Below are 57,671 nucleotides of genomic sequence, written 5' to 3' on the forward strand. Positions count from 1 at the left end.
AGTATTTATCATGGGATGTATCATGTTCTCACCATTGCCCTCAATGATAAAGGCCAATTCATTGAAAGCACAGAGCCTAAAATGTCTAAAGCACTAAAAACGGCTTTTCAAAATGGTATTCCGCATTCTTATATCAATAGCGCACAATTACCAACGGCTTATGATGCACTCTATAGTGCTTTACTCAGCCACAATATATCACAATCGCTTTCTTATCGTCTTATTCGTCTCCTTGCCACCAATATTGATATGAAAAGCCGAATAACCCCCAATGATCAGATCGAAATATTTTATGCCGTTCCCCAAAGCGATACAGAAACCCAAAATGGCAAAAAGAAAGCAAAAAAAAGCTCTCAAAGCACTGATCCAGAAATTCGTTATATTAGTGCAACTTTTGGCAATACAACTTATAAATATTACCGTTATCAATTAAAAGACGGAAGTGTTGATTATTATGATTCTGAAGGGAAGAGTTCAAAACCTTTCTTACTGCGAAAACCCACGCCTAATGGCGTTTTTGGTTCCCCCTTTGGTCCGCGTAAACATCCTATTTTAGGCTATGTGCGCATGCATACAGGGGTTGATTGGGTGGCACCAAAAGGCTCACCTATTATTGCTGTAGGAGATGGTATTGTTACAAAAGTAGGTGTCACAGGCGGCTATGGAAACCATACAGAAATTCAACATGCGAATGGATATGTCAGCAGTTATTCACATCAAAGCCGTTATGCACCAGATATAAAACCAGGCGTGAAAGTACGACAAGGACAAATCATTGGCTATGTTGGGACAACAGGGATGGCAACCGGCCCCCATTGTCATTTTGAAATCATTGTCAATGGTGTCAAAGTTGATCCCATGCGCATCCGTATACCCGATAGCAAAGCCTTAACCAATCAAGATCTGCAAACATTCCTACAAGAAAAAAACAATATTGATTCCTTAATCAACAGTCCGATAAAACCATCCGAGGAGACTTAAAGCATGGAAAGCACCATGTACGTGTCTTTCTCACAAAAGCTTATCAATATTTTCAAAGTCTTTCAAAAATATCTAAGAGTTTAAACGACCTCAAAAGCATTTCCGCGCTTAAGAATATTCTAAAGGAGACGGATACGCAAAAAAGAGAGCAATGTTTTAAAATAGGTATAGCCTCTATCACCTTATCAAGGCGTACAGGGGAAATATAAAAAAGATAAAAGGCTGACCTTTCTTATCGTATTCTATCAGGCATCTGCAAATCGCATTCTTCTTCATCTCTTTAAAAGATTATAATTAATGATATTCGCATTAAGATAAACACACAAATTGTAAAATGTTTGTTGAAACAAAAAGAATGATGAGGGAGCATTTTAGCAAAAAAGATCAGCGTTCAAGCCTATAATAGAAAAACAGGAGAACCAGTTTTGGTCGAAGATTTTTTAGGAGTGAATAGAATTTGAAATATTTCCCTTGAAAGGTTATCGTAATTTATAAAAATATTTTTTTCCTCATCATAAGGCTAATTTTGAAAAATTGTCTTTTTAAAAAATGACTCATTATTTTAACGATTGATGCTGAGTTTTGATAAAGGAATGATAATTTTTATCTCCCTTCTAAAGCAGAAGTTTGAAAAAGAGTTTTTTACTAAATTATATATAAAAGCGGCTTTACCACCACACGGGCCCAAGTCCTATCTTTTGTACTAAACTTTGACTCTTCATTCCCACGCCATCATCTTTTACAATGAGCATCAATTATCTATTGGGGCTTGAGGACCAAAGGAGATATAAATATGCCCTCTTGTTGATCAGGAAAAACATGTTTTAAGGAATTGCTCAGCAATTCCCCTAAGATAATTCCAAGAGTTGTAGCATCTTTTGAAGACAAGTAAGACTTTCATGAATGGTGATGATTTTGCCAAGTCATCTTTATTTTCTTCTCTTGAAAACGAACAAACAAAGAGAATTTACGCCTTTAAAAATCAATCAGAGATTTTTTTTGCACTCTTCGTGACCTAGTTTTGGCAAAGGAATAACAATTTTTGTTCCTCCTAAAGAAGACGTTTCAAAAGCAGGTTTTTCACCAAATTGCATACAAAGCTGTTCCACCACCACACGACCAAGTCCTGTCTTTTGTTCTAAAGTTTGATTTTTCATCCCCACACCATCATCTTCAACAATGAGCACCGATTGTCCATTAGTTTGAAGACCAAAGGAGATATAAATATGCCCCTCTCGTTGATCAGGAAAAGCATGTTTTAAGGAATTGGTCAGCAGTTCCCCTAAGATAATTCCAAGAGTTGTAGCATCTCTTGAAGACAATCGACAATCTTTAAAGTCCGTGTGAATGGTAATGTTTTCACGCAATTCAAAAGGAACTGACAATTCGACATCATGCACAACAGAACTGAGAAAGTCAGCCAAGAAAGTCGTTTCCATATCATCACTCAAGCGCAAACGACGATGAGCTGTGGAAATTGTCTGAATACGATCTCGAGCAGCCCCTAAAACAGAACGGACTTCTTCATTTTTACTCCGACTTAATTGAAGCCCCAATAAAGAAGACACCGTTCCAAGAGAGTTGCCGATACGATGACTTGCATCCTGCAACAATATTTCAACCCGTTGGCGTTCTTTCTCGGCGTGATTACGCGCTCTTTCTAATTCTTGAGTTCGTTCTTTCACACGGGCTTCAAGAGCAGCATTCTCGCTATGAAGCAGCAATTGATACAATTTTAAAGAGCGTACATCACGATGAAAACGATTAATCACAAAATAGGCAGAAATAAAAGTGCTTACAACAGAAATAATCGCTGCCAATGTTAAAGCAGCCCGCATCAATGCGATTCCCTCACGATGTTTTTGTCGCACCACATCATCACCATTAATAAAACTTGTCATCAATTGCGCTAAACGCGCCACTTGAATCTTCTGACTTTCAGAAGAAGCAGAAGGTTGAGAAGATTGATCAGGAACCGTATCAAGAGCCTGCATATGGGCATTCATAAATTCTTTTCGTGCTTCAACCTCGCCTTTAAAAGCCGTAAACCATTCATCCCATTGCGGATGTGCATAAACAATAAGTGCGATATAATCGAGAATATCCCCCAATTCTCTCTCTGCGTTTTCAAAGCGGACTTTATCTTCTGGCTTTCGGCTTTTTGCATAGCTGCGATCAGCAACAGCCATATCAATCAGGCTGATCAGCACCAAATCAGCCTGTTCGCGCAATTCTGAACTCGTATTTAACTGGGCAACTTCTCGATCAACGGCATTGGAAAGCAATATAATAAAAACCGAAGCTAAAAGAGCCATCACGAGGGAAACAACAATTGCGGCCCATCGCCAGCGTGATATCGTTGCATCAGAAGAAGGCATTTGAGGCAGCAAATTTGTCTTTGTTGTCATAGAATTTCCATTGGCGAACTTGAAAGTCGTCATTTTTCAGTACAAAGGAAGGCAGCCTTATGGAACAAACACCAAAAACCCATAAGAGCATTTATATAGGCTTTTCTTGTGTTCCTAAGAGACATACGCCAAACATTCTGAATTTCCTCAGATACTGACTTTACTGTAATAGCTATAACGGGAATAAAAAAAACAAGGCTATTCATCATAATTATTATGCTTTTTTAGCCGTTAAATGAACACAATGTACTCCCAGCAGAATAAGAATCGGGACCATAATCGGACTCACCATCGACATGAAGAAGCTCCTGTAATCGATGACGCGCCCTGCTCACACGGCTTTTAATGGTTCCAACAGCACAGCCACAAATGGCTGCAGCATCTTCATAAGAAAACCCCGATGCCCCAATGAGAATAATGGCTTCTCTTTGATCGGCTGAAAGCAGATTTAAGGCTTTTTTAAAATCCTGCAAATCAAGTGTTCCATATTGAGAAGGATGAACCGCAACATTTTGGGTAAAGACGCCGTCGGTATCTTGAACTTCTCTCCCCTTTTTGCGCATTTGGCTATAAAATTCATTGCGTAAAATCGTAAAAAGCCACGCTTTGAGATTGGTTCCCATCTCAAAACTTTCTTGCTTAGCCCATGCTTTCATCACCGTATCTTGGACCAAATCTTCGGCTTTATCGTGCTTACCACTTAAAGAAACAGCAAAAGCACGCAGAGCCGGCAACACCAAAAGGAGTTCTTGTTTAAAATTTTTAGCGCATTTTGACATAAAGGATTCAAACCTTTTCCACATTGTTTAAGCCAAATTGCTCTGCGCGCTCTAACTTTTCTAAAAGCTCGAGCAAACGCCGTGGTAGCGCTTCTTCTTGAATTTCCATGTAAAATTGGCGTAATTTTCGTGCTATCTCACTGTTAGTCCCGAGCAGATCATCTCCAACTTTAAAGTGTGTGGTGAGATTTTTTTCATCACGGTCGTTCATTTTTCATCCCCCTAATCCATATAATATAAGTAGCGCCGCGAAGAATTTTTCGCCTTATGGTTGTAAATATGGCTGTGGGTAAAAAGTTCCATACAAATCGGAACTTTTTTATCTGTTGAGAATTTCAACCAACAAAATGCTTGAAAGGTCAAAGGAGTTATAAATTATGTCATTATCAACGCGCATTGCCCCGCATCTTCCCTATCTTCGGCGTTTTGCCCGTTCTGTTACAGGCAGCCAATCCTCTGGCGATGCTTATGTATCAGCGATGTTAGAAGCCCTCATTGCCGACATTTCCATTTTTCCTCAAAAATCCAGTGACCGGATTGGTACCTATTGGCTTTTTTGCCATCTTTTTGACCAAACCACCCCGAATATCCCTGAGCCTCTGCCACAATTTGGTCTTGAACAAAAAACCAGTGCCAAATTATCCTATCTAACCCCCCGTGCGCGCCAAGCATTTTTGCTCATTGCCGTTGAAGGATTTAATGAACAAGAAGCCAGCGAAATCATGAATCTAGATACGAAAGAGTTTCGTAAGCTTCTCAACCAAGCCTCGATTGATATTTCTCAACAAATTGCTACAGAAGTGATGATTATTGAAGATGAGCCTCTTATTGCGCTCGATATTGAGCAAATGGTAGAAAGTCTAGGTCATCATGTTGTGGGTATAGCACGCACGCGTGATGAAGCTGTGATCATGTATCATAAGAAAAAGCCACGGTTGATTTTAGCGGATATTCAATTAGCCGATAACAGTTCAGGCATTGATGCGGTCAATGAGATTTTGAAAAATGATCGTATACCGGTGATTTTCATCACAGCTTTTCCCGAAAGATTACTGACTGGCGAGCGTCCAGAACCAACTTTTTTAGTGACCAAACCTTTTAACCCAGATATGGTAAAAGCGCTTATTTCGCAGGCTTTATTTTTTCAAGAAAATGCTTCTAAAGCGGCTTAGAACAAAGTAAACCTCTTTTATGATCGTGATGCCTCTTTCAAAGTCGCCCATAGACAGATCTCATATGAACGCGCTCATGCAAGCGATTCGTGGTGCTGATATTTGTGTTCTCTATCAGTCCACAAATCTGGTTTATTTATGGGCTGAAAACTTGCCACATCATTTACACCATAAATGGCGGATTGGATGTCGTGACAGCGACTTTTTTTCGCTTGACCTTGCAGACAATATGGAAACCATTAAATTGCAGGTTTTAGCCAATGGCAAAATGCAAACCGTTGAAGCACGTTTTGAAGATACAAGCAAACAAGAGATTTGGTACAAGTTTTCTATTGATTGCCACCGCAATGATAACGGAGACACCATCGGTATTATTACCACCGGTGTTAATATTTCTGGCTTACGCCGGCGCGAACAAGTTCTTAAAATTCTTCTTCGCGAAGTCAGCCACCGCTCTAAAAATCTTCTAGCGATCATTCAAAGTATTGCCAGCCAAACAGCCCGCTATACTGAATCTCTTCAGGTTTTTTTACGCAAATTTCAAGGTCGTCTTCATTCTCTTTCTCATTCTCAAGATCTGATCACCGATTCCGATTGGCGTGGCGCCCAATTTCGGGAATTGGTTCAAACGCAAGCGTTTGGCTATCTAATGAAAGAAACAGAACGTTTTTCACTTGAAGGTGTTGATCCTTATCTTTTTCCCAATGCCGCTTTGCATATTGGTTTGGCTTTTCACGAATTGATCGTTAATTCTCTTTCTTTTGGAGCCCTTTCCCAAGAAAAGGGCTACGTCTATGTAGGCTGTAAAATCGAAAGACAACTGAATGGCAAAACACATCTACTCATCACTTGGAACGAACACTTTGATGAATCCGCCACCCTTCCAGAAAATGATAAAAAAGCTTGTTTTGGCAGTGCAGTTCTTGAAAAAATTGTTCCTATTTCTGTCAATGGTTCAGCTTCCTTCAAATGGACAAAAGAAGGGATTGTTTATTGCCTTTCTGTTCCTGATACGTATTTTGATATTTTTTCTTAAAAGAGCCTTTAAAACCATAACCGTCTTTTTTTTCAGCAAAATTTCTAACCTGTTGCGTCCTTTTTATCCAGCACAAAGATATTTTTCCCCTCGCAAAAAAACTAACAATGAAAATCCCCCAATCAAAGCTCCTTACCATTGTCCATCAACGAACATCCCTCCCATAACTGCTTCTTTTTTTTAAACAGAAACCCAAACGATGAAGAACAAGCCGTTTCAGCTTTTTATACACCCAATCAAAGCGGGCCTATTCCCCCTCTCTTTTTGTATCATTTTCTTGTATCATTTTTGCACTTATCTTACCTTTTTATTTTGAAAAAATGACAGAATTTCAAAAGATAAAGCCAACCATCACGCTTCAGAGCTTGACGGAGCTTAAAGCATCTATGACAAAATCAATAAACGAATAAATATTACACAACTCTAATGCTTTTATTGATCGTATTCTGGATCTTTTTCTTCACACAAAAGAAAACATCCAAAACAGAAGATACTTTTCTCTTCACACACTTTTTTAATATTTCTCAATACCTCCAAGCTCATTTCAAAAACAGTGTCTGTAAAGAGGGTCCTCTCCCCCGTAAAGTGAACCATACAAGCCCTCTCCCTTCATAACCCTTACGGACTAAAAGCAGCCATTGGGCATCATTATACCGGCCATAGAACAAATCCATTATATTTTCCTGTACAACAAACCTTTGACATTAAAGAACATTCACAAGAGACATTTTTAGTATTTTTTTCAAATATTTTTCCCACCGGTTTAGCCCCCAGGCTTGGCTTTTTAGGAACGGTTTGGAACGGTTTGGAACGGTTTGGAACGGTTTGGAACGGTTTGGAACGGTTTGGAACGGTTTGGAACGGTTTGGAACGGTTTGGAACGGTTTGGAACGAAAAAACTTTAAAAACGTTTAACAATCAAGAAGCTCTAAGCTGACAAATTGGATCCTACGTTGTCAATTACTCATTTGGAAAATATTTTATGAATCCCTTTGTTTTTATTCTCTTATTGGTTTCATGTACGGATGATTTTAACAGTTGTTATTCCAATAATACCATGGCAAAAATCTATCCAACGGCTCAAGCCTGTGAACAAGCCATGGTGCCATCTACAAAAAAGTTCGCATTTTATGGACAACAAATTTTTGCCCAATGTATAAACGTACATCCCAATTTACATCAACAAAAAGTAAAATTGATCTGGTCTGTAACAAACCACGGAAATTTCCTGCTTAAAAGCCAAAATATCAATGACAAGAGATCAACAGTCCACACAGAAGACATTTTACCAACATTGCCTTCTCTTCTGCATTCTTCTTCCACAAACCTCTTGCACAAAAAACTTTAAACGCATAAACCCATCAGATCTGAAAAAAATAATTAATAGAAGACATGATGGATAATAAGCCAATGCCCCCCTCAAAAGCCCCTCACACAGAGCAAAATTCTCTGCCCCAAGATCTCCCCCTAGATCCTGCTGTAGAGCGGGTGAGAAAAAAACTAATGGGTTTAATGATGATTTCCGTTTTAATAACGCTCTTCCTCATTCTAACCGTCCTGTTTTTAATCGTTTATAAAGTTACAACGGGATCAGCACCAAAACAAACAGAGCTCTCTTCCTCCCACAGCGAAAATACACACGTTATCCACCACACGCTCTCCCTGCCGAAAAAAACACAGATTTTGTCGCAAAGCCTCACAGACAACAATATTGTTCTGAAGACTTTAACCCCTGAGGGACAAACAAAGTTTATGATTTACAATTATCATACCGGTGCACTGATTGCCGTTCTTTCTATTGAAACGACAGAAGAAATATCAACGACAATAGCTCATTAAGCAAGTCAATAACATCACCGGCTTACACAGCATGTTTGAGGTATTTAAACATTTCCCTCTGCTTCAAGATAGGACCACTTGGACGATGACGCATTTTTCTCCGTTTCCCTTCACTCTACTCTAAGCCAAGAGATAATCTCTTCCTGCTTCTCTCTCATTTATGAAGTTGCTCATGAAAACGCAAAGAATGAAAACACAAATGAAAGTGCAAGAAACCACACCTTCTTAAGGACAAAAATTCAATCTATTGATTTATAATGACCATTTTTTGTATGCTAAACGAGCGCTTCAAATACCTTAAAATTCTCTCATTCCAACGCTCTTCATGATGAAGCTCATCAAAATTATTTTCTCACACATCACAGCAAAGAAGCCTATGCATAAAAAGCTCTCTTTATGAACTGGATTTCAAAAGCCAAAGGGAAAGACTGTGCAACATTGATAATAAAAGCAAGAATGCCCAATTTGTACCTTTTATTCAGCAAAAGCGATTGATGACTTTCACAGCCATAGCCTTCCCGGTAAGTAAAATAGACTAGAGTACATTGAGAAAAATCAAACACCACACGTACATCAACTAAGCAACCTATCCTTCATAAAAGAACAGCCTCTTAAAATACACAAACGCGGCTTTTCTCCATTCCCCTCATCTCTTCCAAGTCAACCTACTCTAAGCCAAGAGATAATCTCTTCCTGCTTCTCTCTCATTTATGAAGTTGCTCATGAAAACGCAAAGAATGAAAACACAAATGAAAATGCAAGAAACCACACCTAGATACCCTCACCATACTAACAATACCATAAATACTTAATACAGCCTTTTTAAGGTATTTAAACATTTTCCTCTGCTTCAAGATTGACCACACGGCGACGACGTGTTTTTCTCTGTATTCCCTTACTTAATCCAGGCAAAGGAGAAACCTCTTCTGTTGATGTTGATGCATCCCCATTTTTAGAGCTTTCTTCTGTTGTAAGAGAAAGCTCAAGGGATGATTCGTCTTGAGTGCGTACCGTACGACGACGCGGAGAACGACGTGTCTTCTTAACAGGTTCAACATTTTCCTCAGAGCCACAGTTTTCCTGCCCCATTTTCTCATCCGATAGAGCCTCGACAGCATTTTCACGCGCATCGCCATTTTGTACTTTGACATGTGAACCAAGATCTTTTTTTTGCGACTGTGTCTGCAATACATCTGTATCAGACGCGACAGCATCTTTTTTCTGGTCTTCAGAATTTATCTCACCGCATTCTTGCCCGTTATTTTCCTCACAGTTTTCATCAGTACGATTTTCATCAGCACGATTTTCATCACGCCGAGCCGATTGGGACATTTGCCCCGCTGCTGCTAAAATAATACGCAAATAGTGTTCGGCATGTTGTAAATAATTTTCCGACATCACGCGATCACCAGCACCTTGTGCATCACGCGCAAGACTGATGTATTTATCGGCAATTTGCTGAGCATTCCCTCGAATTTTAACATCCGGACCGCTACTTTCATAATTTCGAGATAACGGATTAGGACCGCGACGATTATTATTGTTATTACCATTATTATTATTATTGCGACCGCGTACCCGTCTATTTTGTTGTGGCCTCATCTTTATCCCTTTATTGGAGTGTGTGTCTTAATTGACTCTTCTTCATTGCATCATTTTTTAATAATGCTGATCATGTTGAACATACAGTTATCAAGCTATCCGCGTTTTATTTCACTCAAACGAACCCTACTGATATTGATAAAAGCATATATTTTCTTGAAAATCACGAAACAGCAGGGAAATCATAAATCAAAAATTCCCCATTTCTCTGTCAACCAGCAGAAACCTAGTGATGTTCACATAAAATGCCAAGTGTTTTTTTTAAAATAAACCATATTTCACTAAAAAAATAATTACCTTGTGGAAAACAAAAAGGAGAACACACATAGAACATACCTGACAAAGAAAAAACTCATGCCAGAGAACACGGAAAGCTTCCCTTTTTCTGCCCTAAAACCACCTTTTGCTTTAAAACCACCGCTCCTAAAAACGCTGATATCCCTTCCCCCTCGTGCCCCAAACTCATAAGCACTTCTGCCCGAACAAGTCACTGCGCGAACCTCTTTATTGTATGAATATAGCCTCTCTTCACCGCTAAAGCAACCCCTCGCGAGCGATAATTCACGATCGCTTCACAAAATCCCTTAGATTCTTATAGATAGATTAATATGGAGGATTATTCAAGCCCTATAATCACCAAGAGACCACACTCTTCTTTCTCAAACCTACCAGCTATCCTCTCAATTTCTATTTTAACCCTATAGATTTTTAAGTCCCCCTCTTCATTGATAACAAATTGAGCCTAAAAGGAAAATAGTTAAATACAAAAAATGTTAAATTATTTAAAAAAATATTCCTCCTTAAAGTTTATCAATAAGAATGGCATAACAACAGATTTCTTCTCTTAATCCTTATTTTATCAAGAAAACTGGAGCATATAAAATAAGCCCATTTGCGCCCCAATCAAGCGCTTTACACATAAAATAACCTTGAAGTTTATACCCTTTCAAAGAAAGAAATATTTTTCTCAGTTTTGTCATATCTATTGATCCATTTGTCACGCCTTTTAACTTAGCTTACCCTCAAAGGACTTGAATTCTTTCTACGCACTGGTCTGTCAACAATCTGAACTTTTTTTAAATTTGTGCAACAAATTGATTGATAAAAATCATTCATCTTTTTTATCTTAAATTTTTATATTGAGTAAAAAAACTTATACTGTAGTTTTTTTATCCTCAATCTGTTTCTTGTTGGATCAATCAAAATCATTGACTTGCATGTTACACGCAAGAAAGGCATGCGAAGAATAAAAACAGAAAAAACTAAGCAAACCTCTTATAGGTTGTTTCAAAGGCCAATCAAAAGCTATCCGTAACATGAGAATGCCCTTAGTTTACACTTTTATGAAACGTGAAAGAGAGAGGATACTTTATAATAAATTTTATACCCTTCATGAGCACCTTCCCCATTTACCAAAGCACCCTCGCAAAATGCTCTTCCCACACTGTTATTTCCCTTAAATGAAAAGCACACAGTAAGTTTTCCTCAAAACACACATGCCTCCTCTTAAAATACTTCAAAGAGACATCCATGGGCTTATACGATCACGTCTTAAATGGACCAGGGCTTGTACAAAATAAACACATCTTATTGGTATAGAGATTGTTGGTAATAAAGGCAAAGAGCAATGAAGCGCTTTTTATCTTTTCATTAAAATTCGCACTCTTTCAACTTTCCGTGTAACACCCTAAAAGTAATTGCGTTTTCTGCCTTTTTCATTTTCTTTTTCATTAAGAAAACAATCCCGTAAGAGAAAATAATTTCCATCCCCCGGTCGGACCATTGCCAAACATTGTTTTTTTGCCGTATCAGAAAGCTTATCCCACATTTCACGAATAGCAAAATAGGCCTCACTTTCCAAATTAAGACAATGCTGATAAACTTCTCTTTTCATATCGGGCATCACGGAAGCAGAAATTTCCTTGCAGTACACGCGCAGATCAAAAACAGGAATAGCCAATTCAACAGGCGCTTGTTGTACTATTTTTTTGTGAGAAGAAAAATAACTGACTGCCTTTGCAAAAACAAAACACAAAATCACGATACAAAAGAGTATCACGCAAACAAGAGCAATCTTGCGATATAATCTTTTGAAATAAGCCTTTTGTCTTGCGCGGATTCTTTTTTCCATAAAGACTATACCCTTTAAAAATTCCAAGAGAATCTTTTTACAACCCAAAATGATAAAAGCACTTTTTTACACAATACAGGGCATAACAGCAAACGATCAATACGCTTAAGGACGCTTTTTCCCTGTAGCGTTAATATTTTTGCTATTTTTTATCATGGAAAACTCTTATGAAAAATTTTCCTCCTTTATGAAAAAAACAGAGATTATAATTTTCTCCCACCAGCTTAAAAAGCAAAGATTCTTCATCCATCGCACTCTGTAAACAATTTGTCTTCGTTAAGACACGTTCCATTTATGGATAAAGAATATTCATTATTTTGCATGTTGAATAAGAAATCTGCATATCATAGGATTTTCTCATTTCAAATCTACTTTCCCTGTTATACCCGTCAAATCACTTGATTTAACGTTACAATGTGGAGCTGACGCATCTATCAAAGACTATCCAAGAAAGGCATGCCTCTAACCGTTTTAAGTTCTAAGAGCTTTTCGCAATATTATGCGCTAGAAAAGTGGATAAAAACACCAGCATGCTCTTTTTTATAAAACATCAAGAGAGAAGAACCCTATCCATTTTATTCACGTCATGGGGGCTAGTACTATTCACACCCCCCCTCACGAAATGAGCTTAAGAGTAGGGATAACTCTTTAAGGTTTATCGCAACATTGTGGACGAGAAAATATATTGCATCTGTTTTCTCAGAGAGGGGTATGATCTCCCAAAGACACGTGAGAAACATAAAGTGTAAAACATGATCTATTTAAAAGATATGGATCATTTTAAAAGCCGTAAAGCAAAAAGACACTGACAAGACACGTAATTGTCCGCCTTTCATTTTCAATGAGGCAGTCTCCCCATTTTTAGAAATAAACACCCCATCGAACATACAAAAGCTGGAGTCACGAATAGAGTTGCATCTGTCTTAATCTGAGAACTCTTATCCGTTTTACTCTCTCTCAAACATACTGTGACATTAGGATTTTGATACTGATTAAAAACAACAGAAAAACACCTGCATTTTTACTTTAAACGCCCCCCATTGAGATAAAAATGCCCAAGATTTTAGAGGTTTCATTGTAAAAGAACATCACAAAATACAATAATGAGAATAATGAAAAAAGGATCTAAAGCCATCCCAAGAAAAGAGAGCGAATATTCAGCCTATAAGGCAATAAAAAAAGCCACACCATTAAATGGTGTGGCTTTTGAATAGAGATATAATTTAAATAACATAAAAAAGAAATCAATAACCAATATTTATACACAAAACGTATAGTATTGCAATATTTTTAATTATATTTATAAAACTTATCCAGAGATAAGTATAAAGAATGAGCAATGAAAGCACTTCTTTATCTCATTCATCTGAATGAAAAAAAGCCTGTTATCTCTCTTCTTGCTTTAACGGTATGAAAAATAATATCTTTTTATTAAAGGGTACCGTTTACAGTAAAACATAATTTAAAAACAAAATGTATTTAATAAATCGAACCGTTTTGTTGATTTGTCTTAAAAAAACTCACGCGTAAACACGCGATTTAAGCACAAGAAATGATTTATAATGATCGCATCTTAAAGGAGAGATCCAAAGTCATAAGATTTTCTTATTTTCAAACCTATTCACTGTTGCCTCAAGCAAAACCATATTTTTTGCCCATTACAAACGGACAAGCCTGGTAGCATAAAACTGTCCCCGAAAAGGCATAGCTTTTCATGAATCATACCAAGGATTGTCACAACATTGGGGACAAACAAAATGACTTATGATATCAACGTCTCCTTTTATGCGACCTAAAGTATGACTATTCCTGTAAAAGAAAAACAAATTAGATTATCTGGCTATGGAGTGTTTTATAAATTTTATACTTCATGAGAGCTTTATTCTTATACCCTTCACGAGTCTCATTGTGAAATGTGCGTGAGAGCGAAATATCACTTTTAAACAAGCCCGTGAATTCGCACATCTAATATATTGGATTTAGAGCGTTCTATTTTACGAGAAGAGCATATCTCCCCAAAAGACATCCAATCAAAAAAAATGTGAGATATCATCTTTATTATTAAAAGAAGAATTGATGCTTTTAAAAGTCGTAAAGCAAAAGGATAATAGTGATGGCAGCTGTTTCCCCATTGACATTCTTTCTAAATAAGGTTTTCCCCCCATTTTAAAGATGACGCAAACAGAGATAGATGCTTAGTTTATCATAAAGCCTGTTCTTTTATGCTTGTAAAAACAGATCTTTCTTGATTTTCATCCACCAACACAAAAAACGCAAACTCTATAAAACTCAATTTGATTAAGGAATCATTCTAGAGAATTCCCATTGAATTTTCCACCTATGACAACTTAAAGCTCGACAAATCAACCCTGCCTTAAATATTCCCGACATCCTAAAAAACACTTCTTGTATCAAGGAAAAGCTCTTACAAAATAAGGAAAACCACGCCTTTATCATCAAACACTTAAAAGGATAGTATTTAACAATATCAAGCGAGAGAAAAAACAACCACTTGTCGTCCTGCATCCTTTCCAATTTGTACACCATTATTGGGTAAGAAGAACAAATGCAACACAAGCCTGCTCCAATGACAGCCCCTTTCTCTTCCCGATAAGAAAAAACTTATATGACACACATTTTTTCTTATCGATATTTTTCTCTGTCTTGATCTTTTTTGTAATTTAAAAATTCTTTTTATAGGACTTTTAACCAACTAAAATGATCACTCTTTTCTATTTTCGCTTAAAAAAAAGAAGCAATACCCCGAAAAGCCCCAGATAAAGTCCCTCTAGCCCCCAATAGGGATGTTTTGCCCCATACTGCTGTGTATTTCTAGTGGCTTTACGTGTTGTAATTTTTGAAATAAAAGAGCTATAATCTTTTAACAGCCCCAGTATTATCAATTGTCCAGTATTATCAATTATATTGTCAATTGAGAAACAAAACTGCTTTTATCGACAGATGATTTTATTTTAATTTCTGATGCATTCATCTTAGTCTCTAGTAAGGTTATTCCGCCGCTTACAGTCTTATTCATATTGCTTTGATCATTTTCCTTCTATTTGATACCGATAATATCAAGCAGATCTACCCTATCTTCTAAAGCATCCATGCGCTTTGAAATTTTTTTCATATCCTTATATGCTTTTTTCAACAATGCGTTCAAAGGAGCATGCCCCATTCTCCCGCTGGCATAAAGCACCACACGAATACACTCAGGATCATCAATATCTGCAATAGAAAATGGAAAAAGTGCCATTACATCCCCCTTTTTGAACAGCTCCACAGAGCCTTTGAGTCTTTTTTCCTTTATCCGACTCTTTTATTTTTCGTAAAACCGTGTGCAACCGTGTGCAACCGTGTGCAACCATGTGCAACCGTGTGCAACCGTGTGCAACCGTGTGCAACCGTGTGCAACCGTGTGCAACCGTGTGCAACCGTGTGCAACCGTGTGCAACCGTGTGCAACCGTGTGCAACCGTGTGCAACCGCATTAAAAGCTTTTGAAAAAAATTCCTTTATCGAAAGCTTTTACAAGACATTTTTTTAATTATTTCTGTTTTCCACCTAAAATGGTGATTTTTTCTCCCTATCCCCCAAAATGCATAATGACATGGCATATTTTGTCGACTTTTTCCAACAGAACAAAGTGAACCTCAACCGCTCTTTAAGCAAAAATCTGGCAACAATCCAACCTTTAGTCTAGCGGGATTCCCACTTGGACTTTTTCTTCAAATGTTCTCTATCACCACAGCTCAAAAGGGGGGCAAGAAAGCTCTACAATCAACCCCTCAATATTCACCCACACATAAAAAACACACCAGTTTTAACCCCTTCTCAAACAAGGGAATTTTACGGCATAATGGGATAAACAATTATCTGACAGATTTTCTTCTCTCTTTTAGCCCCTTCCATCAATGAACACTGTCTTGATCTTTTAAAGAGTAATAGGCAAAAAGACCTTATATCTCCAACAAAGGTGCGACAAAAGGTAAAATCATAAAAGAGGATAAGGGATCATTTTTTTAAAAGCACCTCAAAGCTTTCTGCATGAGAGATTCGATAAGTTTTTCTATAATAGAAGATTTTGCAACTATTTTTCTCTCTCTTTTATCTCTCTTAAAGCTTTCATTCTCAGGCTTTGATCGCATAAACCACCGCCATATTGACAGGACGTGTTTCATCCCCTCCTGTTTTTTGCAACAAAACCTTATGTTCATGCTCTCCGGCGGGCTCTGTTAACATATTGTTTCTGAGCCGTACAGATACATACTCTTGAGTAGTCCCCCAACCGTGGGTCATAGAATAGGTTTTAGCATCTGGCAAACTATGCTGGTGTTGGCCTGTTGAATCTGTTTTTCCTTCATGGGTATGGGCTTTAAAAGATTCTTCTTGTCGACTTCCCAAAAGACGTCCTTTATCAAGGTTTTTTCCACTATCGAGCCCCCGTAAAAACATTCCCCGCAAATCAGGAACATTAAATGTTGTTTTCCCATCTCCTTTTCCCCATATTTCCCCCAGAACAGCAAAGAGATTGGCATAGCTCTTTCGCGAATATTCTTTCCCATCACACAGCAGCCACCCAGAGGGTATTTTTTCACTCGCAAAAGTTCCAATAAATCCGGATGAAAAAGATTCAGGTAAAGGAGGAAAGGGCGGAATTTCAGGAGGTTTTATGGTAGGATTGGTTAAAAACCAGCCATCAGCATTTTTTCCAGCAATATCACGCGTATAGACAAGTTCATAAAGCCCTCCCTTTTGTATTTCTCCCCCCTTTAAAGGCATGATTCCCTCTGGCGTTGCCATATAGGTTGGTCTTGAGGGCAATTGATTTAAAGAAACATTTGTTATTCCTCTATTGACGCCCTGCGCTTTAAAGCGCACCACAATGCCATCCATATACGTCTCAAAAAAAGACTTTGTCGCCAAACGAAGGGATGTTTTTTTATTATCCCTATCAACCGTAAACTGTGTTTCAATCACGCCCCCATTATCCAACAAATATTCTTTGATACGTTGCATCATAGCGCGCGCACTATCATTGACTGAACTTGGCGGTTGCCCTTCAGCCCAGTTTATACTCTCATCGACATAAGCATTTTCTGATGCGATGATTGACCAATCATAAATCGAACTCATAGGAGACACTCTTTTTGCAAAAAGGAAAGACGCGCAAAAACGGAAGAAAAGAAAGCCATAATTTTATTTTTAGATTCCGGCGTTTTTTCCATTTTTATTTTTTTCATTTTCAAGCCTATTTTGTCATAATCCACATGGAGTAATTTTGTTTTCGCATTGACAAAAACCGCTTCAGGCTTCACACGCAACACGTCTTGTGCCAGAACACCTTGATAGCGTTGTGGATTTCCTTTATAATTAAAGCGATAAAGAGGATATCCTTTTTCCTTTCCCACAAGAGTAATATTTTCTTTTGCTCTCACATCACAAAGCCCTAGAATTCCTCCAACCAATCCCAGCACCTGCTGCGCATCACGCAATGGATCTTTTGTCACAGAAGGGATTGTCGTTGATTTTCCGGAAGTTGTTCCGTAATTTCCAGCCGCCTGTGTTCCGATCTGTAACAAACGTTCCAATCGGTTCCAATCTTGATTATCTTTTTCTGACCATTTTTGACGCTCCGCATCTAAGATATTTTGACGATTGATATCTTGAATCATCCCCCCTTTCAGAGCATTTCCTTGCACATTACTCTGTCCTTGATAATAAGCATTTGCCGCGTTCACTTGATCAAGCTGAGAGCGATCAATCATCTGATTTGCGTTCATCATATTACTAATATCTTGATTATATTGCTGTGCGGCTGCATTTGTTGCCAAAGCGCCTAGCTCATCGGCGAGTACGCCGGTATGGGCTCCAGAGCCATAACGCCCCGCCCCAGACATCGATTGATTAATGGCATCAGAAGTTTTATTCAGGGCATTTTGCAATGCCATATTAAATTTACTATTGCTTCCAACCCAATTTCCCTTCGCCATACCGGCAAGATTTGTGGCGCTGTTGGTTGGTGCATTTAACCATTGTGTTAGAGCAGGATTATTATAAAGCCCTGCTGCTTGTTGTAAACCGTTCAGCGCATTTTTTGTCATATCGCTAAGACCAGCAACGCGCTCTCCTTGATAAACATTTCCACCAATTCCCTTTTTATAAAGCCCCTGTGCATCTGCACTGGCTTGTTTAAAAATATCCGCCGCCCAAGCAGGGGGAGCATTTGTTTGTGTTGTCGTCTGCACTTGAGGTGTTTTTTTTCTACTCATGGACCCAGAACCTTTCTATATTGAATAAGATTACGAGAATATCCTTGATGAGCGAGCCTTTTCGCCCACCCAATTCTTCCAAACATATGTATTTCTTCAGCTTTGATTGTTCGCGCCCATTTTTCGACCTCATCAATCAATTTGACCAATTTCAGCCCTCCCTCTCCAGCCAAATCTGAGAGAATGACGCATTTTTTCCCCGTATGGGTACTTTCAACTTTGGTGATTGCAAAAGCACTAAAGTGGATTTTATTTTTTAAGACCAGCCATAATTGAGCTTGTCCTGTAGCAATTTCTTCAGCAATTTTTTCCAGACAAACATCATCTGGAAAACGCTGAACATATTTTTTTAATGCCGCATTAAGTCCCTCTTGATAGGGCGCTATTTTTTCCCATGACCAGTGCTGTGTTAGATGAGCAGAATAGACATCTTGATGATCTTGCATCATGATTTTAGCTTTCTTAACTTTTTCACGCACACCGAACATCCCCCTTGCACCGCCCCCCCACGCACTTCTATTTACCCCACACCTTTCAAAAGGAAGCCCCCACCATCTCTTGTGTCATAAGATTAAGAAAGCGGTCATAAGGTTTAAGAAAGAGCTTTTTTCATAAAAAACATGGTACAAACTCTTCTCGATCATAAAGAAGCATTAAGCCCTGCTTTATTCCTTTGATAAGGGCATGCCTCATCTGTCCTTTGATGATCATAGCTTGGCTCTCACACATATCCTTTAATGATAAAAGCTCAGCCTATCGCATGCTTATTTATTATAGGGGCTTAGCCTATCGCATGCCGGCTGGCATCAATTCCACATCAAATCCCGTGACATGGGTCCAATTCATCCCCTCCGGGATACGCAATTTAAAGCGATAAAACCGTGCCCTTGCGCGACAATGAATTTGTCCGGTATTATGAGAAGGTTGTTTTTCTGGCAACCAAACCGTTTCCTCTTCAAGAGATTGTCGAAAGCGCATTCCCACAGACAAATAAAATTTTCCACTATTAACTTGAGGCATAATATTTTTCACCCGTGTTATCATGCCATTTGTCTGCCCCATTTCTTGCGAAGTGACCACACAAGCCATAGGAGGACCAGAAAACGACCCCAGTCTACCCTTTTGATCAAATGCGCCCAAAATGGGTGATTCATTTTTCCACGCTTTACTATCGAGAGAAAAGGACAAATCATCAATATTCTTAGCGACAAAATCAAGACCTTCTAACGTTGTTCCAGTTAAGAAAATGGGGAGGATCATTTTGATATCCACGAGAGCTTTTGTCCATTTTTGCAACCCCCAATCATAAATAAGCAAAATCCGTTTATGAAGATTTTCATCGCTATCCACCATCCAATAAACACGATTATACACGCCATCGATTGCCGCAGACATGGTATACAGATTACTCTGCCTTGATTTTGCGGTCATCGTTCGATCAACCTTTTCAAAGCCAATGGGGATAATCTGTCCGTCATTTGCTATTTGATAAAAACCGCCCTCATCGGCAAAGAAAGCCAAATCACCGCGACAAACAATTGATTCAGCATTTTTTGCGCCTCTTTTATCGTGGATTTTTTGGAAACTAAAAATAATCTTAGAGCCTGGAATAAAAGAACCGGCATAGATTGCAGAACGCATAAAGATAATAGGATTTGTTGTCTCAGTTGCCCCTTGCACGAAACCGCCATCAGGAAAATCTTGATAATCGCAGCTTTTTTTCCCCACGGTCCAAAATTCTGCATCATTCAATCCTGACCAATGAACCCGTCTTGGATGTTCAGTTAATTTCATCAAACAAACGAAATCTCCCCAGACGCGAACGAGCCCCGCTTGTGGTGGATTTCCTCCTAAATTTCTAAATGTCTTATCATGAATAATATCGATCACTTGTGGTTTATCATTAGCATTTACCGCAATAATAAAATCACCAAACAAAGCAAAAGACCACGGCGCATCAATATTTGCCATATAAGCCTTTCCTTTTTGGCTTATATCTTTCCACTTCATTGTTGTATTATCAAGCAAGAAGATTTTTTCTCTTGTCCCAACAAGAATAGAAACGCCATTTTTTGTTTTAACCGCAAGAGCGCCTAAAATAGGCTCTGGACATGGCTCTGACAAAGGTTCAAAACTTGGCATAGGAATATAAGAGCCATCAGCCGGGAGCACATTGACAAGTTCATCGGTAAAAATTCCATTGATATCCGCCACATCGGGTCGATAATCAGCGATTGGGAAAAAAGCCATCAAGCCCCCTACAAAATGTTTGAAGCCCCCAGTGCCAAAACACCAAGGCTTGCTCATTGAAACCACAAAAGCCCCTAGAATAAAGCTCTAAGGACATAAAATTGAATAAAATACAACTATAAGTTGCCAACCCCTCGAGAAAAATGATCCCACCCATCATGGCAAGCCCACTGCCCTCACCAAAGCTCAGCCCAAATCATCCCTCAACACTTTCCAATACCAGCCACTAATACCAGCACGCCCCCCCAAGATTGAAAAAAAAGCCAGCCCCCATAAATCTTTGAAGAAACCAGTGTCAAGAGACTCATCCATTTCAAGAGAGACCAAGGTTGCTGTGGTTAAAACCATAAGAGCTCTTAAAACCGAGAGCAAAAAAATCCCACAAAGAAATAACCTACAGTTGATTTATTGCAAAAATATCCACGTCTACAAGCCCCCAACAGCGGTTCATCCTCAACACTACGCCTCAAAGTCAATCTGGATCTCAAAACCAATCCAGACTCCAAAACGCATGAAGCCCCCAAAGCAACACTTAAAAACATAAGCACTCGTCCAGTCTTCAATGCCCATCTTAAGCATAAACAATTGAAAAAAAATCCTTTTAGAAATTCATTGGCTGAATCTTTGAAGAACCTTTTCTGCGTGATGTTTCAATACGCAAAGCTTGAAGCTGTTCTTGAAAATCTCTAAAAGAAACGGCAGCATATTCAGGATCTTTAAGGATATTTTTATAAAGTTCATATTTTGCCCGTGCTTTAATGAGATCAAAAGCATAAATCAACCAAGGATTGTTGTCTTCTTTGATCTGTTCATCGCTAACATGAATAGGTGTATAAGAAAGCTGCACGGTTTCGACATTTTCTGGCGTTGGAAAGAGTCCTATTTTTTGATCAAGGCACGTATAAAAGAATGGTGTTCCTAACTCAGGATGCATACCATATTGCTGATGCAACACTTCTAAAGGCTTAAAAAATAACTTTGTTGGTGCTGTATTCTTTGTTGCTAAAAAGACTTCTTCCAGCGTTTTTTCTGACTCAATAAAAACGCCTTCTTCTTTTCCATACCATGTTTTTTCGCTTTGTGTTTTGAACGTGCTTTTTCTCCTTTCATTAAAGAAAAAGGGTTCACGTTCACACAAACGCAAAGCTGTAACAATTGAATCTTGAATTTGCTGGGAATATTCAGCTGTTGTATCGTCAATTTCATCTTGAATAAGCGCGACCATAGAAGCAAAAGTTTGCGAGCGATCTGAATGTGTAAGATCGCGATTGTTAGGATCACGAGATAAAGCAGTCATAAGCCTATCCTTTTTCTAGAAGTATTTTAAATTTCTCCCCCAACAAAATCCTCTTGTTGGGGGAAAGAAGGAAGCAAGCATTTGCTTTAAGCCGGTGCTCCATAAGTTGGGATGACGATTGTTCCAAAATCTTGAGCTCCTTGCGCACTTCCTGGCAAGGTAAAGCAGGTTTTTTTCATACCGATAATGGTTTTTGCTGCGACCCCAAATTCTCTTTCATAGTCGAAGAGCTCTTCCACCAATTTATAGCGTGTAGCGCCTCGATCTTTTCCAAAAGCGATCACAGCACTTTGCGCCCCAAGCAGCACCGCACGACGCACATTAGGGACAGCTTTATTTGCGGTTCCCGATTCAACCCCTTCGGTAATATGTTCAGCTTCACGTAAAACGACACCATTATACATGCCCAAAGATCCATCATAGAGCGGATTTTTGATACGGCTTCCACTATAGATTGCCTTGGTAATGTCGAGCCATTGCCCCGCATCGGTATTGGTTCGCAATTGCGTTACTTGGGTTGGATGAAGATAAAGTACATAGACATTTTCCCCATCAATCCGTACAGGACGAATTTTAGGATTCGCTAATTTAGCGCGTTCAACCGCTTTATCGATTAGTTTAAGATTAAACACATCATTTTCTTTTAAATCTTCATCTTTTGTTTTATCATTCGGACGCACCACGCGTTTATTGGTTGGCGCCGTTGGGGCATTAAAACCATAATGAACGGGTTTAAGTGTAATGGATCGCCCTTCAAAGTTAATGGATTTTGCGGTATATCCGCACACTTGAATGAAGAACATCATACTTAAGCGATCTGCATACCAATCAACCAAACCATTTTTTGCTTCCGTGCGCAAATCGTGGAGAATGCGTTGCTGATCAATGGTGCCTTCATTTTTGACCCGCACCGCATGAACGAGTTCATTAATCGCCAAACGATCATTGAGAAACTGTAGAGCTTCTTCATTGCCTTCCAATGTTTGCCCTTCACTCACCCCATCACCGAGCAACTGCACACGCAAATTAAAGCTAATGGAATCGCCACTTGCTTTTGTGGTTTCATCCTTTAACTGTACGATACTGTTTGAATCATCCCCAATTAATGGTGCAATTGGGATTGCTTTTGAGACTTCTTGATTTAAGAGTTTAGACCATGTGCGCACTGCCATTGGGTCATTGAGTCCGATATAAGTTACAGTCATTTTATCCTCGAAAAGTTTATTGACATAAAAAAAACCCGGCAAAGTGCCGAGCGCTCAAAACACCACATTTCATTTCAAATGGTGCCTAGATTGTTCTTGTGTGTTTTGTTTCTATTAGTCTGCCTCCCCCTGATAAGAACTCTCCTTACCCCGTCTGTCCTTTGAGAACGCCCACACACACGCGAGTCTCAAGCCCACGCATATCCCTTCCGCATTTCACGCACAAGAAACCCTCTCATGGGTCCCACAAAAGAACATCCCCCACATCCCTACTACACCAAAAGCTTCATCACATTTTCGCGTAAATACTATTCTTGTGATTAAAATTCTCTTCCCCCCATTAAACGATTAAAAGCCGCTTTATTTTTAGGATCAGCAACCCAAGTGCTAAACTCTGCTTCTGACATTTTATCCAGCATATCCAAAGAAATCGGCCCATTTGGCGTCACGCCATTATAAGCAGCAAGAGTCCGGGCTGAATTGTGTCTTTCCTGCAAATTTTCCCCCATGTTATTCTGAACATTGCTATAACCAAACTTTTGTGCAATCGTGTAAATCACTTCAGCTGGATTTTGATTTTTTTGCGCACAATCGCGCAAGATCTGCTTCAATTCATCACCAATCCTTGCATCAATATTTTGGGGATCGGCCATCTCAGGATAGAGCGAAGCAAAAGCGGCCAACTGTTTCGCACGCGTTTCATAAATAAAATCAGCCGCCTGATCAAAATCCTGGTGCTTTTGTTTAACACTTGCAACAGACTGCTGATAAAATGCCTGCAACTGTTCTGCTTCTCGAGCCGGGGAAGGTTGTTGTTTTTCCTGTAACAGCCCTTGTTTTTGGAGTGTTTTTCCCAACCATTGCATATAGCCCATAAAATCCTTTTGTGGATCTGGTGGCGCATTGTCTTCCCCTTGAACCTCTTTTCCGCCTTCTTGCGAGGATAACTGTTGTTGAAATCTTTGTTCTTGAAAATTTTCTTCCAAAGTTTTTTCTTCTCTTCCACTTTCCCCCTCTTCTCCCCCTTGCGTTGAGGCAAGAAAATCCTGTTTCAAATGGTTTTGTTCTGCCGGCGTTAAGTGTTCTTGATCCATGACATTAGCCTTTTCTTTTTTTTAAAAAACAATAAAATGAAATTTTTCCGATAAAACAGCCTATAAGCATTGATCCCCCCCAAGGTGCTCTGCGCACATGATCTCCAACCTATCGATACCTCACCCCGCACACCCAAGAGGGCAAGATACCTTCCCCCTGCTCCCCACCATGAACAACGAGGCTTTATCGAACATTTTTCCCAACATGCCTTACCCCACAAAACAACGCCTCTTGCGATAAACAGAGGCGCCATGACACGGCATAAGCAACACGAAAGATGAAAGTTTATGGACACCCTTCCCGTGATCACTTCACTTGGATCAAATTTATCCAACATTGCGCATTATTAAAGCGCCATTATAAAGCGTCCTACTGTTGCGCATTTGCCCTTTGCAACATCTGCATCATCTGCTCTGCTCCGACATTCTGCCCCATTTGTGCTGAATCATTTTTCTCTTCTTGGAGAGCGTTTTGCGCCTTTATCGCAATTTTATGAATCAGTGAAGCCGGCAAAGGGGAATAGCGTAAGAGATCGAGCATAATCTCTGGTGTTGCAAAATTTTGCATCAAAGGAAGCAATTGCATAATCAATGCAAAAGTCCGCTCTTTTTCGTTAAGACTTGTTGGTGCATCATCCACGACAATATCATATTCCAAACTTGTCACCATTTCACGTGTTAAGGGTACATATTGGGCATTTTCATCCCCTGCGATACGCACCAACCGCCCATCAGAGAGATAATTTTGAATAAGATAGAGAATAATTTTCCCCTGTCGTTGCCGATATCGACGCAAAGCATCAAAAAAGGCAGCCAACAGATTAAGGGAAGATTGTCGGCGTTGTTGTTCCAAAATACCAGGCTGATTAACCGCTCTTGTTCCAATAAATTCAGAAGACAAGCCCGTCACCTGCTCGAGAGCGCTCTTTGCTTCATTAAACAATTGGAAAAAACCTTGGGGAAATTGTGCCACCGGTTTAGGCTGGATTCTGCCCCCAGAGACAGCCCCACTTTTCAACCAAGTAATGCTATCGGCTCTCGCCCAACTCTCAAGGGCTTGTCGATCATCATCAAAGGCATCACGTTCAGCCATAATCCCGCCTTTTGATTGGCTATTGAGCAAATGCATCACTTGACTAAAATATTTATTTGCCCAGCGTTGCGGATCTTTTGTAGGGCGCACAAGCCCGTAAAATTGTCGGCTTAATTTATCAAAAGTACCCGTAATACACTCCCATCCCAATTGACCTGCAGGGACCAAAGGCTTATCCGGGACATCAAGCAACCTTCTCCCCAAAAATGCCCGTTTAACAATTTTTTTGGTCAACCTTGTTGCTTGAACATCTGGAAAGGCTTTACTTAAACTTTGAAAATCCTGCTCTGAATAATCAATAAATTGACCACTTTGCGGTTCGAGCACTTTATAAACCACCTCACGTTCAAACCATCGACATTCAACCAATGTCACCATTTTAGGCCGTTGAGAACCGCCAGCCTCTCCTCCCTCTTCCAGATAAGCTCCTTCTCCTTGGGAGTTTTTTGTCACCCCACCGTTAGTTGAATGTAAAAACCCCTGATGTTTCACCCAATCGGCATGAAGATCACTCCAATGCACATGGGGAAACATTTGTTGAGCAACAGCCAGAGGTTTTTCATCAATATACCATAAACGTTGTGCATCAATAAGATTAGGCTTAACAGCACTAGCATCCCAGACCATTTTCATAGGGTCAAGCCGCGAAATGATAGGTTTTCCTTGTGGATCTTCTTCATAATCAAGGCGGGTATCTGTCCACCCCATACCGCAAATGATCGCATCTTGAAAAGCATCGGAATCTTCATATTCCCCATCAGCTTCATCGCGAAACCATTCAGCGGCCCCTGTCAAGATCTGGTTTGCAAAGGCAGCGCCTTCTTGTCGTGGAATAAATTGGACTTGTCGTTTATTATTGCGCTCAGCCCCAATGACAGCATTAATCAGCGGGGCAATACGGTTAAAAGTCATCACCGGTCTATTTTGTTCGTTCAAAACAGCCAAGTCTTGCTCATTCCACTGCCGACCATTATAAAAATCGTAGTCTTCTTGGGCATTTTTTCGCCATTTTTCGATATGAACAATATCGTCCTGATACCACCCAATGAGTTTTTTAAAAAGCGCTTGCTGTTCAAGTGTTTCGATGTGATTGAAAGAAGAAAAAGAAGAATCTGTAGACATATTCATTAAAAAGCCATCCATGAAGTTTGAGAATGGAGAGAAGAGTGATAAGGTTTTTTTCGCGCTCTCGCATGGGGCTGTTCATAAGCCACACACATCAATCCAAAGGCATCGGCCCCATGGCTTGCCCAGTCATGTTCAGCGCCAAGACCAATATTGCGCTGTTCATCACGCTTTTCATGATACCAAGCGAGCGCTTTTCTCCCCTCAGCTGTTGTGTCACGATTAAACCATAGAGCAGGAAACAAACGCCTTACGGCTTCGATACGCATTTTGACCGCGCCTGTTCCCTGATTAGGAATGATTTTGGTTTGAAAACCGGCTTGTTGGAGGGCACTTTCAAAACTGACATTATAAACACGATCTTTTGTTGCGCCATCATGGGGCAAGACCATGAGGGCCTTTTCATATCCCCTTTGAAAGATCCACCCCACATGTTCACAGAGTGGTTGCCCTTGAGCTTCATAATAATCAAGCACACGAATTTCGCGTCCCACAAATTGCGCGACCCACAAAGCGGTTGCATCGGCTTTTGCACCGGTTCCTCCGATATCCCAAAAGATTTTCACCTGCATCAAAGGATCCCGTGGAACGGTGGTAATCCGCCCTTCCATCTCAGCTTCGAGCAGACATTTTTGATAATAAGCCCCCTGCACAGCTTGGAGATATTCGCCTTCCCAAATATGGTTATACTGCTCTGGTCTTTGCTGCAAATCATCCAATCGATCTCGATTAAGCTTTTTGGGAAATTGCGGATTATCGCGCCAATTAATTTGTGCGCCTTTGATATTGGGATTATCGACATTTCGAAAACGTTTTTCCACGGGGGCATTTTCATGATATGGGTTCCAAGTAACCCATAATTCTGCGTTCCAATCATCTCCCTCTTCGCGCAAAGTTGGGATAAGGGTTTGCCAAGCGGTCTCCGTGACCGGCTCCGCCTCATCCACCCAGCAAAGGAACACCCGCCCCATTGATTTAATACTCGCGATATTTCGATCAAGCCCCGCAAACACATAAGAAATACGTCCATCTTTTGATTTAATATATTTATCACCGATTTCATAATAATCTTGCAGAAAAGGGTAAGCTTCAATTGCGCGTTTAATTTCTTCCAAAGAGCTCTCATTGAGAGAATTTTGAAACTGTCGCGCACAAAGGATAATCCCGCGTTCTCCTGCCATTCCATGGCGATATCCCACCACCGCTGTCATCAAAGCAAAAGAGCGTGTTTTTCCAGAGCCTCGTCCGCCCCAAGCCGCCCGAACATCTGCTTTTCCGGTAAAGACAGGAATAAGCTTTGGAATAAGAGCCACTTGAGCCGTTTTCCGCTCCATTTTTTGAGAATTTTTTTGAACCGTTGTCATGATAATTTTTTATACTTTAGCAACAATTGCGCTCCACATTTTTGATGATGCCAATTTGATGATGCCAAGTTTCATTATTCTAGAACCATTGAAAGAAAAAAGCTTATCTCAAAAGCGCTCTCTTCTCTTCATCCAGATACGTAATACATCCCGCTTTTTGAGCATTCCCTTTTTTGTATGCGCCCCCCACTCCCCAAGGCGCGCAAAAAGCCCCACCCTTCAAACACCGCACTCCTGTCCCCCACAAAAGCACGGTATTCCCCCCTCAAGAGTGCCCTAAAGCACAACCAGCCGCCTATCACACCCTCTTAAAGTGTCACACTCCTCACCCATCAAAACGGTATTTTCTCATATCCCCTAAAACCCCTTGCACCAAAGCCTCTGTGCCCCACGACACCTTTATGGCATCATCCACCAAAGCCCCTCCAGCACACGCCCTTGACGCCTCATCGCTCTCCACCGAACATCTTCCAGTATCACAAGCGCCTAACCAACCCGATAACCTCTAAACGCCCTTGACTCATCGTCCCTCAAAACAGCGCCCTTCCAAGACGACTTCTTCTCTCACCCGCCTCACATTTTTCAATAGCACACGCTTGAATTTCCTTAAGGTCACGCTTCAAGATCACATTTTTCTGATTGGGGCTCTTTTGATTTCACGGGAACAATCTCAATCCGCGAAATTGTTTTGACATTTCCTTCTTCAGTCACCTGCAGAGGTAAAACTTTTGCCAACAGCGAAAAAACAGCCCCCCTTCCAAGACGACTTCTTCTCTCACCCGCCTTACATTTTTCAATAGCACACGCTTGAATTTCCTTAAGGTCACGCTTCAAGATCACATTTTTCTGATTGGGGCTCTTTTGATTTCACGGGAACAATCTCAATCCGCGAAATTGTTTTGACATTTCCTTCTTCAGTCACCTGCAGAGGTAAAACTTTTGCCAACAGCGAAAAAAAAGGCACAGGATTATTCAGCGCATGATATTGCAGATACGACACCAACCCATCTTTCCCATACTGAGATCCAGCTTGTTCAGCGGCTGTAAGTAAGGCTTCATTAAACCGCTTTGTGATTTTATTTAAAGCCCCTTTTTTGCGTCCTCTTCGACGTAAGGGAAGACAATTTTTCTCAGCCATCATCATGCTCCTTTCAATCAAGAAAAACCAATTCCATGCCATGAAACAATGTCATGAAAATCAGCAACGAACCTTCAAAAGCACGCAACAATACCCCCCAAAAAGCCAAAAGCTGCCATAATGCCGAAACCGTCACCCCCCAAACCTCTGATCCCCTTCCATGCCCTCACAAAAGGGTAATACGCCCTAAAAACCCACACAACGTGTAAATCCTCCACGACCTAAAACTTCGCCTAACCTTTTTTACAGATCCACGCTTTTGCGCTTTTGCACCTTGACAGAAAAATCCTCCAAACCAACACCCCACACCGCTTTAGTCAACACTGGTCCATTAACAACACAGCCTTGTGTAGCAAAATATCCCCTACGAGCTTCAGATCATCACCCTTCAAACGGATAGTCCTTCATAAAGCACGCCTTAATATTCCTGCTCTCTTCACCACACCTCAAAACAGCACTCTTTTACGAATGTGCAGCATAGGTAAAATATTTTAATTTTTCTTGCTAATCTTTTGAAATTACTTTATCACTTAAAAGATATTTTGATCGTCCACGCAACGGTCAATAAGGGAACTAAAAGCCCTAAACCCTAGCGTACAAATAAACTCACTGTTGTGGGTGTCCCGGAATTCCGGGAGTTTTTGCTATGTCCAGGTGCCAAAAGCACTAAAAGCAAAAAAGCTGACTAGGGTTCAGTACTTTTAGACTCCCGGAATACTCATGCGAGGGCGCTCGCAACCGGCGGGGGGCATAAAGTGCAAACCAAAAATTCACATTTTCCAACCAAAAATCCCAATTTTAATGATATTTCTATTGGCAAAAGAATTCGTCATAGAAGAATTTCAATGCGGCTTTCTCAAAAGGAATTAGGAAGCCACTTAGGAGTGAGTTTCCAACAAATCCAGAAATATGAAAAAGGGTTAAACCGTGTAAGCGCAGGGCGTTTACAAGAAATTGCCAATGCGCTAGAGGTTCCCATTACCTTTTTTTATGCGAATATTTCAAAAGAAAACACTCCAGAACATCCCCCACACTATGACCAAGAAATCTATAGCGAAAAAGAACAGACCCTTGTACAAAATTTTAGAGAGCTCCACCCTAAAAAACAAAAGGCAATTTGGTGGTTAATTTCCGATTAGACAAAAGCCGCCACAAACCCCAAATCCTTCGCATCACGTTACAGATCCACGCCTTTACGCTTTTCCATTTTTACGAAAATTGACCACCACCCTGCTCAATAAACGTTGACCAAAATCTTGCAAAGCCCCCTTGGCTCCCCACTTCATGTGCTTCAGATTACCACCCTCCAAACAACGCTGTTTGATAGTAAAATTTTAAAGCAGAAAAACGCTCATCATCTAAAAAAATGATGAAGCAGTGCGTTTTACATATCCTCTATCTTTGCTTAAACAGCAAAGGAAAACACCCAATCAGTTTTTAAAATACCCCCCGCCTAAAGTTCTCCATGCCTGATATCACCGCCCTTAAAGAGCAGTGTTTAACGGCATGATGGAATAAATAAAACACTCCGCGAATGGAAGTTTCACAATTTCTTGTTGAAATATCCCCTATAGAGGTATACTGTGTTAGGAAACCGCTATTAATGGAGAATTTATGAGCACGATCCCCTCTTATCCTGTTACCCCGAACCTACAGTTGATATACGTATCAAACATCGAGCATTCTACCGCTTTTTACAAATTCATCTTCAAAAAAGAGCCTATTTTCGTCTCACCACGCTATGTTGCATTTACTTCTTCGGGTGATGCCCTCTTTGCTCTCTGGTCTGGAGGCGATACGCCTGAGGAAAATGTGTCTCGTTTTTCAGAAATTGGCATTATGTTACCTCACGGAGAGGACGTAGATAAACTCTATGCAGAATGGCAAGAACAAACCACCGTTGAGATAAATGTCTTGAAAGAACCCTATACGGACGTATTTGGACGAACCTTCCTCATCAAAGATCCTGACGGTCATCTTATTCGTGTTTGTCCACTGGATTAAAAAACTTTAAGACCTGATCCTTAATCGCCTGAATTTTGACTTCCACTCCCCTCACCTTAAAGGACCAAGACTTCATCCAGCGCCATTTTTTGAACAGTCTAGCTTCTTCTTTAGAAGAAGCCGGATTTTTCACTTCGAGATCCCCCCTCAAAACAGAGTGTTTTATCAAGCTTGTGTCCATCCAGCTCTAAAATATTTTTTCTCTCGTCATCCCTCTTCATCTAAGCCCCCTGCTCCATACACAGACTCCTTGCCCCCCCAAACCGCTCATTCCATTCCATGCCCTCACAAAAGGGCAACACGATCTAAAAGCCCACACAACGTGCAAATCCTCCACGACATTGAACTTTCCCTAACCTTTTTACAAATCCACGTTTTCACGCTTTTGCGCCTTTACAGAAAAATCCTCCAAACCAACACCCCACACTACTTTAGTCAACACTGGTCCATTAACAACACAGCCTTATGGAGCAAAATATCCCCTACGAGCTTCAGATCATCACCCTTCAAACAGATAGTCCTTCATAAAGCACGCCTTAATATTCCTGCTCTCTTCACCACACCTCAGAACAGCACTCTTTTATGAGCGTGCAGCATAGATAAATATTTTATTTTTCTTGCTAATCTTTTGAAACTCCTTTATCACTTAAAAGATATTTTGATCGTCCACGCAACGGTCAATAAGGGAACTAAAAGCCCTAAATCCGAGCGTACAAATAAACCCACTTTTGTGGGTATCCCGGAATTCCGGGAGTTTTTGCTATGTCCAGGTGCCAAAAGCACTAAAAGCAAAAAAACTGACTCGGATTCAGTACTTTTAGACTCCCGGAATACCAATGCGAGGGCGCTCGCAACCGGCGGGGGGCATAAAGTGCAAACCAAAAATTCACATTTTCCAACCAAAAATCCCAATTTTAACGATATTTCTATTGGCAAAAGAATTCGTCACAGAAGAATTTCAATGCGGCTTTCTCAAAAGGAATTAGGAAGCCACTTAGGAGTGAGTTTCCAACAAATCCAGAAATATGAAAAAGGGTTAAACCGTGTAAGCGCAGGGCGTTTACAAGAAATTGCCAATGCGCTAGAGGTTCCCATTACCTTTTTTTATGCGAATATTTCAAAAGAAAACACTCCAGAACATCACGCACACAATGACCAAGAAATCTATAGCGAAAAAGAACAAACCCTTGTACAAAATTTTAGAGAACTCCACCCTAAAAAACAAAAGGCAATTTGGTGGTTAATTTCCGATTAGATAAAAGCCGCCACAAAGCCCCAAATCCTTCGCATCACGTTACAGATCCACGCTTTTACGCTTTTCCATTTTTACAAAAAGTAACAAACGAAATTTTCCCCGCTTCACTCTATAATTACTGGTCTGTCAACACTCCAGCGTTCCTTAAAGTGAGTTCCCTCTATTGACTTTAGATCACAGCCCCTAGAACAACACTCTTTTACGAATGTGCAGCATAGGTAAATGTTTTAATTTTTCTTGCCAATCTTCTGAAATTACTTTATCACTCAAAAGGTGCTTTGATCGTCCACGCAACGGTCAAATAGGGAGTTGAAAACCCGAAAACTCGTACATGAATTTGTCCCACTGTTGTGGGTATCCCGGAATTCCGGGAGCTTTTGCTATGTCCAAGTGCTCGACCGCACTAAAAGCAAAGAGCTGATTCGAGTTCAGTATTTTCAACCTCCCGGAATACTCATGCGAGGGCGCTCGCAACCGGCGGGGGGCATAAAGTGCAAACCAAAAATTCACATTTTCCAACCAAAAATCCCAATTTTAATGATATTTCTATTGGCAAAAGAATTCGTCACAGAAGAATTTCAATGCGGCTTTCTCAAAAGGAATTAGGACGCCATTTAGGTGTCAGTTTTCAACAAATCCAGAAATATGAAAAAGGGTTAAACCGTGTAAGCGCAGGGCGTTTACAAGAAATTGCCAATGCGCTAGAGGTTCCCATTACCTTTTTTTATGCGAATATTTCAAAAGAAAACACTCCAGAACATCCCCCACACTATGACCAAGAAATCTATAGCGAAAAAGAACAGACCCTTGTACAAAATTTTAGAGAACTCCACCCTAAAAAACAAAAGGCAATTTGGTGGTTAATTTCCGATTAGATAAAAATGCCAACAAACATTATTCGTCGCTCTCCCCCTGCACCTAAAGCTTTCGATATCGGATATCTACCCGCCTCCAATAATGTACAGCAGCTTCCCCATAGAGAAGGACATCCCTCCACGTCAAACAACACCCTCTTGCAACACCGCCCCTTGTGCAGTCCCCTCTTGTTCAGCATCCCCCTTGTTCAGCATCCCTTGACAACATCAAAGAGCAACAAGCAAAAAAGCAACAAAATTTTGGAAAAACCTTGAGCACCCTCATCGCATTATCTTCTTACCCATCGTCTTCACAATGCCATCTTCGCAAGAGCTCTTATGTGGGGGCTCTCAATCTGCTCTGGTTTAAAGATACAATGCTGATTATGCCATTATGATACATTTTTACATTGACCTTGTCAAGTTTTTATATTGTTCTTTTAATATTTTGTGTCATTCTTTCTCATAATCATCTTTCTCATGCAACCAGAATGCCCAAAACATAAAGCACAAAATACAACATCATTATGTTGCTCATTCACGCGTTTTTGAAAAAACATGGCCTGACTGCTTTTGCCATTTCACGACAGCGCGCTGTACAATAATGCGCCATACCTTGTGATCATAAAACCAACCTCTCCCCCCTTCACACTCCCCCCCTATCTTATAGTAACCACGCCCCCTTCATCCCATTCTCTCCTCCCTCTCTCTGCTTCCTCTTCTCTCCCATCAACGCACCAATACGCGCGCGCGCTCTTCATCCCAATTTGTTTCCTCCTCCAACTTGTGCTCTCCCCCCCAACTTGTGTTCTCCATTGACAAAATCGCCACCTCCAAATTCTCCCTCTCCATTCCACCCCATGACAAAAGCCCCAATACGCCTCCAAAGCCTATACAACGCCTAAATCCCCCATAATCTTGACCTCCCCTTCATTTTCACAAAACCACGTTTTTACGCTTTTACAGCTTTACAGAATGCAGCCAAATGAAACGTCCACAACAGTTTTACGAAAGCGCAACCCATAACCACTTAATTTCCCAACAAGCTTATCCTCCCACGACTTTTCCTCCATTCTCCAGGCATTCCACCACTCTCTGACCCGTCTCTTTTAAAAAATTTTCTGCCCTCCCTCAAAGAATGAAAGTTTTGATCAACACCGATTGACAATCCCACTTCCAAAAGCAGATTCCCCAAAAAAACGTCCACACCACTCAGGCAACAATACGCTACACTCCAACTTCACCAAGCCAAGCCCCCTTCATATCACATCCCCTCAAACGATAGTTTTCCTTGATAAAAAACATCAAAGGTAAAAACAGATAGCTTAATTTTCCTCTCACACGACAGATTGAAAAGTGTCTAGAAAATTTAATTGATCAGTTTCAACCATGAGACTAATATTTAAAAGAAGATTACAGAAAGGAATTTCCTATGCAAAAGAAATTACCCAAAAGTTATATGACAGATGCTGAACGTGAAGAATTACGAGTAGGCGGTTTAGATCAAGACTGTATCTACCTTGCTGAATCAGAAGCAGCAGATCATGCTGGTGATGACAAAGCAGCATGGGAATGGTTAGCAATGGCTGATTTACCAGCGCACACACTCTTATTTCTTAGATCTCAAAATGGAGCGCAATTTATACGTGATATGGGATTTTCTACAAAGAATGCGGATGAAGAATATGGTCCAGATTGGTTAGACAAAGGCGTTATGATAGGAGGTCATTATTTCTAAAGAATTAGAACGGATTTTGTCTCGTGAAGAAGGCTATGTGAAAAAAATCAATGATACATTAGCCGCTAAGAGATTATGTGATATACGAAATGATTTGTGTAATCATATTCGTAACGTTGGAAAGAGCGGGGATTTATCATCGCTTCTTGATACAGAGCGTAGCATAATAAAAAGTGACTTACTCAGATATGCCAATAGCCAGGCTATGACCAGCAGCCACAGCATTAACTGAAATAAATGTTGTTAAGAAGCACGGAGCACTTGTTAATGATCCTACGCATTACAAAGTGATCAATGAGGCTTATAGTTTACCCAAAAATCGTAAAGGTGATTTGCCTTATGATGAAGCACACCAAACCATGGCATCCCATTATGCACGATTAGGAAATTTGGACAAAGCGCGTTTAACATCCGTTGAAAAATCAATTATTGACATGCGAAGAGAAAATATCAAGGCAATGCAAAAACTTTACGAAAAGATGCAAGCTAAAGCTATCGGCGTAGATCTATAAAGTTCGATTGGCATACAAATTAAAAAGGCTTTTTAAAAGAGCTTTTCATAACGCTCGTATCAAATTACCTGCCGCCTCCCAAAGACCGAAAGTTTTTAAGCATCTTCCCTAAAAAAAACAAAACGTCCACATCACTGCGTAAACGACAAGCCTAAGCTTTTAGACTCAACGCCCCCACCTTCAGATCACCCTTTTTCAAAGGATAGCATTTCATTAATTCCAACAAGCAAGCTCTATCTCCTCTCAGCCCCTTCATACATCCCTTTGCACACTGCCTCTTGTATACCCCTCCATACGCACGCTTCCTCATCTCTCCCATCAACGCACCAATACACCCTCTCTTCATTCCCACTTGTCCTCTCCCCCCCAACTTGTGTTCTCCATTGACAAAATCGCCACCTCCAAATCCTCTCTCTCCATTCCACCCCATAGCAAAAAACCAAACCACGCCCTCCAAAGCTGACACAACGCCTAAATCCCCCACGTCCTTGCACGTCCACTTCACTTTTACAGAACCACATTTTTACGCTTTTACAGCTTTACAGAAATCAGCCAAATGAAACGTTTATCCACCCCGCGCACGGCTCTATCAAGAATCCAACATCTTAGAGCATATTTCTCTGACCAACCACTCATGCAGAGCAGTGCACCGAAGGCACCTCAAAAACATTGTTTTATCAATTTCAACAAGCAAACTTTTCCTAAATATTCTTACACTCGTCCCCATGGGGACAAAGAATAAAAGTTCTTAAAAAGACTGATCTACAAAAATCCAAACGCCTCTGTCCAACCACGCATGGTATTATAATCAGTACACTCAGCGCCCCTAACACCAACGCTGTTATGGTATAAGAGGATTATCGCCCCCCTCTATCCCGTGGAATTTCCCACTTATGTTTCAGGTGCAAAATCCAAGCGATCTCCTTGTTTTGTCACTGTCACCACTGTGTCATCGTGAATTTCTCCAAATAAGATTTTTTCTGCGAGCGGATCTTGAATTTCCTTTTGGATAATCCGTTTAAGGGGGCGTGCTCCATAAAGGGGGTCATAGCCTTTATCGGCAAGGAATTGTCGGACTTCTGGTTTGATATGCAAGGTTATGTTGCGTTCATTGAGCAAATGTTGCAAATGCTGTATCTGAATATCAACAATCGCCTCCATATCTTTACGTTGCAACCGCTGAAAGAGAATAATCTCATCAATACGGTTTAAAAACTCCGGACGGAAAGCAGCTTTGACAACATTCATCACATCGTCTTTTGCTTGATCAACCGTTTGTCCTTCCGGCAAAGCGGTTAAAAATTCAGCACCAAGATTAGAGGTCATAATCAACAAAGTATTACGAAAATCGACGGTTCTTCCTTGACTATCGGTCAAGCGCCCTTCATCCAACACTTGCAATAACAAATTAAAGATATCCGGATGCGCCTTTTCAATTTCATCGAAGAGAATAACTTGATAAGGTCTTCTTCGTACAGACTCCGTCAGTACACCCCCTTCTTCATATCCGACATATCCGGGCGGTGCCCCAATGAGCCGCGCTCCGGCATGCTTTTCCATATATTCCGACATATCAATACGCAACATAGCATTGGGATCTTGAAAAAGAAAAGCAGCAAGAGCTTTGGTGAGTTCGGTTTTTCCCACACCGGTAGGGCCTAAGAACATAAAAGACCCCAGAGGACGATTAGGATCTTGCAACCCAGCCCGTGCTCTGCGGACAGCCCGCGCCACCGCTTGAACCGCTTCACCCTGTCCCACGACACGGGTTGCAATTTCATCTTCCATGCGCAAGAGCGCTTCGCGTTCTGCTTCCAGCATCCGATCAACAGGAATGCCAGTCCAGCGTGAAACAATCCGCGCGACATGTTCAGCGGTTACCGTTTCTTCAACGAGATGATTTTGTTGGTCATCATTTTCAGCTAAGGTCAATTGTTTTTCGAGTTCCGGAATAACACTATAAGCCAGTTCCCCAGCACGTTGGAATTGTCCATCCCGTTGTGCAATTGCCAAAGCATTGCGCGCTTCTTCGAGTTGTTTTTTCAAGTCAGCCGCATGCCCTAATTTTTGTTTTTCAGCCTGCCAAGCTGTTGTCATTTCAGCGGACTGTTGTTCCAATGTTTTGAGTTCTTCTTGCACATTGTTCAAACGTTCTTTTGCTGTAGGTTCAACATCTGTTTTCAAAGCTTCCCGTTCGATTTTCAACTGTAAAATTCGCCGATCGAGAGCATCTAATTCTTCTGGTTTTGAATCAACCTGCATACGCAAGCGTGCAGCCGCTTCATCGATCAAATCAATAGCTTTATCGGGCAAAAAACGATCAGTAATATAACGGGAAGAGAGTCGAGCAGCGGCAATTAAAGCGCTGTCTGCCAAACGCACTTTGTGGTGCTGTTCATATTTTTCTTTAATCCCGCGCAAGATAGAAATCGTATCCTCCAGCGATGGCTCAGGTACGAAGACCGGTTGGAAACGTCTAGCAAGAGCAGCATCTTTTTCGACATATTTTCGATATTCATCCAGGGTTGTCGCGCCCACGCAATGGAGCTCTCCACGGGCAAGAGCCGGCTTTAACAAGTTGGAAGCATCCATAGGACCATCAGATTTTCCAGCCCCCACAAGGTTATGCAATTCATCAATAAAAAGAATAATTTGCCCATTTTCAGCTTGTACTTCTGCTAGAACGGCTTTAAGACGTTCTTCAAATTCCCCGCGATATTTTGCACCGGCAATAAGCGCGCCCATATCCAGAGCATAGAGTTGTTTATCGCGCAAAGTTTCTGGAACATCACCATTGATAATGCGCAGTGCCAACCCTTCAACAATAGCGGTTTTTCCCACCCCTGGCTCTCCGATCAACACGGGATTATTTTTCGTCCGCCGTGAGAGCACCTGAATGGTGCGTCGAATTTCTTCTTCTCGCCCAATAACAGGGTCGAGTTTTCCTTCGCGTGCATCTTTTGTGAGGTCACGGGCATATTTTTGCAAAGCATCATATTGACCCTCCGCATGGCGGCTTGTGGCTGTTTTTCCTTTGCGCAGATCATTAATTGCCTGATTAAGCGCCTGCGGGGTCAAGCCCGCCTTTGTCAGAATATCGGCTGTTTTTGCAGACTTTTCCATCAACAGCGCTTGCAACATGCGCTCGACAGTAACAAATTGATCACCGGCTTTTTGTGCGAGCTCCTCCGCCAGCGCGAATACTTTTGCCACCGGCTGTGAGAGATAGAGTTGTCCATTTCCCCCTTGTACTTTTGGCAAAGCTTCAAGCGCTTCTTTAAGCGCCTTTTGAATAAGTTTGAGATCTCCCCCTGCTTTTTGGATAAGCGATGCTGCCAATCCTTGGGGATCATCTAACAACACTTTCAAGAAATGCTCCGGCATAAACTGCTGATGATCAGAAGAGAGAGCGTTATTTTGTGCTGATTGTAAAAAACCCTGCACGCGTTCGCTATATTTTTCCAAGTTCATTTTTTTCCTTTCTCAGAGCAACTGCATCCTTTTTTTCATCATCGCTCCAGCCCTTTTGTTTTCTCAAAAACACTAAACCAAAAGCTCTCCCCAGCATGTCATAAAGACTGCCTCACCACACGAACACCAGAAACGTTAAAGCATGAAGAACTGTCGTGTTAAAATGAATATGGGATGTGATCTAAACGAGTGCAAGAGCAAAAACACGAAAGAAAAAATAAGGACCAGCAACGCATGCAAAAAACATCATAGAACGAGAAGATAAAAGATTTTTCAAAAGAAGCGCCCCCTAAATGACCTCATCGCTTGCGACAAATAAGCCCCCCCTCATTCTTTAAAAAACATTCAAGAAAACGCCCTCAAGAAGAACATGAAAGCACCCCTTAAAAAAATTGACCCTACCCCGCCATACGCACCCCTCTTCCCTCCCCCACACACCCAACATAAATCTTTCCCCTTTCCATCAACGCCCCAACATCCTTAACGCGCCTTTTCTTCTTAAGCTTCTCTCCCGCACCCCCCTCCCATCAACACACCAACACACCCTATGGCACTCTCCATCTTCTATTCCCCTTCACACACTCCATCCCTATTCCACACACCTTAATCTCCACCTTGTCCCGTCAACACCCTCAACATAATCTCTCCATCTCAACTTACCCTCCATTGAACAAACTCTTCTCCCAATCCTCTAAGCCCATTCCACGCCATAGCACCCCACCCCCAAAGCTTGCTACAAAGCATCAAGCCTCCACGGCTTACCCCACCCTTTTTTACAGATCCACGTCTTTACGCTTTTCTATTTTTAAAGAAATCTGTAAAATAAACGGCAGATAAAAAGACCGATTAACTTACCCCCCCACAAGACAAAACTTTCCCCCCGCACAACTTCTGTAAACAACAATCCAACCTCTTACCCCCTCTCTCAAACCTCCCCCTCAAAGAATATGTATAGACAGGATCAAACACTCCCCATCCCCCAAGCCTTACCTCACGACACAAAACTCACACAGCATTTCCCCACACTCTTCTCTCCCGCACCCCCCTCCCATCAACACACCAACACACCCTATGGCACTCTCCATCTTCTATTCCCCTTCACACACTCCATCCCTATTCCACACACCTTAATCTCCACCTTGTCCCGTCAGCACCCTCAACATAATCTCTTTACCCCGCAGCTTGCCCCCTCCATTGAACAAACTCTTCCCCCAATCCTCTGATCCCATTCCACGCCATAGCCCCCCCAAGCTTGCACAAAGCATCACGCTTCCACGGCTTACCCCACCCTTTTCACAGATCCACGTTTTTACGTTTTCCTATTTTCACTCAAAAGCCACCAACGAAAGGCTCACACTCCTGCGCTCCTCAGGACACAGCCACTTGGTAAACAACACAACACTTTAAACGCCTCTATCTTGAGATCACCGCCCTTGGGGGGCCGGTGCGACAAAAGGAGCGACAAAAGGTGTAAACAAGCACGCTCCACAATCCACGCACACAAAAAAAGCACCTTAAATGCATAAAGCGATAGAGCTGATATCACCACAATTCAAAGATCAGTGTTTTACGCCATGATAGGATCATGAACGCACTGTCTTTTAGAAAAAAGAAACGACATGGAGATTTCAAATCGCTCAATGATCATTCTCGACTGTCATATGAAGGGGGCGTTTTACTTTTTTTAATTTTTATAACACCAGTCATTCCAGTAGCAATAATGAAGGCCGACATCGTTAAAAAAGAGCCCATTAATCCAACGAGGGCAAAAAGTCCAGCAATAAGGCCAGACACGGCTTCCGCAGAATTTGCGAGGGTTGAAAAGGTTCCAAAACTCTTTCCAAAATCTTCACGACGAGAATATAATTGAAGCGCTGAGACTAAACTAATATCCACAAATGCCCCCGTAAAGCCTAAAACACAAGCGAACACGAGAAGGAACTTTAAAGAAAGGATTGCTGCCAAAGGCATAACAAATAAAACACCCCCATAAAGAAGCCAAAAGATCATAAGCTTTAATGATGTAACATTGACGATCATTTTATGATAGAACAAACCACCGATAATCGTTCCCACAGCCATGAGAGAAAAAAGTGAACTCACAAAGCTTTCCTCTGCCCCTATAGAGAGAACAAAAGCTGGAATTAAAAATCTTAAAATTGCCCCTGTAAAGAGAATAGCAAACGTCGATCCAACGAGCGTAATAAACAAGTTATTATTTTCAGTAGAAATAGCTTTAAGATAAGAAGCTGTTTCCCGATAAATTTTTATAAAATTGAATGATTGAGTCTTACTTGCGTTTAAATTCATGAGATTCAATAACAGGATAATAGAAATAAAGTAGGTAAAAAAATCAAAAATGAGGACGGTGGATTTATTGGCTAAAAAAAGCAGGAGGGAACAAACTAAAGGCCCCATGACGGCGGCAATTTCATTGATAATTTGTGCAAGGCTATTTGCCTTTGTCAAATCCTTTATTGAAAAAATTTTCAGGATAGCAGCTTGAAAGCTTGGTTGAAAAATACTTCTTCCGATTGTTGTACCTATTGCTGCCAAAATAAGCACAATAATATTTGCAGTCCCCGTTATAGTGGTTATAAACACGAAGAATGCGGGAAATAATCTCACCACTTCACTGTAGATCATATTTTTCTTCAAAGAAAAATTATCCGCACACCAACCGCCTATAGGACCAAAAAAGAGAAAAGGAATAAATCGAAAAAAATACACAAGACCGATCAAAAAGGCATTATCTGTTACGTCTAAAACAAGTAAAACAAAAACGACTTCATAAGCATAATCACCAACTTTAGAAATAAAGAGAGAAGAAAAGAGAGCGATGGGACTCTTTTTTAAAAATAACTTCATATCACCCACCCGATATTAAACTTTTCTACCATTAAAGTTCCCCGCCCTTTCATAGAATTGGTGATATGAACTTCAAAGGGACACCCAATCAGTTGTCAAACCCCACTTAAAGTGCTCCATAACTGATATCACGTCCCTTAAAGAGCAGTGTTTTACGGCATGATTGAATAATCAGCTGCATTTTTGTTGTAACTTATAATTTTTCAATGACTTTTGAATGCCTCAATTAATTATTTTTTAAGCACTTTTACTCTTTTTTAGTGCTTTTTCCTCCGCTTCTTTTTCTAACTTCGTTTTATTGGCGTCTTTTTGCATTTCTATTGTTTTGTTAATCTGATCATCAGTCCCTGCTTTAAAGACAATCATTGTTTCAAAAGGACGAAATAATGACAATTGATGAATATTAAAAAAGATATTCATGCGCAAACTGGATGGATCAAAAATGCACCCCCCTGTTCTTTTTAAGTCATTTACAGATATCGCTTTTTTTGACATAGCAAGACCAATAACATCGCTATTTTTCTCACCAAAATTTTTTACTTTTAAAAGCTTATTTTTAGCGTCGTAAACTGGCGACATATTCATGACTTCGTCAAGAACTTGAGCTCTACAATTAAAAATGAATATAAGATCACGTAAAGAACAAGCTTTTTTAAAAGAGCAAGCATTGTACAAACGTGAGTGAAATTCAAGAATCCCGACTGCATTTTGAATGATTTTTCTAGCAAGGTCGCATAATTTTTCATCTAAATGGTAATCACGAATATCTGGAATGTAGATTTCTTGTGTTTTTTGCAACGGTGCAACTTCACTGTTTAATGCACGATCAATGAGCTTTTCTAACCAATCATAACACTGAGTATCATCACTCTCTATGAATTTCGTTCTGATCTCATCTAAAAAATTGCACAGCCCCTGTTCTTCTTTAAAAGCACGCTCTATTCGTTCACACGTCATTGTAAATTTATATTTATCTTCTCGTTCATCCGATATAATTTCTGGATCATGCACTTTAAATTGATCAACACTTTCTCCATTTTTAACAGATATAAAATGCTCCTCCTTAAGAGAGTCAAAAGCCCTCTCCTTTTGCGGTTCACTAAAAGACATACCCTGTTGAAGAAACATATTTAATGGATTGGAATTACCCGGTGTTAACGATATATCCTGTATTAAAGGCGTCAAAACTTGCTGTTGAAGATTACGATCACTTATTAACGAATCTTTCTTATACTCATAGAAATCCTTTAAGCCTTCTGGAAGGCGCCAATTGTGACTGTTTTCTTCCTTTGCAAACCAGTTGTTAATTATTTCCTTGTTTGTAGCTAATTTCATGAGATTATCTCCCCCGCTCAAATTACAAATGATACTTTTTTTCAATAAATTCCAAGACATCTAATATAGTTTTTATTATAGTTGTTGAAAAAAGTTCATTATCTATTTACTTTATTTAAATTAATATTAACCATACTATACTTAAATTGATAAAAAAGAAACTAAATTAAGAAAAAAATGCTATTTTGTTTTTAATATACATCTCCATTTAAACTTGCCTTTATAACGCAAGAGCGAAAATTTTAACCAAAAACATTTTAGGGACCTTGTTTTCTAAGTCTTCGTCTTGATTAAAAAAAACTGAAGGTAGCCAAAACTTGATCGTGCTCCACCATTTATTATCCATCACCCACCAACAAGAGTACGATCAATACGAAAAGCTTTTAAAACAGAAAAACACGCATTATCGGTAAAAATGATGAAGCCGTGCGTTTTACGCATTCTTCACCTTTTGCTTAAAACAGCAAAGAAACGCCCAATCAGTGGTCAAAACACCTCCTCCTAAAGCGCCCCATACCTGCTGATATCACGCCCCCTCAAAGGACAAAGGACCGTACTTCAAAAAGCTTACCAAACAAGCCCTCCCCTAAATATTCAACATGACACGTGCGCAAAACACCTCAATGTGTAAATTTATCTACCCGATATCGACCTCAAAGAGCAGTTGTTTACAGCATAAGAAGATAATGAGATAATTCTTAAGCGCCCAACGGCTCTCATTTTCTAGATGTTTTCATTTTTCTTGCCAATCTTTTAAAATTCCTTTATTGATGAGCATGTGTTTTTGATCGTCCACGCAACGGTCAAATAGGGATCTAAAAGCCCGAAAGCTTAATACATGAATTTATCCCGCTTTGCGGGTATCCCGGAATTCCGGGAGATTTTGCTATGTCCAGGTGCTTAACAGCACTAAAAGCAAAAAGCTGATTAAGCTCAGTACTTTTAGACTCCCGGAATACCAATGCGAGGGCGCTCGCAACCGGTGAGGGGGCTTAACATGCAAACCAAAAACCCACAATTTCAAACTAAAAACCCACATTTTATTGACGTTTTAATCGGCAAAAGAATTCGTCACAGACGCATTGCCATGGGGCTTTCTCAAAAGACATGAGGAAGCTTTTTAGGGGTGAGTTTCCAACAAATTCAAAAATATGAAAAAGGGTTAAACCGTGTAAGCGCCAAATGTTTACTAGAAATCGCTACAAAACTACAAGTTCCGATAAGCTTTTTTTATGCAGATATTGTCACAAAAGATATTACCACAAAAGACAATCACACACACAATGATCAATACATCTATAGCGCAAAAGAACACGCCCTTTTAAAAAACTTTAGAGAGCTATCCTGCAAAAAACAGCAAGCGATTTGGTGTCTAATCTCTGATTAGACCAAAGCGCACAAAAACATTTTTCGCGCATATCCCCCCAGCTTAAAATTTCCCCATATCCCATATCACCAAATCCCAAATGATGATATTTTACAACATCGTAGAATATCCCCAATTGTAGGGATATAACCAGACCTCAAACAACGCTGTTTTACGGTCTCATAGAGGAACACCTCTCCTAAGAATAACCAACATCACAGTCTCAAGAAGACCTTTCACCATTCTCAGCAGAATTTTATCTGATTTAACGGATCTACAGTTTTACTTCTTAAGGCGATTTTTCTGCCAACATTTCTTTTCTTTATTATCTATGATCTCCATCTTTTAGACAAACCGCCAAAGGGGTTTCATCTCTTATAAGTACGGACATAATAACGTGTCACTCCAGCCTCATCATAAGAGACAGTAGACAGGATACCTATATCTATTGGCATTATTTGATAAGTCAAAATGATACCATTTTGCTGTTTATTTGGTTGATCTGTATAGATCACGCGATATCCATTGCGTTGCAACAGATCGATAAATAAAGGTGCAAAATTGTCTTCTCTTTTACTTCTTTTCACAATAAGCGTTGTATGAGCTGGCGGTAAAGAATGTTTAAGATTGTGAACAAAATCATGAGCAATTAATTTTATATCAGAGTTGGTAATATTTTGATCAACATAATTTGCCTGATTCATAGATGCACAACCAGCCACCAACACAAGCGGTAACGGTAATAAATATCTTGACATCTTAAACCCCTCTCAATTGCACCCTCTCCTAAGGCGTTCCTACACCAAGAGTTAAGAACACCTTTGCTAATAAAGAGTATTAACAGTGTATCGGTTTGTAATCAAGGGATTATAAATCAATTTTTCACGCAATAAAAAAAACGCCGACTTTCTCTGATAGCCTTCAAGGCTTATCCATATAGTGATGCTTCACATACAAAATATATATATTAAAAGTACATAAAACACATGGAAGGCATAGCGTACCCTTATGCTATAGGACATTTCTTTTCATGCTATTGCTTATCAATAAAGCTTGCACAATGCATCACTCCTCTGCGGCTAAAACAACCTTTTTTACAGATCCACGTTTTTACGCTTTTATATTTTTGCAGAAATATACAGACTAAACTGCCAAGACCGATTGACTTGCCCCAAAGGACAAAATTTTCCCCACTCCCACTCTATAATCAACAATCCAACCTCTTGCCCCATGGCCTCTATAGATCAAACGCCCTTCTTCATCTCAACTTGCTCTCTATTCGCAAGACTCTTCACCCCCCAATCCTCTCACACCATTCCGCACCATGGCAAATCAGCTTTCCCATCTCCGCCTCACTCTCCCCAACATCGCTTTCAACCTCATTTTTTCACCAACTCTTCCCCCCTCAACTCAAATATCCCATGCCCCATATCCTCTTCACAGAACATTTTTTCACAATATTTTCACAATATAAGAGGATAACTCTTAAAACGCCCAACAGCTCTCATTTTCTAGATGTTTTGATTGTGCTTGCTAATCTTCTAAGATTATTTTATCAATGGAATGTCATTGGTCGGTTACGCGACGACCAAATAGGGATTTGAAAGTCCGAATACTTGACGCATAAATTTGTCCCGCTTTGCGGGTGTCCCGGGATTCCGGGAGTTTTTGCTATGTCCAGGTGCTGTCCTAGCACTAAAAGCAAAAAGCTGACTCGGATTCAGTACTTGTTACTCCCGGAATACCAATGCGAGGGCGCTCGCAACCGGAGGGGAAACAAAGTGCAGACCAAAAATCCACATTTTATTGACGTTTTAATCGGCAAAAGAATTCGTCACAGACGCATTGCCATGGGGCTTACTCAAAAGACATGAGGAAGCTTTTTAGGGGTGAGTTTCCAACAAATTCAAAAATATGAAAAAGGGTTAAACCGTGTAAGCGCAAGCTGTTTACTGGAAATCGCTCAAAAACTGGAAGTCCCTATAAGCTTTTTTTATGCAGATATTGTCACAAAAGATATTGTCACAAAAGACCATCATGCACATGATGATCAATACATCTATAGCGCAAAAGAATTTTCCCTTTTAAAAAACTTTAGAGAGCTGCCCCACAAAAAACAGCAAGCGATTTGGTGTCTAATCTCTGATTAGACCAAAGCGCACAGCAACATTCTTCGCGTATACAACCCTTTCAGTAAAATTTATACACCTCGGAGTGTTTCATAAGACACAACAGATACTGTCACTCTAAAATATTCTTAATTTCTGCGCACTTTAAAAAAGTTCCCAACCATCATTGCGCTACAAAGCACCAAATAACGCCTCTTCTTCCCCCACACCCACTTTCTCAAATCATCCCCCCAAAAAAGAACACAGATCAGACAGCCCCCTCTCCCTCAAGCCTTGCCCCAATACCGCAAAGCTCACACAATCTCCACCATAGAAATCCGCCCCTTTATTCTTCTTCATCACTAATCTGTAGAGGAAGTAGCAAAGATATAAGACCCAAAAAAGCCAATGATTAAGATCAATAGCGCGACATCGAGTGAAACAAAAAGGATAAGCAGATTTTTGCGACATTGGATCACAAACGAGAAAATGACCCTATTCCCCCCAAGCCTTACCCCAATACCGCAAAGCTCACGCAGCCTCCACCATAGAAATCCCCCCTTTATTCTTCTTCATCACTAACCTGTGAAGAAAGTGGCAAGGATATAAGCCCCCAAAAAGCCAATGATTAAGATCAATGGCGCGACATCGGGTGGAAAGGATAAGCAGATTTTTGCGACATTGGACCACAAACGAGAAAATGACCCTATTCCCCCCAAGCCTTACCCCAATACCGCAAAGCTCACACAACCTCCACCATAGAAATCCCCCCTTTATTCTTCTTCATCACTAACCTGTGAAGAAAGTGGCAAGGATATAAGCCCCCAAAAAGCCAATGATTAAGATCAATAGCGCGACATCGAGTGAAACAAAAAGGATAAGCAGATTTTTGCGACATTGGACCACAAACGAGAAAATGACCCTATTCCCCCCAAGCCTTGCCTCAATACCGCAAAGCTCACACAACCTCCACCATAGGAATCCGCCCCTTTATTCTTCTTCATCACTAACCTGTGAAGAAAGTGGCAAGGATATAAGCCCCCAAAAAGCCAATGATTAAGATCAATGGCGCGACATCGGGTGGAAAGGATAAGCAGATTTTTGCGACATTGGACCACAAACGAGAAAATGACCCTATTCCCCCCAAGCCTTACCCCAATACCGCAAAGCTCACACAACCTCCACCATAGAAATCCCCCCTTTATTCTTCTTCATCACTAACCTGTGAAGAAAGTGGCAAGGATATAAGCCCCCAAAAAGCCAATGATTAAGATCAATAGCGCGACATCGAGTGAAACAAAAAGGATAAGCAGATTTTTGCGACATTGGACCACAAACGAGAAAATGACCCTATTCCCCCCAAGCCTTGCCTCAATACCGCAAAGCTCACACAACCTCCACCATAGGAATCCGCCCCTTTATTCTTCTTCATCACTAACCTGTGAAGAAAGTGGCAAGGATATAAGCCCCCAAAAAGCCAATGATTAAGATCAATGGCGCGACATCGGGTGGAAAGGATAAGCAGATTTTTGCGACATTGGACCACAAACGAGAAAATGACCCTATTCCCCTTAAAACTTACCTCAATACGCAAAACGCACACAACCTCCACCGTTCTCACACAACGGGAATTTGTTTTTGAAACAGTTCAAGGCGGGGGCGACGCTTAAGCTAGAAGACCTTGATTCAAGACATCCCAAAAATTTCTGTTTTGTGCAAAAAATTGGAACAGATTTTTGGTGGATATGCATTTGCAAAGCCATTTTTAACCGGTGCTCATTTCAATGGATTACCAGCTCGCTTCGACACAATAGAAGTTTTTGTTATACAATTGGAAGGTAAAAAAATCTTGGAAAGTTTAGAAAAAACTGGTTGAAAATCCAACTTTACCTAGGCAACAATCTCTTGTGGAAAATGAACTATCAGCACCTGAAATTGAAGTTGTTCTTGACCAAGGAGATGTTCTGTATATTCCGGCTGGTACGCCTCATGTTGCCAAGTGTTTAGATAATTATTCTCTGCACAGAGCTTTTTCTGCACAGAGCTTTTGGCTTGCAACTGATTAAGATTTTTAAGACGCAGGAAGGTTTCATTCGCTTAATGTCCGAAAATATTGCCTCGCCCTTTATTCTTCTTCATCACTAATCTGTGGAGGTGGGGGAAGGATATAAGACCCTGAAAGCCAACGATTAAGATCAATGGCGCGGCATCGAGTGGAACAAAAAGGATAAGCAGATTTTTGCGACATCTGACCACAAATAGGACAAGGATGCGCAGGACGCGTCTCTTTTGGCAAATTTGGTTCTTTTGGCTCAAAGCATTCTTTTGGACTATGGCGCTTCTTTTGACTTTGAGATGTCTGTATTTTCTCCTCTTTCATTAAATTTTCTTCTGTTTTCGTTTTTTTCATTTTTGCCTTGTTTCATTTTTGCTTTGCACTTTTTCCTACACTTTTTGCTGCTCTTTACCCTGCATGGCTCTTGCCTTAAAATTTTTCTACTGCGTTTCTTCAGTCCACTGATCATAAAGTGGATAGTGATAAGCGGTCAAAAGATCGGCGGTTTCCGCCAAAGGCAATCCCACGACATTTGAATAAGAGCCTGCAATATAGACCACAAAAGCCCCTGCTTTTCCTTGGATAGCATAGCCACCCGCTTTCCCTTGCCATTCTCCTGAAATAAGGTAAGCCTTCATCATAGGAGAGGTTAAGCGTCTAAAACGAACACGGCTTTCAATCAATTTTACGGTTATTTTTCCCTTTTCATTCAAAGCACAAATGGCGCCATAGACTTTGTGCGCCCTTCCAGAAAGGAAACGTAAACATTCATAAGCCTCATCCTCACTTTCTGGTTTGGGAAGAATGGTGCGCCCCACCGCCACCACCGTATCAGCCGCCAAGATAATCGTTTTCTGCCCAGATAGTTTTTTATCAACATTCTGCAATTTTTCTTGGGGGGTGTGATTTTCTTGAGGGTTCTGACTCTCTTGGACGAGGTTGTGATTTTCTTGGGATTTTTGATCATACCATTGCAAGAAAGCTTTCGCTTTAAGCGCTTTTTCTTTTGCCAAACGTTTGGCAAGATTTGCGGGATGTTCTTTTAATTTTGGCGTTTCATCAATATCGCTTGCATAAACCTGTTGGGGCTCAATGCCCATTTGCGCTAAGAGCATTAAACGCCGTGGCGAAGCTGAAGCAAGCACCAAATGAATTTCTTCCTCCAAATGCACTTTTCCCCCAAGCTTTTCTGCCCAACGTTTTCCCCCCCACTCTTTTATAATTTTCATTTCCACCCCTTGTCAAAACCGGCATACCTCTTACCCCATTTTAAGCGCCATTGATCTCCTTATTTTTTTTGTGCACTGGATTTTACACCTTTTCAAGGTCATTTTAAACATGCGCCTTTTCTCACGTTAGAGAAAACCCCTTCAAGGTCTGTTAAAAATAACAGAAAGAATACTGTAACTTTTACAAAAAAGCGCAGAGCCATCCATGAGATTACTTATAACGGTATATAATGCGTCCTTTTGTTAAATCATAAGGGGTCATTTCCACCATAATTTTATCACCAGCTAATACGCGAATACGATTTTTTCGCATTCTTCCAGCGGTATGTGCAATAATTTCATGATCATTTTCGAGCTTCACACGAAACATAGCATTCGGTAAGAGTTCAGTAACGATACCCGAAAATTCTAAAACTTCTTCTTTTGACATAAACAATCATTTCCTTATATAATGCACATATTCTGTTAAGCTGTGCGTTATTTTCCAGCGTTCATACCCTATTTTCTCAAATTTGTGAATAAAAATTCCACAAAAAGGGAGAGGTTTTTCCAGTTTTCTCTCTTTTGTTCTCAAAAAACCTCACCCTCCATTTTAAGTTCTTTCATTTCCTCAAACTTTACCTGCCAATTTTTTAACTTTTAGGCTGAACTTGATTTCAGCATGACAAGACTGATTTCAGCATGACAAGAAATGACACGCCATCTCCAAATTTTTCTCTCCCTATCTCTTGCCCCTCCTCTCGTTCATCCTCTCTTCTCCCCCCCCCCACACACTTACCTCTCCTTTCCAATTTTCCCCCATTCACAAGCCCCTCTCCTCCAGTTACATTTCCTTTTCATCCCAACTTATCGCTCCATTCACAAACTCCCCCCTAAAGTTCACTCCCCCACATTCCACACATAGCAAAAGCCCAAACCACACCCCAAAGATTGCACAACACATCAATCCTCTATGGCTTAAACGATTATTACTTTTTTACAGATATATATTTTTACGCTTTTATATTTTTAAAGAAATCTATAAACTAAACTATCGATCAAAAAACTATTGACTTGCCCCCACAGGACAAAATTCCACCCCACACCACTTCTCTAAACAAAGGTTTGTAAATAAAGGTCTGTAAATAAAAATTCAGCCTCTTAGCCCACAGCCACTCTCTCAAATCTCTCCCTCAAAAACATGGGACAGACAGAACCAAACAAACTCTATTCCCCACGCCGATCACTTCATGTGATCCAGATCACTCTCTCAACGATAGCGCTTCATAAAGCACGCCTTTTCCCATTCCCCCACGCTATTTTCATGTATCCCTTCACACTACCGCCTCTTGTATACAACCATTCAAACCTATCCATACGCACTTTCTCCCTCCTCTCGTTCATCCTCTCTTCTCCCCCCACACACACTTACCTCTCCTTTCCAATTTTCCCCCATTCACAAGCCCCTCTCCTCCAGTTACATTTCCTTTTCATCCCAACTTATCGCTCCATTCACAAACTCCCCCCTAAAGTTCACTCCCCCACATTCCACGCATAGCAAAAGCCCAAACCACACCCCAAAGATTGCACAACACATCAATCCTCCACTCTTTTTTGCATATTTCTGTTTAAACGCTTTTACAGATTTACAGAAATATCTATACGAAATGATGATATGACCCCTTTTTTTAAAAAAACGCCTTTAAAACTTCGTTCCCATTTTAATTTTAATCCCCCATTTTCATTTTAATCATAGAGATAAACCGGTTTATTATTTTATTAACCAGCACAAAATTTTTTGCTCCCATTTTGGTAATAAGGGCGCATAAAAAGCATTTTTACAATTTTTTAGAGAATCTCGCCCACAAACGGTGCTTTTTTTATGATAAACAAAGATCCGTTGAATGGATTCACTCTCAGAAAGTTGTACATGAGAATTTTTTTTGATTTTTGCCTTCACCATTCACAATGATAACTTGTTTTTTATGCCAATGTTTTTCTACCTCAATATTTTTTCGTAAGAAGAATCATCATCAAAACGCTCATCTTTTTTTAAAACTTTTCTCAAACAAAGGCTTCACAAAAAAGGATAAAAAAAAGAGGTTTGTTTATGAGAAACAAACCCCTAGAGAAAATTATAGAGATAGTTTTTGGAATCTTAAACTACTCCCTCTAAAAGCATCTAAAATACTTCAGAGCACCAAAATGAATACAAAGGGTTATTTAGTACAGAGCGAAAAAAATCAAGAGCAAAAAATTTTTATCGTTAATATGTCCTTCACAAACGTGTTTTTTTTAACCTCCACCACCACTTGAAAATTCAACAGCTCGCCCCCCTCCTTTTAAAGCGAATCCTTCCACATCGCATAAAAATAACGCGGATTTTTTAAAAAAAACTTATAAGTAAGCCCCCAAAAACGACAAACCAAATTTTTTACAAAATCTGAAACGCAAACAGGCATAAAAGCCAATTTTTTGATAAAAGATTCCTTTGATAGGATCAAAAGTCTTGATGAAACATTGCTCCAATAAAAAAGAAGCGGATTTTTCAATATTTCCGCCTCTTTAGCCGTAAAGTCATGATCTCTTTAACCGTAAAATCATGATGAAGAATAATTTAAAAAAAACTCAAGACTGTGAAGGGAACCAATTTGACAACAACTCATACCTTACAGGATCATCAGCGCATTGTCCGCCACCACATTCCAGTATCGTTGAAATCAAATTTGCTGCAATTAAGAACACGAATAAGAAGCTTGCTGTTTTACTCAAGATTGGAAAAGAGGAAAATTCTTTAAACTTGTGTGCCAATTCGCCTAAAATCATAACAAATGCAACAGCAAAGATACAAAGGACAGAAATAATGAAAGCCCAAGTATAAAAATGCAATCCAAAGAACGTTGAACCATATCCCAAATCATCAGGTGTGATATGTAAAAATACCTGCCTTGCAGCAACAGCACTGGTGACCATACAACCGATAATAACCATACCATAATGCGTATTTTTCACCCTGTGGTGAATATTGAGCAAGAACCCACATCCTGCCAGCATCAATCCAACGCGTTGCAGTAGACAAAGGGGACAAGGCAACTCAAACTTTACCAATTGATAATAAAAAGCGACCACCAAGACAATAGATAATCCAATCAGTCCTAGTGTATTCATAAAAGTGATGAAATGAGGATTTTTAGATTCAACATTTTCCATGGCCATTCTCTCAAAAAGATAAATTCAAAGTAGAAGTTGCGTGATGATTAAAGGTTAGAAGAATAACAACGAACAAAATAACCCACAAAGCGTAACTTATATTTTTTTTGCCATACACCGTTGTTACTGCAGTGCCTAAAGCGATTAAAAATGGAAAAAACATAACTTTTAAATCTCCTTATCTTAATATCTGGTGTTTAACTATTCTTTCTTACTATAAGCGTTCAACATATTAAAAAATTGGGCAAAAAAGAGACAATGGATTTATTATTCACAATTCATCCTTCACTTTATATTGCCGTTTATATTTATGGTCTTATCATTACATTTATATGAAGAAAGGATGAAAGAGATAATCGCTAAAAATGCTTTGGAACAAAAGCATTAAAGCGTTGATTATTCATGTTCTTTATCTCATAAATTATTGAAAGAGCCCTTTCCCCCATACTTAAACAGCAAAATAAAAAGCCTTTGCAAGATAAGATATCCCTCTGTTATTTTACGAAAAAAATATCCTTATTTACAACGCAGTTTTGCCATAAAAATCTCTTTGTTATCATAATAGTGTTTCAAATTGCACCATATTGTCCAGTATATGGGAACGATATTTGTTTTAACAACAAAAAATGAGATATTTTCTAAAAACCTTATAGTCTTCAAAAACTTTTCCAGAATATATTCTCATCATGTATTTTTTCTTTTGTTTCAAAGTACATTTTCTTAAAGCACAAAATCATTCTTAAAGGACATTCTTAAAGGAAAAGACACTTTTGCTGTTTAACCACTTCCCCTCCAACATATTGAACAGCAAAAAGCTCAAAGGACAGAGTTTCATGAGCATCAAGAGGGTATTTTTGAGCTTCTGTACTGCCCCTTTAAACTTTGACCTTTCAATCTTATTTAAAGAAAAACAGTTTTTCTGCCATCAATTGGCTTTGCAAAGAGATTATAAAACTCTTAAAAAACGAATGATAAAGAATCGCTTTGAGTCTTTGAAAAGGATAGAGAATGATGGAGAAATCATGTAATGTCGGGATTTTGATGGGGAGTCAATCGGATTGGAAAACGATGTGCCATAGTGCTGATATTTTGACAGCTCTTGGCATTTCTCATAGTTCGCATATTGTCTCAGCCCACCGCACCCCTGAACGCCTTTATCAATTTGCCAAAGAAGCAAAGTCCGCAGGTTTTAAAGTTTTAATTGCTGGTGCTGGGGGTGCAGCGCATCTTCCTGGGATGCTCGCAGCGCTTACGCCTCTTCCTGTTTTTGGCGTTCCAGTGCACTCACACACTCTCTCTGGACAAGACTCTTTGCTTTCAATCGTGCAAATGCCAGCAGGCATACCGGTTGGGACGTTAGCCATTGGCAAAGCAGGAGCCATTAATGCAGCCCTTTTAGCCGCCGCTGTTATGGCAGTTTATGATCCTGATCTTGCCCAACGCTTAGAAGATTGGCGTCAGCAACAAACAGCCAGTGTCGCCCTCATGCCTGTAACGGAGGTTTAAAATGACACTGTCTTCCAACACCACACCCTCCAGCACCATGCCCTCCAACACCACGCCCTCCAACACCATGCCCTCCAACACCATGCCCTCCAGCACCACGCCCTCCAGCACCATGCCCTCCAGCACCACGCCCTCCAGCACCACGCCCTCCAGCACCACGCCCTCCAGCACCACGCCCTCCAGCACCACGCCCTCCAGCACCACGCCCTCCAGCACCACGCCCTCCAACACCATGCCCTCCAACACCATGCCCTCCAACACCACGTCCTCCAACACATCCACCTCATCCAACATGCTCCCTCCAGGCAGTGTCATTGGTTTAATCGGTGGCGGACAATTAGCGCGCATGCTCGCCATAGCAGCCGCAGAATTAGGATTTCGAACGGTTATTTTTTGCCCTGAAGCCGATTGCCCAGCCGCTCAAACAGCCAATAATCATATTATTTCCTCCTATGATGACCAATCAGCCTTAGATAATTTTGCTGCACAGTGTGATGTTGTTAGCTATGAATTTGAAAATCTTTCGCTTCAAACGGTTCAATATGTAGAGAAGAGCAAACCTGTTTATCCTTCTTCTGAAGCCTTAGAGATTGCGCAAGATCGACTTTTTGAGAAACAATTTTTACAAGATCAAGGGATCAGCACCGCCTCATGGCATGCTGTTGACGATTTTTCTTCTCTTATTTCTGCTCTTGATGCCTTAGGCGGGCGTGGTCTTTTAAAGACACGTCGTTTTGGTTATGATGGAAAAAACCAGATCAAGCTTGATCATCCTGATGAACAAACCTGTAAAGAAGCCTTAAATTCTTTTGCAAATCAGCCTTGTATTTTGGAAGAAATCGTTCCTTTTTTATCGGAAATTTCGGTTCTCTCGGCGCGGACTAAAGAAGGGGAACATATTTTTTATGATTGTCCTGAAAACCAACATAAAAACGGCATTCTTCATAAATCCTTTGTTCCCTCTCACACTTCCCTTGAAGGACAAAAAGCTGCGCAAAACATCAGCCTTACAGTAATGGATGCTCTTAATTATGTTGGTGTTCTTTGCATTGAATTTTTTGTCTTAACGGATGGTCGTCTTTTAGTGAATGAATTAGCACCACGTGTCCATAATTCTGGTCATTGGACGCAAAAAGCTTGCATCACGTCACAATTTGAGCAGCATATCCGTGCGATTTGTGGGCTCCCCTTAGGCAGCCCCTATCGCCATAGTGATTGCCAAATGACCAATCTTCTTGGGAACAATTTGAACACTTTAAAATATTTTCTCACACAAGAGCGCACTTCAATCCATTTATATGGCAAACGCACTGCCCAACCCTACCGCAAAATGGGCCATGTCATTCAATTAACCAGACCAGCAAGCAAATCTTAACCCCCTATACAAACGTTTTTCCCCATTTCCCCTATTTTTCCCAATGCACTAAAAAAAACCAAAACCTCCAGCCGCGCACATCGCTATCCAACGACTCAGCCAATAGCGTCTCTAACCCTTGGCCCTTCTCACAGCTTTCTCTCTTCCCAATCCTCTTCTACCTCCATACCCCCTCTAAAAAAAACAAAAAAACGCACCATTCAACAATCCAACAGTGCTTTCCTTTTTCAAAAATATTCCTCCACGACTTAAAAACCACCCACTGTCCCACTTACGCTTTGCCTTCCTCCCACCTTTCCCAAGCACCATTTTTCCCCCATCCATACCCTTTTCATTCCAATCTTTAAGAAATAGACTAGCCTCTTTCCCCCATAGAAAAAGCACTTGAACAATGCACTCTTCTTATCTCACGTCTGTCCTTGTGTTCATTTTTTCTTCACAGAAAAATGCCAAGCTTCGCGCTCCATACCAAACATCCATGTAAAAGATTATAATTATAAGTATTAAGCTTATCCATCACAGATAATATCTCTGCTAATTCAATATAAATATTGATTTATAATAATAAATAATCATTTTTAACGTGAATTATCCCCCCAATAGAGTAAGATTTTTTATCATAATCTCTCTCTAACTTGAATCAATTAATATCCCTTGCTTGCACATTGAAAGGAGAGCAAACCTATGAGTAAAAATGTGGAAAGAAAAAAATACCCCTCCTAAATCCTCTCAAGGACCAAAGGCTATTGCAACATTTTAGGGCTGGGAAAGAGTGTGATGCTATTTACTCAAGCGATATAATCTTTGTCATCTTTTCGCAGGCTTTAAGCACCTCTCTTTGCCTTATAACAATAAAGCTTAAAATAACAGACGGCAATACATGATACACTAAAAGAAAAACGTCAATTGAGCATAGGCTCTAAAACAACAACCGTTTCTCACGCATTAATATTTATCAGCTTCTTTATGTTTATAGCCTTCATTTTCGCCTCTAAAGTACCTTATTCACATTTAAATGCCTAACCACTCTCAAGAACGAAGAATCCCATGTCGATCTATCCACAAATCGCGCTTTCCTTAAAGCAAGTTCAGACGACTTGCGCACTACATATTAAACACCTCTTAACTGTAGATCAGTCATAAAGATAATTGTACACACGAAACAAATTGTTTATATAGAAGAATAAGGTGGGGGGATATGTCTAATAATTAAGAAAAGATGTTCAATAAACGTAGTAAATCGCTCATATTATAAGTATAATAAGTACAGGAATCTTTTTTCCATCTTAGAATATCTTGAAAAAGAGGATCGTTTACTTTATCAGAGTACAAAATATTTAAACAACCGACTAGTATCAACATGACAACACAAAAGCCAAATATATCAAGCACATCATCGGGACAACGAAATAATCCATATTCTCAATGGGATTTAGTCCTTGATATACAAAAAGAAGTTAAGGAAACAATAAAATATGGCGTTGTTTCACTAAAAGAATTTATACTCATCATCTTTATAAGCGTCTGTTTATACATTTTCCTCTCTATAATAGGCAATGTGGATAAAGATCAAATGGATGCGACAACTGCAATAGGGCTGGTGTGCGTATTAATTTTGTACGGTTCGATACCAGTCTCTTTGGTGCTATACATCATAATAAAGAAGAAACTCAAAAAAGTAATAAAGCAACTGGACGAAGCTGTTGCTAACCACAATCCACTAGGGAGAGAAAAATGACTGAAGCGATAATATTAGGGCGTATTCTAGGGGTTATAGGCGGTTGTGCAATAATAACATTATCGGTTTGGCTTATTTATTCTGTCATTAAATATCGAAAACTGTATCGTAAAGCCCTTACAGGACGAGATCTAGCGATTCAAGAATGTAACAAAGAAATTGATAAGTGAAAAAGTCATGAAAAATAAGAGATTTAAAATACGATAATCTTTATTTTAATATTTCGAGACTTATCTAGTGTGATAAGAGTTCAGTTATTTAAGGTATAAGGTATTAAGA

Annotated in this window: 53 protein-coding genes and 4 pseudogenes (1 of these 57 only partly in view); 22 read left to right on the plus strand and 35 right to left on the minus strand. The window is 40.2% G+C overall.

All coding sequences use genetic code 11. The features are described from left to right. On the plus strand, positions 1-981 hold the end of the coding sequence (locus D1092_RS06750) for a M23 family metallopeptidase (RefSeq protein WP_148255642.1). 999 nt of this gene lie to the left of the window's left edge; only the last 981 of its 1,980 coding nucleotides appear in the window; the start codon falls outside the window, past its left edge; the stop codon is at positions 979-981. A gap of 562 nt (positions 982-1,543) precedes the next feature. On the opposite strand, the pseudogene D1092_RS09880 reads toward D1092_RS06750, so the two are convergent. From D1092_RS09880 to D1092_RS06770, 4 genes and pseudogenes are all read right to left on the minus strand, one after another. Then, positions 1,544-1,869 (minus strand): annotated as a pseudogene (locus D1092_RS09880) (ATP-binding protein); the annotation flags it as partial. A gap of 98 nt (positions 1,870-1,967) precedes the next feature. Further along, positions 1,968-3,389 (minus strand): sensor histidine kinase, encoded by a 1,422-nt coding sequence (locus D1092_RS06760; protein ID WP_148255643.1) that lies wholly within the window; start codon positions 3,387-3,389, stop codon positions 1,968-1,970. Positions 3,390-3,613: 224 nt separating this feature from the next. Further along, on the minus strand, positions 3,614-4,168 hold the full coding sequence (locus D1092_RS06765; protein WP_148255644.1) for an RNA polymerase sigma factor: 555 nt from the start codon (positions 4,166-4,168) through the stop codon (positions 3,614-3,616). Positions 4,169-4,175: 7 nt separating this feature from the next. After that, the gene (locus D1092_RS06770) at positions 4,176-4,379 is read right to left on the minus strand and encodes a NepR family anti-sigma factor (RefSeq protein WP_148255645.1); all 204 of its coding nucleotides are present in this window, start codon (positions 4,377-4,379) and stop codon (positions 4,176-4,178) included. 166 nt (positions 4,380-4,545) lie between these two features. Here D1092_RS06770 and D1092_RS06775 point away from each other — a divergent pair, with 166 nt between their 5' ends. From D1092_RS06775 to D1092_RS06790, 4 genes are all read left to right on the plus strand, one after another. Then, positions 4,546-5,340 (plus strand): response regulator, encoded by a 795-nt coding sequence (locus D1092_RS06775; protein WP_148255646.1) that lies wholly within the window; start codon positions 4,546-4,548, stop codon positions 5,338-5,340. Positions 5,341-5,359: 19 nt separating this feature from the next. Continuing rightward, entirely contained in the window at positions 5,360-6,376 is a 1,017-nt protein-coding gene (locus D1092_RS06780; protein ID WP_148255647.1) for a sensor histidine kinase, read from the plus strand. Positions 6,377-7,358: 982 nt separating this feature from the next. Continuing rightward, positions 7,359-7,724: a hypothetical protein gene (locus D1092_RS06785; protein WP_148255648.1), complete on the plus strand. Its 366-nt coding sequence runs from the start codon at positions 7,359-7,361 to the stop codon at positions 7,722-7,724. 44 nt (positions 7,725-7,768) lie between these two features. After that, on the plus strand, positions 7,769-8,215 hold the full coding sequence (locus D1092_RS06790; protein WP_174767368.1) for a hypothetical protein: 447 nt from the start codon (positions 7,769-7,771) through the stop codon (positions 8,213-8,215). 831 nt (positions 8,216-9,046) lie between these two features. On the opposite strand, the gene D1092_RS06795 is transcribed toward D1092_RS06790, so the two are convergent. From D1092_RS06795 to D1092_RS10045, 16 genes are all read right to left on the minus strand, one after another. Then, positions 9,047-9,817, minus strand: coding sequence for a DUF4167 domain-containing protein (locus D1092_RS06795; RefSeq protein WP_148255649.1), 771 nt, complete (start codon positions 9,815-9,817; stop codon positions 9,047-9,049). Between the two features lie 1,687 nt (positions 9,818-11,504). Beyond that, positions 11,505-11,948 carry a hypothetical protein gene (locus D1092_RS06800; protein WP_148255650.1) on the minus strand — a complete coding sequence of 148 codons (444 nt, stop codon included), beginning with the start codon at positions 11,946-11,948 and terminating at the stop codon, positions 11,505-11,507. A gap of 3,058 nt (positions 11,949-15,006) precedes the next feature. Next, positions 15,007-15,207: a hypothetical protein gene (locus D1092_RS06810; protein WP_148255651.1), complete on the minus strand. Its 201-nt coding sequence runs from the start codon at positions 15,205-15,207 to the stop codon at positions 15,007-15,009. 874 nt (positions 15,208-16,081) lie between these two features. Further along, positions 16,082-17,086 carry a phage tail protein gene (locus D1092_RS06815; RefSeq protein WP_148255652.1) on the minus strand — a complete coding sequence of 335 codons (1,005 nt, stop codon included), beginning with the start codon at positions 17,084-17,086 and terminating at the stop codon, positions 16,082-16,084. Further along, entirely contained in the window at positions 17,083-18,222 is a 1,140-nt protein-coding gene (locus tag D1092_RS06820; RefSeq protein ID WP_148255653.1) for a tail fiber domain-containing protein, read from the minus strand. Before D1092_RS06820 ends, D1092_RS06815 begins: the two co-directional genes overlap by 4 nt. After that, a complete protein-coding gene (locus tag D1092_RS06825) occupies positions 18,219-18,710 on the minus strand; it encodes a hypothetical protein (RefSeq protein WP_148255654.1) in 492 nt (163 codons plus the stop codon). The genes D1092_RS06820 and D1092_RS06825 overlap by 4 nt, the downstream gene beginning before the upstream one ends. Before the next feature lie 298 nt (positions 18,711-19,008). Further along, on the minus strand, positions 19,009-20,472 hold the full coding sequence (locus D1092_RS06830; RefSeq protein ID WP_148255711.1) for a hypothetical protein: 1,464 nt from the start codon (positions 20,470-20,472) through the stop codon (positions 19,009-19,011). A 186-nt stretch (positions 20,473-20,658) separates the two neighbouring features. After that, positions 20,659-20,820 carry a hypothetical protein gene (locus D1092_RS09500; protein ID WP_167309306.1) on the minus strand — a complete coding sequence of 54 codons (162 nt, stop codon included), beginning with the start codon at positions 20,818-20,820 and terminating at the stop codon, positions 20,659-20,661. A 253-nt stretch (positions 20,821-21,073) separates the two neighbouring features. Then, positions 21,074-21,769 (minus strand): hypothetical protein, encoded by a 696-nt coding sequence (locus tag D1092_RS06840; RefSeq protein ID WP_148255655.1) that lies wholly within the window; start codon positions 21,767-21,769, stop codon positions 21,074-21,076. Between the two features lie 86 nt (positions 21,770-21,855). Continuing rightward, positions 21,856-22,974 (minus strand): N4-gp56 family major capsid protein, encoded by a 1,119-nt coding sequence (locus tag D1092_RS06845; RefSeq protein ID WP_148255656.1) that lies wholly within the window; start codon positions 22,972-22,974, stop codon positions 21,856-21,858. Between the two features lie 320 nt (positions 22,975-23,294). Beyond that, positions 23,295-24,068, minus strand: a complete 774-nt coding sequence (locus D1092_RS06850) for a hypothetical protein (protein ID WP_148255657.1) — start codon at positions 24,066-24,068, stop codon at positions 23,295-23,297. Between the two features lie 370 nt (positions 24,069-24,438). Then, positions 24,439-26,304 (minus strand): portal protein, encoded by a 1,866-nt coding sequence (locus D1092_RS06855; protein WP_420913984.1) that lies wholly within the window; start codon positions 26,302-26,304, stop codon positions 24,439-24,441. Continuing rightward, complete coding sequence (locus D1092_RS06860) at positions 26,289-27,650, minus strand: PBSX family phage terminase large subunit (protein WP_148255659.1); 1,362 nt, start codon at positions 27,648-27,650, stop codon at positions 26,289-26,291. The genes D1092_RS06855 and D1092_RS06860 overlap by 16 nt, the downstream gene beginning before the upstream one ends. Positions 27,651-28,262: 612 nt before the next feature. Further along, entirely contained in the window at positions 28,263-28,490 is a 228-nt protein-coding gene (locus D1092_RS06870; RefSeq protein ID WP_151030297.1) for a hypothetical protein, read from the minus strand. Next, positions 28,474-28,788 carry a hypothetical protein gene (locus tag D1092_RS06875; RefSeq protein ID WP_148255661.1) on the minus strand — a complete coding sequence of 105 codons (315 nt, stop codon included), beginning with the start codon at positions 28,786-28,788 and terminating at the stop codon, positions 28,474-28,476. The genes D1092_RS06870 and D1092_RS06875 overlap by 17 nt, the downstream gene beginning before the upstream one ends. 13 nt (positions 28,789-28,801) lie before the next feature. After that, the gene (locus D1092_RS10045) at positions 28,802-28,924 is read right to left on the minus strand and encodes a hypothetical protein (RefSeq protein ID WP_277623137.1); all 123 of its coding nucleotides are present in this window, start codon (positions 28,922-28,924) and stop codon (positions 28,802-28,804) included. Between the two features lie 619 nt (positions 28,925-29,543). Between D1092_RS10045 and D1092_RS06880 the strand changes: the two genes are divergently transcribed. The 4 genes from D1092_RS06880 (at position 29,544) to D1092_RS06895 (ending at position 32,922) form a co-directional block, all read left to right on the plus strand. Beyond that, the gene (locus D1092_RS06880; protein ID WP_148255662.1) at positions 29,544-29,927 is read left to right on the plus strand and encodes a helix-turn-helix domain-containing protein; all 384 of its coding nucleotides are present in this window, start codon (positions 29,544-29,546) and stop codon (positions 29,925-29,927) included. Between the two features lie 475 nt (positions 29,928-30,402). Next, the gene (locus tag D1092_RS06885) at positions 30,403-30,792 is read left to right on the plus strand and encodes a VOC family protein (protein ID WP_148255663.1); all 390 of its coding nucleotides are present in this window, start codon (positions 30,403-30,405) and stop codon (positions 30,790-30,792) included. An 871-nt stretch (positions 30,793-31,663) separates the two neighbouring features. Next, complete coding sequence (locus D1092_RS06890; RefSeq protein WP_148255664.1) at positions 31,664-32,047, plus strand: helix-turn-helix domain-containing protein; 384 nt, start codon at positions 31,664-31,666, stop codon at positions 32,045-32,047. A gap of 491 nt (positions 32,048-32,538) precedes the next feature. Beyond that, positions 32,539-32,922, plus strand: a complete 384-nt coding sequence (locus tag D1092_RS06895; RefSeq protein WP_148255665.1) for a helix-turn-helix domain-containing protein — start codon at positions 32,539-32,541, stop codon at positions 32,920-32,922. A gap of 736 nt (positions 32,923-33,658) precedes the next feature. On the opposite strand, the gene D1092_RS09505 is transcribed toward D1092_RS06895, so the two are convergent. After that, positions 33,659-33,799 (minus strand): hypothetical protein, encoded by a 141-nt coding sequence (locus tag D1092_RS09505; protein WP_167309307.1) that lies wholly within the window; start codon positions 33,797-33,799, stop codon positions 33,659-33,661. Positions 33,800-34,333: 534 nt separating this feature from the next. Here D1092_RS09505 and D1092_RS06905 point away from each other — a divergent pair. Both D1092_RS06905 and D1092_RS09885 read left to right on the plus strand, forming a co-directional pair. Continuing rightward, on the plus strand, positions 34,334-34,639 hold the full coding sequence (locus tag D1092_RS06905) for a hypothetical protein (RefSeq protein ID WP_148255666.1): 306 nt from the start codon (positions 34,334-34,336) through the stop codon (positions 34,637-34,639). 287 nt (positions 34,640-34,926) lie between these two features. Then, positions 34,927-35,151, plus strand: a complete 225-nt coding sequence (locus tag D1092_RS09885; protein ID WP_241435973.1) for a hypothetical protein — start codon at positions 34,927-34,929, stop codon at positions 35,149-35,151. A gap of 151 nt (positions 35,152-35,302) precedes the next feature. On the opposite strand, the gene D1092_RS06915 is transcribed toward D1092_RS09885, so the two are convergent. From D1092_RS06915 to D1092_RS06930, 5 genes and pseudogenes are all read right to left on the minus strand, one after another. Further along, complete coding sequence (locus tag D1092_RS06915; RefSeq protein ID WP_151030298.1) at positions 35,303-35,656, minus strand: hypothetical protein; 354 nt, start codon at positions 35,654-35,656, stop codon at positions 35,303-35,305. Between the two features lie 386 nt (positions 35,657-36,042). Further along, on the minus strand, positions 36,043-38,622 hold the full coding sequence (gene clpB, locus D1092_RS06920; RefSeq protein WP_148255669.1) for an ATP-dependent chaperone ClpB: 2,580 nt from the start codon (positions 38,620-38,622) through the stop codon (positions 36,043-36,045). 1,127 nt (positions 38,623-39,749) lie between these two features. Then, positions 39,750-39,887, minus strand: coding sequence for a hypothetical protein (locus D1092_RS09510; RefSeq protein WP_167309308.1), 138 nt, complete (start codon positions 39,885-39,887; stop codon positions 39,750-39,752). 372 nt (positions 39,888-40,259) lie between these two features. Further along, a pseudogene (locus D1092_RS06925) lies at positions 40,260-41,490 on the minus strand (MFS transporter). Positions 41,491-41,727: 237 nt separating this feature from the next. Next, on the minus strand, positions 41,728-42,825 hold the full coding sequence (locus D1092_RS06930; protein WP_148255671.1) for a phage major capsid protein: 1,098 nt from the start codon (positions 42,823-42,825) through the stop codon (positions 41,728-41,730). Between the two features lie 997 nt (positions 42,826-43,822). Here D1092_RS06930 and D1092_RS06935 point away from each other — a divergent pair. Next, positions 43,823-44,212: pseudogene (locus D1092_RS06935) on the plus strand (helix-turn-helix domain-containing protein). A gap of 347 nt (positions 44,213-44,559) precedes the next feature. Here D1092_RS06935 and D1092_RS06940 read toward each other — a convergent pair. Then, a complete protein-coding gene (locus D1092_RS06940) occupies positions 44,560-44,949 on the minus strand; it encodes a hypothetical protein (RefSeq protein ID WP_148255672.1) in 390 nt (129 codons plus the stop codon). A gap of 1,023 nt (positions 44,950-45,972) precedes the next feature. Here D1092_RS06940 and D1092_RS06945 point away from each other — a divergent pair. Next, positions 45,973-46,341 (plus strand): annotated as a pseudogene (locus D1092_RS06945) (helix-turn-helix domain-containing protein). Between the two features lie 582 nt (positions 46,342-46,923). Continuing rightward, a complete protein-coding gene (locus tag D1092_RS09515; protein ID WP_167309309.1) occupies positions 46,924-47,061 on the plus strand; it encodes a hypothetical protein in 138 nt (45 codons plus the stop codon). On the opposite strand, the gene yacG (D1092_RS10140) is transcribed toward D1092_RS09515, so the two are convergent. Then, entirely contained in the window at positions 47,042-47,197 is a 156-nt protein-coding gene (gene yacG, locus D1092_RS10140; RefSeq protein ID WP_420914009.1) for a DNA gyrase inhibitor YacG, read from the minus strand. The genes D1092_RS09515 and yacG (D1092_RS10140) overlap by 20 nt on opposite strands. A gap of 154 nt (positions 47,198-47,351) precedes the next feature. Between yacG (D1092_RS10140) and D1092_RS09520 the strand changes: the two genes are divergently transcribed. Then, positions 47,352-47,489, plus strand: a complete 138-nt coding sequence (locus tag D1092_RS09520; RefSeq protein WP_167309309.1) for a hypothetical protein — start codon at positions 47,352-47,354, stop codon at positions 47,487-47,489. Here D1092_RS09520 and yacG (D1092_RS10145) read toward each other — a convergent pair. Next, positions 47,470-47,625: a DNA gyrase inhibitor YacG gene (gene yacG / locus D1092_RS10145; RefSeq protein WP_420914009.1), complete on the minus strand. Its 156-nt coding sequence runs from the start codon at positions 47,623-47,625 to the stop codon at positions 47,470-47,472. The genes D1092_RS09520 and yacG (D1092_RS10145) overlap by 20 nt on opposite strands. 154 nt (positions 47,626-47,779) lie before the next feature. Between yacG (D1092_RS10145) and D1092_RS09525 the strand changes: the two genes are divergently transcribed. Genes D1092_RS09525 through D1092_RS10055 form a run of 3 tightly spaced genes read left to right on the plus strand, consistent with a single transcriptional unit; the run spans position 47,780 to position 48,365 of the window. Beyond that, positions 47,780-47,941, plus strand: coding sequence for a hypothetical protein (locus tag D1092_RS09525; protein ID WP_167309310.1), 162 nt, complete (start codon positions 47,780-47,782; stop codon positions 47,939-47,941). Between the two features lie 39 nt (positions 47,942-47,980). After that, positions 47,981-48,175, plus strand: a complete 195-nt coding sequence (locus D1092_RS10050) for a JmjC domain-containing protein (RefSeq protein ID WP_148255673.1) — start codon at positions 47,981-47,983, stop codon at positions 48,173-48,175. Next, on the plus strand, positions 48,168-48,365 hold the full coding sequence (locus D1092_RS10055; RefSeq protein WP_148255674.1) for a JmjC domain-containing protein: 198 nt from the start codon (positions 48,168-48,170) through the stop codon (positions 48,363-48,365). Before D1092_RS10050 ends, D1092_RS10055 begins: the two co-directional genes overlap by 8 nt. 59 nt (positions 48,366-48,424) lie before the next feature. Here D1092_RS10055 and yacG (D1092_RS06970) read toward each other — a convergent pair whose 3' ends face one another. The 5 genes from yacG (D1092_RS06970) to D1092_RS09895 form a co-directional block, all read right to left on the minus strand. Next, positions 48,425-48,709, minus strand: a complete 285-nt coding sequence (gene yacG, locus D1092_RS06970; protein WP_174767369.1) for a DNA gyrase inhibitor YacG — start codon at positions 48,707-48,709, stop codon at positions 48,425-48,427. An 86-nt stretch (positions 48,710-48,795) separates the two neighbouring features. Beyond that, positions 48,796-49,584: a Maf family protein gene (locus D1092_RS06975; RefSeq protein ID WP_148255675.1), complete on the minus strand. Its 789-nt coding sequence runs from the start codon at positions 49,582-49,584 to the stop codon at positions 48,796-48,798. A gap of 211 nt (positions 49,585-49,795) precedes the next feature. Beyond that, positions 49,796-50,014 carry a translation initiation factor IF-1 gene (infA, locus tag D1092_RS06980; RefSeq protein WP_004856585.1) on the minus strand — a complete coding sequence of 73 codons (219 nt, stop codon included), beginning with the start codon at positions 50,012-50,014 and terminating at the stop codon, positions 49,796-49,798. Between the two features lie 2,177 nt (positions 50,015-52,191). After that, entirely contained in the window at positions 52,192-52,773 is a 582-nt protein-coding gene (locus D1092_RS06985; protein WP_148255676.1) for a disulfide bond formation protein B, read from the minus strand. A 10-nt stretch (positions 52,774-52,783) separates the two neighbouring features. Further along, positions 52,784-52,936 carry a DUF5993 family protein gene (locus D1092_RS09895; RefSeq protein WP_241435980.1) on the minus strand — a complete coding sequence of 51 codons (153 nt, stop codon included), beginning with the start codon at positions 52,934-52,936 and terminating at the stop codon, positions 52,784-52,786. Between the two features lie 845 nt (positions 52,937-53,781). Here D1092_RS09895 and purE point away from each other — a divergent pair. Continuing rightward, entirely contained in the window at positions 53,782-54,279 is a 498-nt protein-coding gene (purE, locus tag D1092_RS06990) for a 5-(carboxyamino)imidazole ribonucleotide mutase (protein WP_148255677.1), read from the plus strand. Here the strand turns inward: purE and D1092_RS09645 are convergent. Beyond that, positions 54,217-54,573 carry a pentapeptide repeat-containing protein gene (locus D1092_RS09645; protein ID WP_174767370.1) on the minus strand — a complete coding sequence of 119 codons (357 nt, stop codon included), beginning with the start codon at positions 54,571-54,573 and terminating at the stop codon, positions 54,217-54,219. The two genes, purE and D1092_RS09645, sit on opposite strands and share 63 nt — an antisense overlap. Here D1092_RS09645 and D1092_RS07000 point away from each other — a divergent pair. The 3 genes from D1092_RS07000 to D1092_RS09530 all read left to right on the plus strand — a co-directional run bounded on the left by D1092_RS07000 (position 54,572) and on the right by D1092_RS09530 (position 57,562). Further along, a complete protein-coding gene (locus tag D1092_RS07000; RefSeq protein ID WP_241439565.1) occupies positions 54,572-55,654 on the plus strand; it encodes a 5-(carboxyamino)imidazole ribonucleotide synthase in 1,083 nt (360 codons plus the stop codon). The two genes, D1092_RS09645 and D1092_RS07000, sit on opposite strands and share 2 nt — an antisense overlap. Positions 55,655-57,014: 1,360 nt before the next feature. Next, a complete protein-coding gene (locus D1092_RS07005; protein WP_148255680.1) occupies positions 57,015-57,392 on the plus strand; it encodes a hypothetical protein in 378 nt (125 codons plus the stop codon). Continuing rightward, positions 57,389-57,562 carry a hypothetical protein gene (locus D1092_RS09530; RefSeq protein WP_167309312.1) on the plus strand — a complete coding sequence of 58 codons (174 nt, stop codon included), beginning with the start codon at positions 57,389-57,391 and terminating at the stop codon, positions 57,560-57,562. The genes D1092_RS07005 and D1092_RS09530 overlap by 4 nt, the downstream gene beginning before the upstream one ends. Positions 57,563-57,671: the final 109 nt, after the last annotated feature.

The organism is Bartonella krasnovii, assembly GCF_003606345.3.
In the GTDB taxonomy this organism is placed as follows: Bacteria; Pseudomonadota; Alphaproteobacteria; order Rhizobiales; family Rhizobiaceae; genus Bartonella; species Bartonella krasnovii.

What these genes read in the sequence shown, in the direction of transcription:
- D1092_RS06760 (WP_148255643.1), bottom strand. Translation starts at nt 3,389, where the DNA reads ATGACAACAAAGACAAATTTGCTGCCTCAAATGCCTTCTTCTGATGCA.
- D1092_RS06765 (WP_148255644.1), bottom strand. Translation starts at nt 4,168, where the DNA reads ATGTCAAAATGCGCTAAAAATTTTAAACAAGAACTCCTTTTGGTGTTG.
- D1092_RS06770 (WP_148255645.1), bottom strand. Translation starts at nt 4,379, where the DNA reads ATGAACGACCGTGATGAAAAAAATCTCACCACACACTTTAAAGTTGGA.
- D1092_RS06775 (WP_148255646.1), top strand. Translation starts at nt 4,546, where the DNA reads ATGTCATTATCAACGCGCATTGCCCCGCATCTTCCCTATCTTCGGCGT.
- D1092_RS06780 (WP_148255647.1), top strand. Translation starts at nt 5,360, where the DNA reads ATGATCGTGATGCCTCTTTCAAAGTCGCCCATAGACAGATCTCATATG.
- D1092_RS06785 (WP_148255648.1), top strand. Translation starts at nt 7,359, where the DNA reads ATGAATCCCTTTGTTTTTATTCTCTTATTGGTTTCATGTACGGATGAT.
- D1092_RS06790 (WP_174767368.1), top strand. Translation starts at nt 7,769, where the DNA reads ATGATGGATAATAAGCCAATGCCCCCCTCAAAAGCCCCTCACACAGAG.
- D1092_RS06795 (WP_148255649.1), bottom strand. Translation starts at nt 9,817, where the DNA reads ATGAGGCCACAACAAAATAGACGGGTACGCGGTCGCAATAATAATAAT.
- D1092_RS06800 (WP_148255650.1), bottom strand. Translation starts at nt 11,948, where the DNA reads ATGGAAAAAAGAATCCGCGCAAGACAAAAGGCTTATTTCAAAAGATTA.
- D1092_RS06810 (WP_148255651.1), bottom strand. Translation starts at nt 15,207, where the DNA reads ATGGCACTTTTTCCATTTTCTATTGCAGATATTGATGATCCTGAGTGT.
- D1092_RS06815 (WP_148255652.1), bottom strand. Translation starts at nt 17,086, where the DNA reads ATGAGTTCGATTTATGATTGGTCAATCATCGCATCAGAAAATGCTTAT.
- D1092_RS06820 (WP_148255653.1), bottom strand. Translation starts at nt 18,222, where the DNA reads ATGAGTAGAAAAAAAACACCTCAAGTGCAGACGACAACACAAACAAAT.
- D1092_RS06825 (WP_148255654.1), bottom strand. Translation starts at nt 18,710, where the DNA reads ATGTTCGGTGTGCGTGAAAAAGTTAAGAAAGCTAAAATCATGATGCAA.
- D1092_RS06830 (WP_148255711.1), bottom strand. Translation starts at nt 20,472, where the DNA reads ATGGCTTTTTTCCCAATCGCTGATTATCGACCCGATGTGGCGGATATC.
- D1092_RS09500 (WP_167309306.1), bottom strand. Translation starts at nt 20,820, where the DNA reads ATGGTTTTAACCACAGCAACCTTGGTCTCTCTTGAAATGGATGAGTCT.
- D1092_RS06840 (WP_148255655.1), bottom strand. Translation starts at nt 21,769, where the DNA reads ATGACTGCTTTATCTCGTGATCCTAACAATCGCGATCTTACACATTCA.
- D1092_RS06845 (WP_148255656.1), bottom strand. Translation starts at nt 22,974, where the DNA reads ATGACTGTAACTTATATCGGACTCAATGACCCAATGGCAGTGCGCACA.
- D1092_RS06850 (WP_148255657.1), bottom strand. Translation starts at nt 24,068, where the DNA reads ATGGATCAAGAACACTTAACGCCGGCAGAACAAAACCATTTGAAACAG.
- D1092_RS06855 (WP_420913984.1), bottom strand. Translation starts at nt 26,304, where the DNA reads ATGGATGGCTTTTTAATGAATATGTCTACAGATTCTTCTTTTTCTTCT.
- D1092_RS06860 (WP_148255659.1), bottom strand. Translation starts at nt 27,650, where the DNA reads ATGACAACGGTTCAAAAAAATTCTCAAAAAATGGAGCGGAAAACGGCT.
- D1092_RS06875 (WP_148255661.1), bottom strand. Translation starts at nt 28,788, where the DNA reads ATGGCTGAGAAAAATTGTCTTCCCTTACGTCGAAGAGGACGCAAAAAA.
- D1092_RS06885 (WP_148255663.1), top strand. Translation starts at nt 30,403, where the DNA reads ATGAGCACGATCCCCTCTTATCCTGTTACCCCGAACCTACAGTTGATA.
- D1092_RS06905 (WP_148255666.1), top strand. Translation starts at nt 34,334, where the DNA reads ATGCAAAAGAAATTACCCAAAAGTTATATGACAGATGCTGAACGTGAA.
- clpB (WP_148255669.1), bottom strand. Translation starts at nt 38,622, where the DNA reads ATGAACTTGGAAAAATATAGCGAACGCGTGCAGGGTTTTTTACAATCA.
- D1092_RS09510 (WP_167309308.1), bottom strand. Translation starts at nt 39,887, where the DNA reads ATGCTTTGTGCAAGCTTGGGGGGGCTATGGCGTGGAATGGGATCAGAG.
- D1092_RS06930 (WP_148255671.1), bottom strand. Translation starts at nt 42,825, where the DNA reads ATGAAATTAGCTACAAACAAGGAAATAATTAACAACTGGTTTGCAAAG.
- D1092_RS06940 (WP_148255672.1), bottom strand. Translation starts at nt 44,949, where the DNA reads ATGTCAAGATATTTATTACCGTTACCGCTTGTGTTGGTGGCTGGTTGT.
- D1092_RS09515 (WP_167309309.1), top strand. Translation starts at nt 46,924, where the DNA reads ATGATTAAGATCAATGGCGCGACATCGGGTGGAAAGGATAAGCAGATT.
- yacG (WP_420914009.1), bottom strand. Translation starts at nt 47,197, where the DNA reads ATGTCGCAAAAATCTGCTTATCCTTTTTGTTTCACTCGATGTCGCGCT.
- D1092_RS09520 (WP_167309309.1), top strand. Translation starts at nt 47,352, where the DNA reads ATGATTAAGATCAATGGCGCGACATCGGGTGGAAAGGATAAGCAGATT.
- yacG (WP_420914009.1), bottom strand. Translation starts at nt 47,625, where the DNA reads ATGTCGCAAAAATCTGCTTATCCTTTTTGTTTCACTCGATGTCGCGCT.
- D1092_RS09525 (WP_167309310.1), top strand. Translation starts at nt 47,780, where the DNA reads ATGATTAAGATCAATGGCGCGACATCGGGTGGAAAGGATAAGCAGATT.
- yacG (WP_174767369.1), bottom strand. Translation starts at nt 48,709, where the DNA reads ATGAAAAAAACGAAAACAGAAGAAAATTTAATGAAAGAGGAGAAAATA.
- D1092_RS06975 (WP_148255675.1), bottom strand. Translation starts at nt 49,584, where the DNA reads ATGAAAATTATAAAAGAGTGGGGGGGAAAACGTTGGGCAGAAAAGCTT.
- infA (WP_004856585.1), bottom strand. Translation starts at nt 50,014, where the DNA reads ATGTCAAAAGAAGAAGTTTTAGAATTTTCGGGTATCGTTACTGAACTC.
- D1092_RS06985 (WP_148255676.1), bottom strand. Translation starts at nt 52,773, where the DNA reads ATGGAAAATGTTGAATCTAAAAATCCTCATTTCATCACTTTTATGAAT.
- D1092_RS09895 (WP_241435980.1), bottom strand. Translation starts at nt 52,936, where the DNA reads ATGTTTTTTCCATTTTTAATCGCTTTAGGCACTGCAGTAACAACGGTG.
- purE (WP_148255677.1), top strand. Translation starts at nt 53,782, where the DNA reads ATGATGGAGAAATCATGTAATGTCGGGATTTTGATGGGGAGTCAATCG.
- D1092_RS07000 (WP_241439565.1), top strand. Translation starts at nt 54,572, where the DNA reads ATGCTCCCTCCAGGCAGTGTCATTGGTTTAATCGGTGGCGGACAATTA.
- D1092_RS09645 (WP_174767370.1), bottom strand. Translation starts at nt 54,573, where the DNA reads ATGTTGGATGAGGTGGATGTGTTGGAGGACGTGGTGTTGGAGGGCATG.
- D1092_RS07005 (WP_148255680.1), top strand. Translation starts at nt 57,015, where the DNA reads ATGACAACACAAAAGCCAAATATATCAAGCACATCATCGGGACAACGA.
- D1092_RS09530 (WP_167309312.1), top strand. Translation starts at nt 57,389, where the DNA reads ATGACTGAAGCGATAATATTAGGGCGTATTCTAGGGGTTATAGGCGGT.